The organism is Actinoplanes italicus, from assembly GCF_003001815.1.
In the GTDB taxonomy this organism is placed as follows: domain Bacteria; phylum Actinomycetota; class Actinomycetes; order Mycobacteriales; family Micromonosporaceae; genus Actinoplanes; species Actinoplanes italicus.
Genome location: NZ_PVMZ01000007.1, coordinates 172750 through 230420 on the forward strand (window position 1 = coordinate 172750; position 57671 = coordinate 230420).

Sequence of the window (57671 nt, forward strand, 5' to 3'; positions counted from 1 at the left end):
CCCGGCGCTGCAGAGCTTTCCGTCCGGAACGCGCGTCCGGTCGTCCTTCACGTTGGCGAGCCGCACGTTGTCGTACGCCCCAAGAAAGCCGTCGGTGACCTTGAGCGCGGCCTTGCAGGCCGCGGCGCCACGTTGCGTGCCGTTGCCGCCGCAGGCGGCGCTGCGGCTGATCGGCGTCATCGGCGCTCCGTGCGCCATCGCGGGGGCGGGCAGGGCGGGGACGGCGGCGGCGGCGAGCAGGCCGGCGGCGGCGAGGCGGCGGACGAACATGAGATCTCCCGGGTACGGCAGGGCAAGAGCCACCCGGGGGTACGGAGTTCAGGCACCGCTCGTTCATCGGCCACGGTCCTGTGATTGCATGGCCGAGTCAGTAAGAAACCAGGAGGATTCATGAACAAGCCCGATGTCGGTCCGATTCCTGACGCTCCCGCCAGCGAACTGCTGATCGAGGACATCGTCGAGGGGGAGGGCCAGGAGGCGAAGGCCGGCGACTTCGTGAGCGTCCACTACGTGGGTGTCGCCCAGTCGACGGGCAAGGAGTTCGACGCCTCCTACAACCGGGGCGAGGCGTTCGGCTTCCGGGTGGCCGGCCAGCAGGTCATCGCGGGCTGGGACCAGGGTGTCGCCGGTATGAAGGTGGGCGGCCGCCGCAAGCTGGTCATCCCGCCGCACCTGGGTTACGGCTCACGCGGCGCGGCCGGCGCGATCAAGCCGAACGAGACCCTCGTCTTCGTGGTGGACCTGCTCCAGGTGCACTGACTCCCGCTGCCGGCGGCCGCGTCGCCACGCGAAGAGGGAAACGCGGCCGCCGAGAGCGAAACAAGAGAAGATCGACAACGCCGCACGTCATGATCTTGGACATGCAGCCGCTGGAGAATCCCGGAGTGTCCACGGTACGCATCACACCGACCGCCGATCTGCGCCCCGACGAACGCACCGCCGTCCGAGCTCTGCTCGACCTGGCCTTCGACGGTCACTTCGACGACCACGACTGGGAACACGCACTCGGCGGCCTGCACCTGATCGTCACCCGCGACGGCGCACCGGTCGCTCACGGCGCGGTGGTGCAGCGCCGGTTCCTGCACGACGGCCGGTCCTGGCGGTGCGGCTACGTCGAGGCGGTCGCGGTGCATCCGCGGTGGCGCGGGCAGGGTCTCGCCACGGCGGTGATGACCGAGGCCGAGCGGCTGATCGACGGCGGGTACGACTTCGGTGCCCTCTCCGCCTCCGACGACGGCCGCGGCCTCTATCTCGCCCGCGGCTGGTTGCCCTGGAAGGGCCCGACCGCGGTGCTCGCGCCCGGCGGCGTGACCCGCACCCCGGACGACGACGACAGCACCCTGGTCCGCCCGGCCCCCGGCCTGGTCCTGACGGGCACCCTCACCTGCGACTGGCGCGAGGGCGACGTCTGGTGATCGCCGCAGGACCGCCGTGTCCAGGCCGAACCGCCGTTGCTCCCGCCGGACCGCCGTTGATCACCGCGAGACGGCCCACAGCCGTTCCAGAAGTGTCCGCAGTTCCCCGCCGTCACCGGTGCCCTGCAGCGCACGAGCGTCGGCCACCCCGATGACGGCCGCCGTGGCCGCGGTAAGCAGCTCGATACCCGGCCCCGCGTCGATCAGGCCGATACGAACCCCGTCGGCGACCATGGCGGCGATCCACGGGTCGCCCTGACCGGCATCCGGAGCATCGGCCGCGAGCACGGCTCGATCGTCCGGGTGCTCGCGCAGGTGGCCGAGCAACCGGCGGCTCCCGTCCGCGAGGCGCTCCCACAGCTCGCCGGCGCCGTCGACCGGCTCCCAGGGACCGAGCACGGCCAGCACGCGACCCGCGGTGTCGGCGGCCACCGCCGCGAACAGGTCGTCCTTGCCGTCGAAGTAGTGGTAGGCGCTGGTCTTGGAGATCCCCGCGTCCGCGATGATCCGGTTGAACGAGGCGCCGTCGCGGCCGTCACGGGCGAAATGCGACCGGGCTACGGCGAGGATCGCGGCCCGTGACTCGGGCGACAGCCGGTCGAAGCGGGGCAGCGGCACGGTCCAAACCCTAACCCGGCTGTGCTGTACCGCTGTCTCAGGCCCGCCGAGTCAGCGGTACAGCACAGCCGGGGGGTTGGTTCTGGCGGCCAGAGCACGGTTCAGGCGGGCGGTCAGGAGCCAGTGGGCGGCCCACAGCGGCAGGGCCATCGCTCCCCCGGCCAGCCCGGCGGCGCCGGGGAGCAGGGACACGATCTGGAGGGCGCACCAGCCGTACCCGAGCGAAGCCCAGCGCCGCACCCCGCCGGCGCCGTCGGCGGCCAGCGAGGCGGCGACCGCCCGGACGATGAAGAAGTCCTCGACGAAGTTGTGCGGGATCGCGAACATCCACCACACCGACGCGGGCCGGGCCTGCCGCGCCCCGGGCCGGACCAGGAGCAGGGTCCGGTGCAGGGCACGGCAGTAGAACGCGACCAGCGCGAGGAATCCGGCGACGATCGCGGCGCTAGCCCAGAGGGGCTGCCCCGCAATCTCCCCCAGGATCCCGCTGCCCCACTGCGGGGCCCAGATCGGGTAGGCCAGCAGGATCGTCACGCAGATCGTCCCGAGGACGCGCACCATCACGCTCATGGACGATGAGTGTACCGGCGGTGTGTACTACTGGTACACTATCGTCGAGCGGCTCCCCGATCGGCGTCACGCCTGCCTCCGCAGGTCCGCGCACTCCTTCTCGTCCGGCAGCAGCGGGCGGAACTTGATCTGCCACTTCTTGCCTGCGGACTCCCACGGCGTGCGCTCGTTGGCCTTGCTCGCCAGTGCCAGGACCTCGTCCTTCTCGGTGCCCTCGACGGTCAGGCAGTTGATCCGCAGCTGCTCGTTGAGGAACGCGCCGGGCAGGTCGGCGGCCGGCCACTTGACCGGGGCCCCGCCCATGCCGTCGCCGGTCTCCTGGTACGGCGTGGCGAGCACCGCCAGCCGCTGAGCCTGATAGGGCTTCGCGGGCGGGCTGGCCGCGTCGGCGAACTGGGCGTGCAACGTGCCCAGGAACTCGGTCAGCTTCTTGCGCGCGGCCTGCTGGGCGGCGGTCAGGCTCTGGTCGTCGGGGCTGGCCTCGCTGAGCGCCATCACCTCGACGGACTGCTCACCACCGGCGGTGACGACGCTGATCCTCGTGCTGGGGATGTCGGCGACTCCGGGCGTACCGAAGTCTGCTCCGGATTTGACGCCCGCCGCGAGGGCCGCGTCGGTCAGCTCCGTCAGCTTGGCCGGGCTGATCTTGATTTCCTGCATGTTCGGCAGGGCCGCACCGGGATAGATCAGGGTGACCGGCCCCTCGGTCACCGCGCGCCCGTCGGCGTAGAAGCTGAACAGCGGGATCCGGGACGGGATGGTCTCGGCCGGGACGAAACCACCGCGATACTCCACGCGCAGGGCGATGGCGGCCGGATCGGCGGTGGTGCTCTCGGTGACCGGTGCGGCGGAACCCGGTGAGCCGGCCTCGCCGGCGACGCCGGGCCGCGCGCACGCGCCCAGGAGCATGAGGGGGACGGCGACAGCGGTCATGAGCCCGCGGTTGATGGTCATGACGAGTACGACGAAACGGACCCCGCCGAGGTTCCGGCCTTCGCTAAGAAACCACCCGGGCCCTGCGCCCGAGAACCTCGACGACGTCGCCCGGATGGAGTTGCCGGCCGCGTCGCACGTCGACCTCGCCGTTGACGGTGACGTCCCCGGAGGCGATCAGGATCTTGCCCTCTCCGCCGGTGTCGATGAGATCGGCCAGCTTGAGGAACTGGCCGAGCCGGATCATGTCGCCGTCGATGGGCACGTCACGCATGGGTTCATCATCCGTCACGAGATCTCCTCGAAATCTTCTGGGTCGAGGTTGAACCATCGGGGCCGGTGATCCGAACTACATGTCGTGAGGCATCTGGGGATGGCCCGCCGTGCGGGCGTGATGACCGCTGTGACCGCCGTCGGCGTGCTGTTCGCCGCCGGCCCGGCCGCGGCGGACGTGACGGTGAACCCGGCGAGCGTGCCGCAGGGCAGTGGAGCGAACCTGAGCTTCCATGTGACCAACGAGGGCACCGCGCCGATCACCGAGGTGACGCTGAAGATTCCGGCGGACACTCCGATCGCCGAGGTGTACCCGCTGTCGGTCGACGACTGGGCGCCACGGATCACCTACCGCAAGCTGAGCGTGCCGCTGGACACCATCCACGGCGGCACCCCGGTGACCGAGGCCTCCGACTCGATCGTCTGGCTCGCGGTGAACGGCGCGAAGATCGAACCCGGCAAGTCTGCCGACCTGACTGTCGCGCTCGGGCCGATGCCGGCGCTGAGCTCGGTGCGGTTCATGATGGACACGAAGTACGCCGATGGCACGGCCGGCCCCACCATGCCCGCGACCGTGGCGACGAGCCCGTCGAACGGCGGCCTGCCGGTGTCCCACCACGGCGGCACCGCCGGCAACGAGGGCTCGGCGTCCGAGCAGGCGCTGTTCGACCAGATCGCGGCGCAGGCGCAGCAGGACGACGGACCGTCGCCGCTGTCGATCGGCGGCTGGGTGGTCGCCGCGCTGGCGCTGCTCGCGGTCGGGTTCATGGCGCTGCGTGGACGGCACCGCGCCGAGGAGGAGCCGGGCGAGCCCGAGGAGACCCCGGCCGGCGACGACGTGGCAGTGGACGAGGACGGCGAGAAGGAGCCGGTGGCCGCCGGCGACTCCAAGTGGAGTTACAAGGGCTGAGAGACTCCCATGGCAGGCCGGGCCTGCTGCATTGGGAAATGAGGGTTGTTCGCGACGGCCGAGACGGTTACGGCCCGCTTGCGGATCGCGAAAGTACAGGTAGGTCGCGAACAACCCTCGCCTTCACGCGGGTGGGCGTGGAGGGACGTCGTGGCGAGCGCGTGGGGCGCGAAACCACGACCAGCGGGTGGGGCCCGGGCAAGGCCCGTGATCCGCGTGCCGAACGGACGGGGCTGTACGACAGCCCCGTCCGTTCGGTCAGACCGGGACGACCCGCTCGGTGCGCAGCGCGTCGATGATCTCGCGTTCGACCCGCTCGGACTCGTCGTGCGGGACCTGACAGGTGCCGGCCGCGAGGTGACCGCCTCCCCCGTAGCGCAGCATCACCTCACCCACGTCGACCGGCGAGGTGCGGTCCAGGATCGACTTGCCGCAGGCGAAGACGGTGTTGAGCTTCTGCCGGCCCCAGATGATGTGCACCGACACACGTGACTCGGGGAACAGCGCGTAGACCATGAACCGGTTCCCCGCCTCGATCACCTCCTCGTCACGCAGGTCGACGACGACCACGTCGCCCTCCATGTGGCACACCCGGTGCAGCTGGTCGACGAACCGCTGAGAGCACTCGTGGAACAGCTCGGAGCGTTCCACCACGTCGGGCAGGGCGAGGATCTCGTTCACGTCGTTGTGCTCGATGCACGCGTCGATGAGCTGCATCATCAGCTGATAGTTGGAGATCCGGAAGTTGCGGAAGCGGCCCAGGCCGGTGCGGCTGTCCATCAGGAAGTTGAGCAGTGTCCAGCCGGTCGGGCTGAGGATGTCGGTCAGCGTGTAGTCGGCCGAGTCGGCCTGGTCCACGGCGCGCATCAGGTCGTCGGTGACCTTCGGGAACCGGGCTCTGCCGCCGAAGTGCTCGTAGATCACCCGGGCGGCCGACGGCGCCTCCGCGTCGATGACGTGGTTGCTGAGTTCACCGGTGTTACGCAGGGTCTCCGAGTGGTGGTGGTCGAACACCATGTTGGCGCGCGGGTCGTACGGCACGTTGGTCAGGATGTCGCGGTCGGTCACGTCGACGACGCCGTCCTGGACGTCTTTGGGGTGCACGAAGAGGATGTCGTCGATCATGTCGAGATGGCGCAGTAGTACGGCACACACGAGACCGTCGAAGTCGCTACGGGTCACGAGCCGGTACTTCACGGGGTCCCCCTCGGTTGCCAGACCTTTGAGACCAGTTTGCCACTTTTTTCGCTATCGCCCGACCTGCATCGACGTACGGACGTGTTCACCGCCACGTTGTCCCGCTTTACAGGAAGTGGATGAACCGTCCGAGGGTTACCGGCCGTAAGGTTCAAACGGACGGTTACGACCCGGTCGGAGGACTCGCAGACCATGGACCACGCACCTCAGCTCATCCAGGAGCGCAGCGCCCCGCCAGCCACGCTGGTGATCTTCGGCGCGTCCGGCGACCTGACCCGCCGCAAGCTGCTGCCGGCGGTCGAGAACCTGGCCCGGCACGGGCGGCTCCCCGACCAGTTCGCGCTGGTCGGCGTCGCGCGCACGGCGATGAGCGACGAGCAGTTCGCCGAGAGCGCCCTGGGCGGGCGCAGCCTGTCGGAGAAACGGCAGCTGGCCGGCGGCGTGCGGTACGTGGCCGGCGGCTACGACGACCCGGACACCTACAAGCGCCTGGCCGAGACCCTCGACGAGCTCGACGCGTCCCGCGGCACCTCCGGTAACCGGCTGTTCTACCTGTCCACCCCGGCCGGCGCGTTCGAGCCGGTGATCAACGGGCTGGCCGGCGCCGGCCTCAACCAGGCGGACGAGGGCTCCTTCTCGCGTCTGGTCATCGAGAAGCCGTACGGCCGCGACCTGGCCACCGCGCGTGAGCTCGACGGCATCGTGCACGGCGCGTTCGAGGAGCACCAGGTCTTCCGCATCGACCACTACCTGGGCAAGGACACCGTCCAGAACGTGCTGGCGCTGCGCTTCGCCAACTCGATCTTCCAGCCCATCTGGGACCGCTCCTGGGTCGACCACGTGCAGATCACCGTGGCCGAGACGCTCGGCGTCGGCACCCGCGGCGGCTTCTACGAGGGCGCCGGCGCGATGCGCGACATCGTGCAGAACCACGTGCTCCAGGTCCTCGCCCTGGCACTGATGGAGCCGCCCGCATCGTTCGAGGCCGAGGGCCTGCGCAACGAGAAGGTGAAACTGCTCCAGGCGATCCGGCTCCCCACCGACCGTGACATCGCCGACGCCGCGGTCCGCGGGCAGTACACCCGTGGCGGCACCCGCGAGGAGCTGATGGCCGGCTACCGCGAGGAGGTCGGCGTCGACCCGCTGTCGCGGACGGAGACCTACGCGGCGATGCGGCTCAACGTGGACAACTGGCGCTGGGCCGGGGTGCCCTTCTACGTGCGTACCGGCAAGCGCTTGCCGGCCCGCCTCACCGAGGTCGCGCTGCAGTTCCAGCGTCCGCCGCACCTGCCGATCCCGACCGACCAGCTGACCGGCCTGGACGCCGACGCGCTGATTCTGCGTATCCAGCCCAACGAGGGCATCTCGCTGCGCTTCGGCGCCAAGGTGCCCGGCCACTCCTTCCGGGTGCGGACGGCGAGCATGGAGTTCTCGTACGACCAGACGTTCGTCGAGGAGTCGCCGGAGGCCTACGAGCGGCTCCTGCTGGACGCCCTGATCGGTGACGCGTCGCTGTTCATCCGCAGTGACGAGGTGCAGCACAGCTGGCGGATCGTCGACCCGATCATCGAGCACTGGAACAAGGACACGTCGCCGATACCGACGTACGAGGCCGCGTCCTGGGGCCCGACCGACGCCGACCGGCTGATCGGGCGCAACGGCCGGAAGTGGCGCAACGCCGCCTGAGTGGCGCAACCTGCGCGTAGTGACGGGCTCGCATAGGGTATTCATCGATCCCCGGCGAGCCCGTTCCACGCAAAGGACATCAGAACATGCAGGTCTCGGTCGCGCACCATCCACCGAACACGGCCGTGCTGGTCCTGCGCGGATCACTCGACATCGACACCGCGCCGGCACTCAAGGCGAACCTGAGCCGCCTCGTCGAGCGCCCCGCGCCCCGCGTGGTGGTGGACGTCTCCGGACTCGACTTCTGCGACTCGATGGGTGTGGGCGTGCTGGTCACCGCCCACGGCCGGGCCGCCGAACGAGACGGCTGGGTACGTCTGGCCTCCCCGTCGGGCTTCCTGCGCCGCCTCTTCGACACCCTGGGGCTCAGCGACTATCTGCCGATGTTCCCCGACGTGGCGGCGGCGCTCAAAGAGGACTGACCGATCAGACGGCCACCATGTTGAGCGCCGCCACGGCGGCGCCCCGGGCCCCGGCCATGTCGCGGTCCGGGACGAGGGCGAAGGTCGCGACCGCCTTCTGCTCGTCACGCAGCTCGGTGGCCTCCCGGACGCTGTTGAGGAACCACTGCCGGAAGTGCGGGGCCGCCTCGACCACGCCTCCGCCCAGGAAGTACGCGGACGGGTCGGTGAAGTTCGCGGCGATGGTGAACAGCTTGCCGACCGCCTTGGCCTGCTGACCGAAGACGGCGAGGGCGAGGGCGTCGTCCTTCTCCCCGTAACTGCGCAGGGCCTTGGCGGCCTTCGCGATCGGCTCGTCGTTGAGTGGGTGGTCCGGGAAGCGGGTCAGCCAGTACGGCAGCAGGTTGTTCTTGATGCCGGTCAGCGACGCGATGCTCTCCACGTCGCCGGCGAAGCCGCAGTTGCACTGCGGGACGGGCTGGCCCTCCTCGAGGACTCCGTGCAGCGGGATCTGCACGTGCCCGAGCTCTCCGGCCATGCCTGCGGCGCCGCGCACCACCTGGCCGGCCTCGACCACACCGCCGCCCAGGCCGGTGCCGACGATCGCCGAGACCGACGAGTGCTCCGGCGCGTCGGCGCCGAAGTGCCGGTGGTGGGCGTACAGGGCGGCCGCGTTGCCGTCGTTGTTGTAGATCACCGGCAGGCCGAGGCGGGCCTCGAGGGCGCCGCGGATGTCGAAGCCGTGCCAGGAGACCTGGTTGAAGTTGGTCGCGCCCTTCGACGAGATGACGCCGTGCGCGCTGGCCGGCCCGGGGGTGTCCAGACCCACCGCGCGGACCAGCGACAGCGGCGTGCTGGTCAGCTCGAGGATGCCGGTGAACGCGTCGGCGAGGGCTTCGACGGCCGACTCCGGCCCGTCGAGCACCCGGCTCGGGTTCTCGACGAGGTTGTTGACGAGGAACTGTCCCGTCGCGTCGAGGACGGTGGCGTTGTTGCAGGTGCCGCCGTTGTCGAGTCCGACGACGACCCACGAGGAGGGGGTGCGTACCTTTTCAGCCTGATCCACGGTCTTGAGACTAAGTCAGTACCCGGTTTCCGGTCACGGGTGCGCCTGGATTGCGGGTCCGTTAGTCACGGTTGCAGCCGTGCCCGGAGCCGCCCGGCGGGCCGAACCGTGAGGCATGACCAAGCCGACCCGCCGTACCGTGCTCGCCGGTTCCGTCGCCACCGCTGCCCTCACCGTCACCGGCATCACCACCGGGGCCCCGGCCGCCGCGGCGGCCGGGGGCACCGTCGACCTCGTCAAGACGCTGGGCGCCGACCCGATCGCCCACCTGCTGCGCCGCGCCACCTTCGGCGCCACGCCGGAGTCGCTGGCCGAGGCACGGAAGCTGGGCGCGGCCGGCTGGCTGGACCGGCAGCTCGAGCCGGCGCGGATCGCCGACTCCCGGTGCGAGCAGGTGCTGACGCGGCTGCCGCTGGCCGGCGCCGCCCCGGCCACCGTACGGGCGAAGTCGTCGAAGGACTCCTACGACTCGTTCAAGCAGCTCGGCCGGGCCGCGATCGCGCGGGCCGCGTGGAGCGAACGGCAGCTGTTCGAGCAGGTCGTCGCTTTCTGGTCGAACCACCTGCACATCACGGCGCCGTCCAGCGGCGTCTGGGACACCCGGGCCGACTACGACCGTACGGTCATCCGCAAGCACGCGTTCGGCAAGTTCTCCGACATGCTCAAGGACAGCGCACGGCACCCGGCGATGCTGACCTACCTGGACCAGCGGTCCTCGACCAGGGCGCACCCGAACGAGAACTACGCCCGTGAGCTGATGGAGCTGCACACCGTCGGCGTCGAGCACTACCGCGAGGCCGACGTGCTGGCCGCGGCACGGCTGCTCACCGGCATGACGGTCGGCAAGTCGTCGCGCGCGTACGCGTACGACGCCTCCCTGCACGCCACCGGTGCCGTCGACATCCTCGGCTTCCGGCACGCCAACAAGACCGCCGACGGTGAGGCCGCCGCGCTGGCGTTCCTCGACCACCTGGCCCGGCACGAGCTGACCGCCGAGCGGATCGCCACCAAGCTGTGCGTCCGGTTCGTCGCCGACGAGGCGCCCGCGTCGCTGGTGGCCAAGCTCGCGAAGGTCTACCGGGACAACGACACCGCGATCGCGCCGGTGCTGCGCGCGCTGTTCACCTCTCCCGAGTTCGCGGCATCGGCGGGCCGCAAGACGCGGACGCCGTTCGAGGACACGATCGCCTCGGTCCGCGCGCTCGGTCTCGGACCGGACGCCTCGGGTGTGAAGTCGCTCGACGGGCTCTACAACGCGCTGGTGTCCATGGGCAACGCGCCGTTCCGGTGGAGCGCGCCGAACGGTTACCCGGACGTCGCGGCGGCCTGGGCGTCGCCGTCGGCGTTCCTGCTGCGCTGCAACCTGCACCTGAACCTGGCCGCCGGCTGGTACCCCAAGCAGCTGACCCGGCCCGCGGACCTGTTGAAGTCGCTGGTTCCGGTGCTGCCGGCGACGTACGGCGCACTGGTGGACGCCCTCGCGACCCGTCTCGTCGGCGGGAAGCTGCCTGCCGCGCACACGGCCGCCGTGCTCAGTGTCGCGGGCAAGGTGCCGACCAGTCCTCTGACCGCCAAGGACAAGTCGCTCGCCGGCGCCGCGCCGTACCTGATCGCACTCGTCCTGGACTCGCCGTCCTTCCAGCTGAGGTGACAACCATGACGACACTGCTCTGCTGCGACGAGAACGAGAAGGCTCAGCTCACCCGGCGGGGCCTGCTCGGGCGTGCCGCGGCCGTCGGTGGGGGCACCGCCCTCGCCGGGCTGGCGGGCGAGGCGCTCAGCACCAACCTCGCCTTCGCCGCCGGGACGTACACCGGTGACACCCTGGTCGTGCTGTCGCTGCGCGGCGGATTCGACGGACTCTCGGCGTTCGCGCCCATCGGCGACGCCGGCTACTACCGGGCCCGTCCCGGGATCGCCGTGCCCAAGGCCAAGGTGATCGCCGGTGACGGCATGTTCGGCCTGCACCCCGCGCTGGCCCCGCTACTGCCGCAATGGAAGGCCGGCCGGCTGGCGGCCGTGCACGCGGTCGGCCAGCAGAACCCGACCCGGTCGCACTTCGCCGCCATGGAGGCGATGGAGAACGCCGCACCCGGCTCGTCGGTCCGTACCGGCTGGCTGGACAGGATGCTGGGCCAGACGGGCGCCACCGGGCCGCTCGCCGGGGTGTCGCTCGGCGACTCGATGCCGTCCCGGCTGCTGGCCGGTCCCACGGCCGACCTGTCGATGGCCGCCATCGACGACTTCGAGCTGGCCGCGGACGGCCGCAAGCCGATGGCCGCGGCCCTGCGGGCGATGTACGCCGACGCGCCGCCGCTGCTCGCCGGCCCGGCGCTGGCCGCCGACCGGGCGCTGTCGGCCGCCGGTTCGATCAAGGGTGACTACCGGCCGGCGAACGGGGCCGTCTACCCGGACACCGACCTGGGAGCCGCGCTGCGCGACGTGGCACGGCTGATCAAGGCGAAAGCGGGCCTCGTCACGGCCGCGGTCGACTGCGGCGACTGGGACATGCACGAGGGACTCGGCCCGGCGGTCAAGGGCCAGCGGATGTTCGACAACCTGACCGACCTGGCCACGGCGCTGGCCGCCTTCACCACCGATCTCGGCGAGACCGGGATGAAGAACGTGACGGTGCTGACGATCAGCGAATTCGGCCGCCGGGTCAAGGAGAACGGTTCACGCGGCGTCGACCACGGGCACGGCAACGCGATGATGCTGCTCGGCGGCGGGGTGCGGGGCGGGAAGGTGTACGGGAACTGGCCCGGCCTCGACCCGGCGGCGCTGGTCCAGGGTGACCTTGCGGTGACCACCGACTACCGTTCGGTGATCGGTGAGGTGCTGCAGAAGCGGTGCGATATCGGCGGCTTGGACCGCGTCTTCCCGGGCGTGAAGCCGTCCGCGTTCGGGCTGGTCGCCGCCCGCTGAGGACCAGCCGATCGGCGGGTGCGCCCAATGACTATTCCAGCCGGTCGGCGGGGTCGATGAAATCGAATCCCCAATAGCATGAACCGACGTTTTTCATGCACGGGGAGGAATACCTTGCAGATCCGCAGCACTCCATTCATGCGCACCGCCGCCGCTGGTGCCGCGTCGATGACGCTGGCCGCCGCCGGCCTCACCCTGGTGACGGCGACGCCGGCTCAGGCCGCGCCGCGCTGCAACGGCGCGAAGCCGAGCGCGATCGCCGGCAAGTTCCGCAACGACACCGACCAGACCATCATGGTCAAGGGTGACAAGTACGTCGGCAAGGACGCCAGCGGCAAGGCCAAGTACAAGACCGTCGAGGTCGCGGTGGGTCGCAACGGCGGCACCGCCCTGGGCGCGGGTGTCTGCGACGCGGACTTCATCAAGACCTACTGGGACTGGCTGTACAACGGCGTCGAGCTCGTCGACGGTGACTCGTGGCGCAAGATCCAGGGCTCGTGGTCGTGCCAGAACGCCCCGGGCACCGGCTACCGGATCAAGTGCGGCTGACGCACTTCTCCTATTGAAACAATGGTAGGGCCGGCGCTTCTCCCAGAAGCGCCGGCCCTTTGCCGTCCCGGCCGGAACGGCAGCTTGCGAATTGGAGAAGGCCCGGCGGAAAGCCGGGCCTTTCGTCACTTGGCGCCGGCGGCGCGACGCTTCGAGTAGACGTCGAAGGCGACCGCGGCGAGCAGCACCAGACCCTTGACGAGCATGACCTGCTGCGGCTTGGTGGCACCCATCAGACCCATGCCGTTGTTGATGACGGCCATGATCAGACCACCGGTGATGGCGCCGACCACCCGGCCGACACCACCCTGGACGGCGGCGCCGCCGATGAACGCGGCCGCGATGGCGTCCAGCTCGAAGCTGTTACCGGCGGTCGGACCGGCGAGGTTGAGGCGGCCCGCGAAGATGATGCCGGCCAGCGCCGAGAGCACGCCCATGTTGACGAACAACCAGAACACCACGGACTTGACCTTCACGCCGGACAGCGTGGCGGCCTGCAGGTTGCCGCCGACGGCGTAGATCTGGCGGCCGAACACGGCCCGGTTGGTGACCAGGGTGTAGCCGACCACCAGCACCGCGAGCAGGACGAGCACCCACGGCAGGTTGCGGAACCGGGCGAGCTGCACGACCAGGAAGATCACGATCACGGCCGGGAGGATGACCTTGAGCAGGAACAGCCACGCCGGGTCGACGGCCTGGTTGTAGCGGATCCGGCCGGCGCGGGTCCGGTACTGCACGAACGCCATGGCGACCACCACGACGACACCGGCGATGATGCTGAACAGATCGGCGCCGCCCAGCGTGCCGAGGCCGACGTTACCGAGGAAGCCGGGAAGGAAGCCGTTGGCCAGCGACCGGACGGCCTCCGGGAACGGGCCGATGCCCTGGTTGCCGAGGATGGCGTAGGTGACCGCGCGGAACAGCAGCATGCCGGCCAGCGTCACGATGAACGCCGGAATCCCGAAGTACGCCACCCAGTAGCCCTGCCAGGCGCCGACCACCGCACCGAAGACCAGCGTGATCAGCACGGCGAGCGGCCACGGGATGTTCATGTCGACCATCATCACGGCGGCGAGCGCCCCGGCCGCGGCGACCACCGAGCCGACCGACAGGTCGATGTGCCCGGCGATGATGATCAGCACCATGCCGATCGCGAGGACCAGGATGTAGGACTGCTGCACGATGATGTTGCTGAGGTTCTGCGGGGACAGCAGCACGCCCTCGGTCAGGATCGTGAACACCACGATCGTGATCGCGAACGCGATGAAGATGCCGCTTTCCTTCAGGTCGAAATTGACCTTGCGCGGCGCCTTGTCAGCTGGGGGCGCGGCCGGTCCCTTGCCGGTCTGCACGGGTGCGGCCGTCACGGCGCTACCTCCTGTACTTCCTTCGTCATGAGGGTCATCAGGCTTTCCTGCGTGGCCTCGGCGCGCGGCACCTCGCCGGTGATCCGGCCGGCCGAGAGGGTGTAGATGCGGTCACAGATCCCGAGCAGCTCGGGAAGCTCGGACGAGATGACCAGGATGGCCTTCCCCTCGTCGGCGAGCCGGTTGATGATCGTGTAGATCTCGTACTTCGCGCCGACGTCGATGCCGCGGGTCGGCTCGTCGAGGATCAGCACGTCCGGGTCGGTGAAGATCCACTTGGAGAGTACGACCTTCTGCTGGTTGCCGCCGGACAGCTTCCCGACGACCGACTCGACGCTCGGTGCCTTGATGTTCATGCTGGAACGGAACTCGTCGGCGACCCGGCGCTCCTCGTTGCCGTCCACCCAGCCGCCGCTGGCGAGCTTGGACAGACCGGCGGCCGAGACGTTGCGCTTGATGTCCTCGATCAGGTTCAGGCCGTACCGCTTGCGGTCCTCGGTGGCATAGGCGATGCCGTGGTCGATCGCCTCCCGTACGCTCCGGGCCTTGATCTCCTTGCCGTCCTTGATCAGACGCCCGGAGATGTTGATGCCGTAGGAGCGGCCGAACACGCTCATCGCCAGTTCGGTGCGCCCGGCGCCCATCAGGCCGGCCAGCCCGACGATCTCTCCGCGGCGCAGCGTGAGGTTGACGTTGCGCACCAGCGCCCGGTCGGGCTGGGTGGGGCTGTAGACCGTCCAGTCCTCGATCCGCAGCGCCTCCTCGCCGATCGTCGGCGTGTGCTCGGGGTACCGGTGGTCCATGTCGCGGCCCACCATGCCGGAGATGATCTTCTCCTCGGTGAGGTTCGCGGTCTCCTCGGTCCAGATGGTCTTACCGTCGCGCAGGATGGTGACCCGGTCCGAGATGCCCATCACCTCGTTGAGCTTGTGCGAGATGATCACGCAGGTGATGCCCTCGTCACGCAGGCCGCGCAGCAGGTCGAGCAGGTGCGCCGAGTCCTCGTCGTTGAGCGCCGCGGTGGGCTCGTCGAGGATCAGCAGCTTGACCTCCTTGGAGAGCGCCTTGGCGATCTCCACGAGCTGCTGCTTGCCGACGCCGAGCTCGATGACCGGCGTGACGGACCGCTCGCTCAGGCCGACCCGGCGCAGCAGGGCGTCCGCGGCGGCGTTGGTCTTGTTCCAGTCGATCCAGCCGCGCTTGGCCTGCTCGTTGCCGAGAAAAATGTTCTCGGCGATGGAAAGATTCGACGCGAGCGCGAGCTCCTGGTGGATGATGACGATGCCACGGTGCTCGCTGTCGCGGATGCCGGAGAACCGGCAGATGTCGCCCTCGTATTCGATGTCGCCCTCGTAGGTGCCGTGCGGGTAGACACCCGACAGCACCTTCATCAGGGTCGACTTACCGGCCCCGTTCTCCCCGCAGATGGAGTGGATCTCGCCTCTGCGTACTTCCAGGTTGACGTCCTGCAGCGCCTTCACGCCCGGGAACGTCTTGGTGATTCCCCGCATACGCAGGATCGTGTCGCTCATTCGAGCAGCGCTCCTCTCATGGGCCGGTTGAGGGCCGTGCCCCGCCCGGAGATCCCGGACGGGGCACGGAACCGGGAAACTTACTTCAGCGCGTCGGCCGAGATGTAGCCGCTGTCGATGAGTTCCTTCTGGTAGTTGCTCTTGTCGACGATGATCGACTCGAGCAACTGCGACGGGACGACCTTCACACCGTTGTCGTAGTCGGTGGTGTTGTTCGTCTTCGGCGCCTGGCCCTTGAGCACGGCGTCGGCCATCTCGCCGGTCGCCTTGGCGAGCTGGCGGGTGTCCTTGTAGATGGTGGAGTACTGCTCACCCGCGATGATCGACTTGACCGAGGTGACCTCGGCGTCCTGGCCGCTGACGATCGGGTAGGCCTGCGAGCCGGTGCCGTAACCGGCCGACTTCAGGGCCGAGAGGATACCGATCGAGATGCCGTCGTAGGGCGAGAGAACGCCGTCGACCTTGGAGCCGTCCTTGTAGGTCGAGGTGAGGATGTTCTCCATGCGCTTCTGCGCGGTCTCCGGGTCCCAGCGCAGCGTGGAGACGGTCTGGAAGTCCATCTGCTTGCTCTTGACGTTCAGAACACCCTTGTCGATGTACGGCTTGAGGATGCTCATGGCGCCGTTGAAGAAGAACGTCGCGTTGTTGTCGTCCGGCGAACCGGCGAACAGCTCGATGTTCAGCGGGCCCTTGGCGCCGAGGTCCTTGCCGGTCGCGTCGACGACCTTGAGGCCGGTCAGCAGCGAGGTGGCCTGCTGCACGCCGACCTTGAAGTTGTCGAAGGTGGCGTAGTAGTCCACGTTCGGGCTCTTACGGATGAGCCGGTCGTACGCGATGACCTTGATGCCGGCCTTGGCGGCGTTGTCCAGCTGGCTGGTGATCGCCTCGCCGTCGATCGACGCGATGATCAGGAGCTTGGCGCCCTTGGTGATCTGGCTGTCCAGCTGCTGGGTCTGGGTCGGGATGTCGTTCTCCGCGTACTGGAGGTCGACCTTGTAGCCCAGGTCCTCGAGCTGCTTCTTCAGGTTGTCACCGTCGTGGATCCAGCGTTCCGAGGTACGCGTGGGCATGGTGATGCCGACCAGGGCGCCCTTGTTGTCGCCGCTGGTGGCCTCCTTGTCGACGGTCTTCTCGGCGTCACCGCAGGCGGCCAGGGTGGCGACCATGGTGGCAGCGGTCAGGATGGCCGCGAGCCGGGGATATTTCACGTGGATCTCCTCTTCGAGAGCGGGTGTTACAGGGGGCGGGCCAGGCGGTGGTACGCCTGGTTCCAGCGCACCCGGTCGGAGAAATCGGCCGTGGTGGTGCGCTCGTCGATCATCAGAAGTTCGGTCTGCGCCATATCGGCGAAGTCACGCAGTGTCTCCGCGCCGACCGCCTGGGTGAGCACCGTGTGGTGCGGGCCGCCGGCGGTGATCCAGCACTCCGCGGAGGTGGAGAGCGACGGGAGGGGCTTCCACACCGCGCGGGCCACGGGCAGGTTCGGCAGCGGCTCGTCCGGCGGGATCACCTCGATCTCATTGGCGACCAGGCGGAACCGGTCGCCCATGTCGGCCATGCCCATGACGACCGCCGGGCCATCGGCGGCGTCGAAGACAAGGCGCACGGGGTCCTCCCGGCCGCCGATTCCCAAGGGGTGGATCTCGGCGCGCGGCTTGGCCGACGCGATGGACGGGCAGACCTCGAGCATGTGTGCGCCGAGGATCTTAGGCTCGCCGGGGCCGAAGTGGTAGGTGTAATCCTCCATGAATGAGGTGCCACGTCCCGTTCCGGCACCCATCGCCTTGACCGTGGCGACAAGTACCGATGTCTTCCAGTCGCCCTCGCCGCCGAAGCCGTAACCGTCGGCCATCAGACGCTGCACGGCGAGTCCCGGAAGCTGGCGCAGGCCGCCCAGGTCCTCGAAGTTGGTGGTGAACGCGCCGAAGCCGCCGTCGGTGAGGAACTGCCGCAGGCCGGCCTCGATCCGGGCGGCGTAGCGCAGCGACTCGTGCCGTTCGCCGAGCAGGGACGCGTCGACCTCGTACAGGTCGCGGTACTCGGCGACGAGCTTGTCGATCTCCGCGTCCGGGATGTCGTCCACGACCTTGACCAGGTCATTGACCCCATACGTATTGACCGAGACGCCGAACCGCAGCTCAGCCTCGACCTTGTCACCCTCGGTGACCGCGACGTCGCGCATGTTGTCGCCGAAGCGTGCCAGCCGGAGGCCGCGCAGGTGCTGCAGGCCGGTCGCGGCGCGCGCCCATCCGCCGATCCGCCGGACCACCGACGGATCGGACACGTGCCCGGCGACCACCTTGCGCGGCACACCGAGCCGGGCCTGGATGAACCCGAACTCCCGGTCGCCGTGAGCGGCCTGGTTGAGGTTCATGAAGTCCATGTCGATGGTCGACCACGGCAGGGACGCGTTGTGCTGGGTGTGCAGGTGCAGCAGCGGCTTTCGCAGCGCGTCCAGCCCGCCGATCCACATCTTGGCCGGCGAGAAGGTGTGCATCCAGGCGATCACGCCGATGCAGTCGTCGTCGGCGTTGGCCTCGAGCATGACCTGCTTGATGGCACGCGCGTCGGTGAGCACCGGCTTGCCGACGATCTCGGCGCTGAGCCCACCGGCAGCCAGGGTCCGCTGGATCTCGGCGGACTGGTCGGCGACCTGTGTGAGCGTCTCCGGGCCGTAGAGATGCTGGCTTCCGGTCAGGAACCAGATCTGCGGATTCATCGGTTGGTCCTTCGGTCGAAGAAGTTCAGGCGCACACTGCAGAAGTGGCCCTTGTCGCCGGGCGCCGGCGATTCTTCATCGGGTCGCCGCGGCGCGAACGCCCCGGCCGCCCCTGTGATCTTACGTCCGCCGTGGTACATGTCCGGTCAGATTCGCACACCGGCACACACGGTCGGACATGGGCCCACCTCTTCTGCGGAGCCGGTGGAGTGGCCGCGACCACACCCCGGCGGGAGAACCCCAGTGTTATCGCTAACAAAGTGGGGTGTCAACGGTCCTCGGCAACAACGAGGTAACGACCCATTAACGCGGGTGCGTTAATTTGGTCAGACGCGGCGGGGTGCGCTTTCCCGGACGATCAGCTGCGGCGGTACGACGATCTGGTTCGCGGTGCCGTTCTCGTCCCGCATCTGGCCGAGGAGCAGGCTCAACGCGGCGCGGGCGACATCACCGAAGGCCTGCCGGACGGTGGTCAGCGGCGGGATGAAATAGGCAGCCTCGGGCACGTCGTCGAAGCCGACCACGCTCACGTCGTGCGGCACCCGGCGGCCCCGCTCGTGCAGGGCGCGCAGGATGCCCAGCGCCAGGTGATCGTTCGCCGTGAAGATGGCCGTGACCTCGGGCATCCGGGCCAGCATCTGTCCGGTGCGGTACCCCTCGGCCGCCGACCAGTCCGCCGACAGCAGCGGCGGCACCTCGGCGCCCGCCTCCTCCAGCGTCTGCCGCCAGCCCTGGATGCGCCCGGCCGAGTCGAACCAGTCGGTCGGACCGGAGACGTGCCAGACCGTCTCGTGCCCGGCGTCCAGCAGATGCCGCGTCGCCGCCCGGGCGCCGGCCACCTGATCCACCGTCACGAGCGGCCGGCCGCTGTCCGGGTCGCCGTCGATGAAGACCACCGGCAGGTCACCGGGGATCTCGGCGAGCGCCTCGGTCGCCGACGCGGTGTTCGCGATCACCACGAGGCCGGCGACCCGCTGGTCCAGGTGCCGGTCGACGACCGCGGAGATCGAGGAGCGGTCCAGCTCGTGCACGCTGCCCACGCTGACCGCGAAACCGGCGTCCGCGGCGGCCTGCTCGAACTCGCTCAGCATGGTGGCCGGGCCGAACAGCGTGCTGTTGCGGGCGACCACGCCGATCAGCTGGGAACGGCCGGTGACCAGGGCACGGGCGGCGCGGTTGGGCCGGTAGCCGAGCTCGGCGATCGCGGCGCGAACCCGGATACGGGTCTGCTCCTTGACGTTGGGATGATCGTTGAGGACGCGCGAGACGGTCTGGTGGGAGACTCCCGCCAAACGGGCCACATCCGTCATCGCCGGGCTACGGGATCCCTTGTCCACTTGCGCACCTCGTCCGATCCAGTTCTGATGGAGCGTAGCGGGAGCCGCACACAGGCCCGCTCAAGCTTCCCAATTCAGAAATGTTATCGATAACATCCGCTTTTCACGAGCCCCGCGCGGACGATCTTCCGTGGCACGTACCCTCGGCAACGATGGAACCGTCTTCAAGGAACGACGGCCCGGGCGTGCTCGGCAGCCTAGCGGACGAGGGATTCACCTCGTTACGCCGGGCCGCCGCTCCCCGCGCCGAGCGCTACGGCATCGGCCGCTCGCTACGTGAGCGGTCACCCCGGTCCGACGTGGCCCACTGGCGGGCACCCGACCGCCGCCCCGACCCGGTCCGGCTCGTCGCCGCCTCGCACGAGGGCCGGGTCGAACGGCTCGTCCCCGTGCGCGTCGGCCGGATGATCGCCTCGCCGTACACGTTCCTCCGCGGCACCGCCGGTCTGATGGCCGACGACTTCGCCGGCCTGCCCAGCACCGGCATCACCCCCGTCATCTGCGGCGACGCCCATCTCGGCAACTTCGGCTTCTACGCCTCCCCCGAGCGCGAACTGGTCTTCGACCTCAACGACTTCGACGAGGCGCACCCCGGGCCCTGGGAGTGGGATCTGCGCCGCCTCACGGTCAGCGTGCACGTCGCCGGCCGGGTCAGCGGTTTCCGGGAGAACTCCTGCTCCGACGCCGTGCGGCACTGCGTGGAGGCGTACCGCGAACACATCGCCCACCTGGCCGAAGAGCCACTGCTGGCCCGGTCCTTCGACCGGATGGACGTCAACGGGATGCGCTCGGTCGCCAGCAAGGCGAGCTTCCGCGACGAGATCGAACGCGCCGCCCGCCGGGCCCGGCGGCGCACCAGCGACCGCGCGCTGCCCCGCTTCACCGAACGCAACGACGGCGCCCTGCGGCTCGTCGAGGAGCCGCCGCTGATCACCCGCCTGCCCGACGACGAGCGCGAACAGCTGGCCGAGGCCCTCGACGGCTACCTGAGCACGCTGCGGCCGCACTGGGCACGAATCCTCGGCGGCTACCGGATCGTCGACATCGCGCACAAGGTCGTCGGTGTGGGCTCGGTCGGACTGCGCGCCTACGTCGCCCTGTGCGAGGGCAGCGACCCCGACGACGTGCTCTTCCTGCAGCTCAAACAGGCTCGCCGCTCGGTCGTCGCCCGGCATCAGCACGGCGCCCTCGCCTGGCACCGGCACCAGGGCCAGCGCGTCGTGGAGTACCAGCAGGTGCTCCAGACCGTCAGCGACCCTCTGCTCGGCTGGACCACGGTCGGCCGGCACCAGTACTACGTGCGCCAGTTCCGCGACATGAAGGGCGCCATCGTCGTCGAGGACGTCAACGCCGAATCGCTCGCCGACTACGCCCGCATCTGCGGATACCTGCTGGCCAAGTCACACGCCCGCACCAGCGGCGCCTCCATGATCTCCGGCTACGTCGGCAGCGGCGACAAACTCGACGAGTCCCTGGCCCGGTTCGCCCGGGCCTACGCCGACCAGGTCGAGAGTGACCATGCGGCACTGGTCGCGGCGGTCCGCCGCGGCGAACTCCCGGCCGAACCGGCCCACTGAAAGGTTGCGAGACTTGAGCGGCACCATCCCCATCGACTCCCCCGCACTGGCCGAGTTCTGGACCGAACGCCACCTGTGCACGCTCACCACGCTGCGCGCCGACGGATCACCGCACGTCGTCGCGGTCGGCGCCACCCTCGACCCGGTCGCCGGTGTGGCCCGGGTGATCACCTCCAACGCGTCCACCAAGGTCCGCAACGTGCTGCGCGGCCGCCGGCGGGTCGCCATCTGCCAGGTCGACGGGCCCCGATGGAGCACGATCGAGGGCCTCGCCGTCATCCGCGACGACCCGTCGTCGGTCGCCGACGCCGAGCAGCGGTACGCCGCCCGCTACCGCCAGCCCCGCCCCAACCCGGCACGAGTCGTCATCGAGGTCGAGATCACCCGCATCCTGGGGTCGGCGACGCTACTACGCTCAGCGGAATGAGGACCGCCGACAGCGTGCTGCTCCCCGGCCACGACGTTCCCCTCGGCCGGTACACCACGGTCCGCCGGCTCCTGCCGCACCGCGAGCGGCGGATGATCGGCGCCTGGTGCTTCGTCGACCACTTCGGACCCGACGACGTCAGCGGCCGCCCCGGCATGCAGGTGCCGCCGCATCCGCACACCGGACTGCAGACCGTGACATGGCTGGTGGACGGCCTGATCGAGCACCGCGACAGTCTCGGCAGCCACCAGTTCATCGCGCCCGGCCAGCTCAACCTGATGACCTCCGGGCACGGCATCGCCCACTCCGAGTACACGCCGCCGGAGCACCCCGACGGCATGCACGGCCTCCAGCTGTGGATAGCCCTGCCCGACGACGCCCGCAACGGCCCGGCCCGCTTCGAGCACCACGCGGGCCTGCCGTCCCGCTCCGACGGCCCGCTCACGGTCACCGTGATCATCGGACGGCTCGGCGAACTCCACTCCCCCGCCCTCGTGCACTCGCCACTGGTCGGCGCGGAACTGCTGTACGCCGGTGCGGCCCGGCACACGCTCGACCTGGCTCCGGCCTTCGAGCACGGCGTCCTGGTCATGTCCGGCACGGCCACCGTCGACGGCACCCGGCTGGATCCCGGCTCACTGTTCTACGCCGGTGGCGGGCGCGGCGCACTGGACATCGAGGTCACCGGGCCGGCCAGGTTGTTCCTCGTCGGCGGGGCGCCGTTCGACGAGCCTCTCGTGATGTGGTGGAACTTCGTGGGGCGTACCCATGAGGAGATCGTCGAGGCCCGGACCCGGTGGATGTCCGGTTCCGATCGCTTCGGCGTCGTCGATGGTTGCGAGGCCGATCCCCTTCCGGCTCCAGACCTTCCTTCGGTACGCCTGAAGGCGCGCGACCGGCACGGCAACACCTTCTGACCGTGGGCGTGGCTCTCTGACCGCGGCCGTTGCCTTCTCCGCCGTCGTCGTCTTCTCCGGGCCGCGGCCCCTTTCCGGCCGTGCCTTCTCGCGGCCGTGGCTTTACGGATCGGGGTGACGATCGTCATGATCATCCGATGACGCCCGCCCGCCTGCTGACGGCTCTCGCCAGCGTCCACGGCCTGCATCCACGCGCCGAACAGCGGATTCCACCCGTCATCACCTGGGACGACGACCCGTGCGGCGGCACCGCGGCGGCCACGCTGAACGCCGGTGGCATCCGGGTAACCGAACCGTTCGGGGCCGGCGGCCTGGCCGACGTGCAGGACATCGAACCGTGCGTCTTCCAGCGGGTCCTACGCCCGGAGGCCGCCGCCCTGCTCTGGCTGCACAGCACCGAACCGGACACATCAGACGGCGACGAGGTTCTTGCGCAGCGCGTCTTCGCCACGGATCTGCCCGCCGAGGGGTATCTCCCCGGTTCGCCGGAGGACGAGCTCACCATCCACATGCTGGTCGGCGAACTCACCGCCGGCGCCGAGTGCGACTTCGGCGGCGACATGTTGTTCGCACAGATGAGGGCAGTGGTCAGAAGTACGTTCGGAGAGCGGGCCGGACTCGTCGAGATCACCCGCCGAGCCGTCATCTGATCACCGCGCACCTGCCCCTCATCGATCACGTGCAAGGAGGGCGATGACCGGAAACGAACAGTCCCCGCCTACCGGCGCGGCCGAGGACGGCGGCGGGACGGGCACGAGCGGCGACCATCACGGCGGCAGGCCGGACGCGCACTGCGATCACCACGGCGGCGCGGCGGAAACCTACAGCGATCACCACGGCGGCAGGCCGGACACGCACAGCGATCGCCACGACGGCGGGACCGCGCGGCTTCCGCGTTCGCACGCGGTGTACATCCGGGCGGTCGCTGAGGCACTCGAGGCCGCGGGTGTTCCGGTGGCCGACTGGAGGGCCGACGACGGCCCGGTCCCGGAAGGCTGGATTCCCTTCGATCTGGCCCGGCAGGTGCGCCTCCACGGATGGCCGGTGTGGGATCACGACGAGGCCGGGGCGGGCTGGGCCGAGAATCGGGGGTGGTACCTGCTGACCGTCGACGATCCGGGTGGGCGGAACGTCAGGTCTGTTCACGTCCTTCCAGTCGCCACGAGGGCAGCGCCGGATTCGGTGACGCGGGCGGTCGTGGCCCACGCCGGGTTGTCGCCGCGGCCTTCGGACTGACGATCCGCAGCCTCGCCCGCCGGAAAGAACGTTCGGTCTCTTCGGGAGGTGACTGCTCGCGCGTCGCACAAAGTGCGTTGACGGGTGGCTGGGTGGGGCGGAAGGTCGAGGGTGGACCGACCGAAACACCCGGCGGAGGAAATCCGTGACCCTCCTCGATGCCAGCCGACTCGTTCTCGTCTTCGTCGCTCCGGGCTTGGTGATCGCCGCTGTCCGGTATGTACCGCGGTGGTGTGCCGCCGTGGCTGAGCACCGCCGGCGGCGATCACCGGAGGCTGTGCCGTACGGGCCGCCGATCGAGCGGCTCGCCGCCGACCTCCGGCGGCTGTTACGGCTGCACGGGGAGCTCGCCGCCTCCGCGCATTCGGCCTACTGCGCTCATCGGCTGTGGGCGGTCGAGGCCGCCATCAGCACGCGAGCCATCGAGGCCGCCACGGCGCTGGAGGTACCGCATCCCCACCCGGACCGGGCGGCCACGCTTACCCGGACCGAGATCTCCGCGCTGCTCGCCGCTCTGGCCGCCGCGGGCCTGGTGCTTCCGGCCCGCATCGACGGCTTCACCACCGACGGCCGGATCTGAGCCACCGACGAAGCCACCCGCGAAGCTCTTCGCCACCGACGAAGCCACCCGCGAAGGCACTGAACTACCGCCGAAGCCACCCGCGAAAGCTGTGGGCCACCGGCGACAGGCTTGCGGAATCAGGGTCAGGCCTCCCATACAGATCACGCCGAAAGGGCGACCGCGAGCCGTATCTGACCCATATTCAAGTGCCCGGTTCGCAGTGCCTCACGCATCCTTCCCAGCCGGGGAAGCAGCCATAGGGCACAGCCCGCCTCCAAAAAAGCGGCCAAGATGATCATCCAGCGCAGCGATGTTGTGGTTGACGAGACCCTGATCCATCGATCTGCGGGGCCAGAGCCACCCGGTCCTCGTATCCGAGAACTCGATGGCAATGGCCGAGAGGCGACGGCCAACCGGTCGCGTCGGGATCAGCCACTGCTCGCGCAGCCCTGATTCAGAAAGGCGTCCGACGGCGCACTTCGAGTCGCCCGGCAGCAGAACTCGAGCCACCGGCACGGAGTTCGCGGCGCCTGCATGGGGCAGGCCTGCAAGGGCAAGGCCACAACAGGCGCAGGCCACAAGGGGCGCAGGCAGAAGAGGCGAGGCTACGAAGGGCGCAGGCCCGAAGGGGAAGGCTGCAGGGAGAGGACAGCGGCGGGAGATGGGCTCCCGCCGCTGCCTCCCGTCCCGGCCGCACGCCAAGAATCGCCAGCCGCGAGAGGACGAGGGGGCGTCGCCTCAGCGGAGAATCTCGGGCGCGGTCCGGCCGCCGAATTAACTGGGGGGCTCGGCGGCCGTGGGCCGGGAAGTCGGGGTGGTTCGTGGTACTCGCAGGGGCTCGTGGATCCGGCCCCGCAGGGCCGCACATCCACCGTGACAGATCACCCTCCCATGATCCGCGATAACGCAGCGTGTCCTTCGCCACCCGCCGGACACTCTCCGGTAATCCACCGTCCACATGGGAACCGTGTGCCGATCACGCAGACAGCATGCTGCGGGCTTCACACAGCGTAGGCGACCGTTAGCGCAGTGGCTACCCGGCGCACGCGTGGCCGTACCGGAGAAAGGTCTGGATGAAAGGGCCGGGTGCGCATCACCTGTTCAGGGTCGCCCGCCAGTCCGTGGTTGTTCTGAAGAGAAGCTTAAAAGGTTCTTAAGTCGATACCGTGGCCGTCACCCGCGGACAGCGATCAGCGTTGATCGGAGCAGCTCCGGCGGCTGTCTCCGAAAGCGCTCCGGAACGCCGTCATAGTCACTGCTCAACCCGTTGAACCGGGGCCGCCCGCAGGACGTATACCCCCGTGATCGCGCATCATCGGCGGGCTGCGGCGCCGATGCGATCGACGCTCGCGGGCCGTCCGCGAGGCCGGTGACGGGGATCCGCAGAGCGGTGGCGCGGTGCGCAAATCCGTGGTTAACCTTCCACATCCACCACGTGGCAGGGGTTGATCTCGGGGCGCAAGGGGCGCGCATCGGGGTGCGGAGGTGGTACACGGTGAGGACGGTGGCGCGGATGCGGCTACGGGGCGTTGGGTCCTTCCCCAGCCGATTCGGGGCCTCGTCATGAGCTTCGAAGACGACGAGTACTGGGCGGACGAGTACGACGAGTACTCCTTCATGCCCAGCTCTGCCGTCAAACAGGAGAAGCACTACACCAAACGTACGGCGCCGGACCCGGTCATTCCGACGCGCCGCCGCAGCGGCGCGGGCCCGGACGACCCCCGCCGCCCGAAGAAGGCCACCTTCGACGCGGAACGCCCCAGCTGGCTGAACGACCCCGACTTCGAGCCGATCGACACCTCCGTCGACAACCTGGTCGGCGACGACTTCGACGACGTCGACTTCAACCGCCCCGAACTCGGCGTCGACTTCGACAAACCCGACTTTCCGATCGTCGACCCCGCGGCGCGTCCGGAGCTGCGGCGCGGTGCCGCGAGCCAGCGTCGCGGTGGCGAAAACCGCTATGAGCGTACGCCCGGCGCGCGCCGGGCCGACGACCGCGAATCGCCCCGCAGCGACCGTGGTCACACATCCTCGCGCTACCGGGACGACGGCCCGGAACGCTGGGAGGACGCCCCCGACCGCCGGGACCGCCGCCGCGACGAGCCCGCCTCGAGCCGGGACCGCCGCCGCGACGATGTCCCGCCCCGTCCCGACCCTCGGTGGGACGACCGTGACGCCCGGTGGGACGACCGCGACCGCCGGCCCGGCTCCCGTGACCCCCGCGATTCCCGCACGCCGTGGGACGCCCGGGAGCCCGACCTTCGCGACCCGCGCGCCTACCGGGACGACCGTGACCCGCGCGACCTCCGTGGCCCGTCCGGGGACCGTGACCTCCGCCCGGCCGACCGCGACCCCCGCACGGGCGACCGTGATCTCCGTGCGCCGCGGGACGATCGTGACCCGCGCGGCCTCCGCTCCGCACCCGGTGACCGGGACGCACGTCCCTCGCGGGACGATCGTGACCCTCGTACTGTGCGGGACGACCGGGACGGGCGCGGGTCGCTCGAGTCCCGCGGCTCCCGGGACCTGCGGGACCCGCGCGACGAGCGGCGCGACCCCGCCCGGGACGACCGCGCCGGCCGCGGGCGCCGCAGTGCCGAGATCCGCCCCGACGAGCTCTGGGACGACGAGGGCCGGGCCGGCCGTGGCCGTGCCGACGAGCGCTGGGAGACCGTCGAGCCGCCGCGTGACGACGACCGTCCGGGCATCGGCCGGACCATCGAGCTGGGCGCCGACGAGTACTGGGAGGGCCAGCCGGGCCGCCAGGCACGCCCGGGCGGTGACCGGGCCCGTGCCACCGCGGCGTGGGAGGACGACGACTTCGGCCCGATCCGTCCGGCCGGTGGACGCCGGGCGCGGCGCGACGAGGCGGACGCGCGGCGGGCCGGTCCGGCGCGCAACGACGATCTCGCGGTCACCGGGCGCGCGCAGGTCCCGGCGCCGGGTTCCGAACGTGGCGACGGTCTCGAGCCGGGCTTCGGGAGCGACGAGTCCTACGACCGGTACCGCCAGGATCGCGAGCCGCGGCGGGACGCCGGGCAGCCGGTCGGCGGGCAGCCGGTCGGCGGGCAGCCGGTCGGTGCGCAGCCGGTCGGTGCCGACGCTCGTGCCGGCTTCGATTCGGCGGGCCGTGAGCAGGGCGAACGCCCGCCTGCGGCGGCCGGGGCCGACCTCACCGTGGGGCGCGACGCCCTCAGCGGCGACGTCCCGGCGCGTGGCGTGGCGTCCGATGGCACGCCGCGTACCGAGCGCGACGATCCGGCCGTCCTTGCCGACGCCGCCGCGCGAGCCGACGCCGCCGCGCGAGCCGACGCGGAGCGGGCGAACACGGAACGGGCCGCGTCCGAGCGAGAGGATCCCGATCGTGGCCTGGACGGGCGTGCCGTTCAGGACGGCGGGGCCGGGTCGCGTGTGGACGGCGACGGTTACGCCGGGCTACAGGGCGCAGCTGTCCCAGGTGCGTCCGCGGCCGGAGCTGACGGCTCCGCCGGTGACGGTACGGGCCGGCGTACGGGTCCCGATCCGCAGAGCGAGCGTGGCGGTGCGCCGAATGCCGCCGGTGGCTCCGGTTCCCCGGCAGTGGACGCCGGTGGTGCGGCCGGCAACGGTGTACCGCAGTACGGCACGGCCGGAGCGGCGAACCCGCAACAGGACGCTCGCTGGGGCGTGACCCAGCCTGGTGCCGGTCAGGTGGCCGGTGGCGCCGCCGACGGTGGCTACGGGGTCGCCGGGACCGATCAGCGGGGCGGAAACGGCGAACCGGGGGCCGCTGGGGCCCGTGCCGATCACAGCGGCCCAGGCCAGGACGAGCCGGGCAAGGGTGAGCGGAAAGGGCGCGGGGGCTGGCGGTCCGCGGTGGCACGTCTCGTACCGGGACAGCGCGGGTCCACGCCGGTGGAGCCTACGGTTGATCTCAGCCATCGGGACGGGCCGCACGGGAACCCTGGTCAGGCTCCGAACAGCGACGCGGGTCAGACGCCGCCTCCGGGGCCGGGTGAGCCCGCGCCGGGTGCGGTCGGCTCCGGGCCTCGTGTGGTGCGGCGCGCTGAACCGCCCGTACCGCCGAAGGTTGTCACCAAAGCCACGCCGCCTCCCGCGCCTCGCGTCGTCAAGGCCGACCCGCCGGTCGCGCCGCGGGTTCTCGCCGCGCCCGCGCCGGTTCCGCCTGCCCGGGTGATCGGGCCGAACGGCGTTCAGGTGCCTGCCATGCCGGGGGCCTCGGACACGGGCACGGTCCCGGACGCTGGCGAACGGTCCGGGACGACCGCCGGGGCCGCTGGCGGAAGTGCGGGCATCGAACGCGTCATGGGACCCGGCGCCGGTCCCGCCGCCGGGGTGCCGGAGCGGACCACCACGACGGGGTACGGCAGTGCGGGCTCCGGGGACGCCCGGCGACCCGGTGGGCCCGAAGCGGCTGCCGGGCGGCCGGGACAGGCCGGCGCCGAGCAGCTCAGCCCCTACAGCACCGGAGAGATCCGGCTCGGCCCGGACGAGGCCGGGTGGGCCGACGTCCCGCAGCAGCGCGGCCGCCGGTCGCCCCGGGCCGCTCACGTCTTCCTGTCCGAAGGGGACGGGCCCTGGGCCATCGTCCCGGACGACGCACAGCCTGCTCCCGGGGCTCCGCCGGTGTCCCCGGCACGGCCGGCGGCTCCTGGCCAGTGGGGGCCTGCTGCCGGGACCGGCACGCCGGGCGGTCAGCCGTCGCCCGCGACGGCGTGGCCGCCCGCGGCTCGGCCGCCGGTTGTGGGCGGGGCTCCCGATCAGAGCGTGACGAGCGGCGGATTTCCTGGTCAGGGCACCGCGCCGTACCAACCCGAGGTGCCGGGTCAGCCCGCTGGCCCGTCCCAGCCGGTCGGTCCGGCTCAACCGGGTGGCTCGTCCCGGCTCGGCATTCCGGGTCAGCCTGGTGGTCCGGGTCAGCCGGGTCAACCGGGTGTCGAGCAGCCCACCGCGGCGACGGCCTGGCCGCCGGCCCCGCGGGCCGGGGATGTTCCCGGCCAGACGGCTGCAGCTGCCAACGCGTGGCCGCCGGTGGTGCATCCGGACTCCGCGACGCCGTCGCAGGGGCCGGGTTCGGAGCGACCGGGGGATCCGCGATCGGGATACGGCACGTCGCCGGCAGCCGGTCGGCTGGACGGACCCGGGGCGGGAGCCTGGAACGGACCGACGGGAACGCCGTCCGCACCGCGCTCGGCACCGCCGATGGGAACGCCGGCTACGCAGTCGGCACCGCCGGTGGGAACGCAGCCGGCACAGCCGGCACAGCCGGCACCGCCGGTGGCACAGCCGGCACCGCAGACGGGCATGCCGTCGGCGCCTCGCTCGGCTCCGCCCGCTCAGCCTCAGGCCGCCGGAAACGGCTGGAACGGTACGGGACAGCACGCAACGGGCGGGTCACACCGAGCGGACAACACTTGGAAGGGTGGCGTTCCGGGGCAGAACCCGGCCGGTACCGCGCCCCGCTCGGCGCCGCCGGCTCCGCCCTCGGGTGGTCCGCACGCGTCGTGGAACGGGTTCGGACCTCAGTCTCCGGCCGGGCCAGCGGCAGTTCCGCAGAGCACTGCCACGCCGGGACAGGCTCCCGCCGCCGGCGTGCCGCGACCGGTGCCGCCCGCGATGACGTCCGGTGGCCCGCAGGCCGCCGGAGATGACGGCACCCGTCCGGCACCACCCGCCGGCGCCGGGTGGAACGGCGCGACACCCCAGTCGGGCACCGGCTGGAACAGCGCCACGCCCGAGGCCGGAACCGGACCGAACCGCCCGACGGCCCCGACGAGCACGGGCTGGAACAGCGCGACACCCGAGGCCGGAACCGGACCGAACAGCCCGGCCCCCCAGACGGCCGCCGGCTGGAACAGCGCCACACCGCGATCGGCGCCGACCGTCCCACCGGCCGGTGGGCGCGACGCGCCGTCGCGGCCCACCGTGGCCATGCCCGAACCGGCTTCCGCCGGGGACGGCGGGGCCCGGCGGGAGAAGCTCGGGTTCCCGCTGGTACGGCCCGACCAGGACGAGTCCGACCGGCCGTACATGGACCCGGACGGGACGCTGCACAACCTGAAGCCGATCGCGCGGCTGGAGACGTCGGGGCCGGACACCGAGCCGCGGCGGTACTCGGACACCGCGCTCGGCAGCGGCTGGTTCGTCAGCAAGGCGGCGGCGAAAGACGAGGAAGACGCCGTATCGGACGGGACCGGCACGGCGGCGACGGCCGGCCCGGAATCGTCGGACGGAACTCCCGCGGACGGGGCGAACGGCACAGCGGGCCAGGGCGGCGACCCGGCCGCGGGCGGCGCAAAGCCCGAGGGAGAGAGAGCGGGCGACGACGGCCAGGACGGGAAGGCGGGCGACGGCGCATCGCCGTGGGACGGCAAGGCCGCGCAGCAGGGGCCGGAACTGGCGCCCCATCTGCCGCTGACGGCCGCCGACCTGTCCGCGATCCGGTGGCGGCTGGACGGCGCGACCCTGCGCGAGGTGGTCGACAACCGGGACGCCCTGCGGGAGCTCGGCGAACGCCTCGACGGGCCGCTCGCCGACGAGGCCGACAACATCGTCAAGGCAGGGCTTCTGAGCGTACGTGCGGAGGTGTACCGCCTGCTCGGTGAGCTCGGCATGGCCGCCGCGGCGAGCCGGTTGGCGCTGGCGCACGCCGAGTCGGCGCACGATCTGCAGTCGATGGTGATCGCGCAGGCCGAGCTGGCGCACGTGCTGCGGCTGCGGGGTGACTACATGGAGGCGGACCGGCTGTTCCAGAAGGCGATCGAGGCCGACGTATCGCCGGCGGTGCGCAGCGTGGTGCACGAGAACGCCGGGCGCAGCTGCTTCGATCAGGGCCGGCACATGGAGGCACTGGACCACTTCGCGCGGGCGGTCCGGCTGGGCGCGGCGGAGGACACCGATCTGGTGGAGCGGATCGGGGTGTGCCTCGAGGCGGTGTACATCCACGTGTTGCGGGACGGCTGGGGCCCGTACCCCAGAAGGTCTCCGGAGATCTTGACTCCCTTGACCGGGCGCCCGGCCGCGGCCGGTGAGGCGGGAGTGACCGCGGCGCAGCCGTGAGGGGTCGTCAGCCCGCGCGGCTGACGACCGGCAGGTGGGCCATCATGCTGCGGCCCCGGCCGCCCTCCTTGGCCCGGTAGAGCGCCGCGTCGGCGGCCTTCTGCAGGTCGTCGGTGGCCTGGGCGTGGTCGGGCGCGACCGCGATGCCGATGCTGAGGCTGGGTGGCCCGCAGGGCAGGCCGGTGGTGTCCCGGACGCGGGTCCGGACGTGTTCGACGTAGCGGACGGCCGCGTAGGGCGCGGCGCGGAGCAGGACCGCGAACTCGTCGCCGCCGAGGCGGGCGACCATGTTTTCGCGGTCCTCGGCGGCGCCGCGGAGGGCGTCGGCGACGGTACGCAAGGCGAGGTCCCCGACGGCGTGTCCCCACGTGTCGTTGATCGTCTTGAAGTGGTCGACGTCGATCATGATGAGGGCCAGCGGGTGGTCGGGTCCGACGTCGCCGGCCATCCGGTCGAGTTCGGCGTCGAAGGCCCGCCTGTTGGCCACGCCGGTCAGCGAGTCGGAGGTGGCCTGGGCCTCGAGGACGGCGCGCAGCCGGTCGTTGCGTTCGCGCAGGCCGGCGACGACGACGCCGGTCATCGCCATGGCCACGGTGATCGCGATCCAGTCGAGCAGCGCCTGGCCGCCCTCCTGGTACTGGAAGGCGGTGATCGCGTGCCCGGCGGAGATCTGGGCGACGGTGCCGGCGATGAACCTGCGGTTGAGGAACATCGCGGCGTAGAGCAGTGGCCACAGGTAGAAGAGTTGCGGCCCCATCGTCGCGTCCCGGGTCGCCACGTTGAGCGCGGTGATCACACCAGCGCCCGCGAACGGGACGATCAGCCAGAACAGCCGGGGCATCGCTGCCGGGCGGCGCAGGCAGGCCAGGCCGACGACGAACAGGACCACCGAGGTGACGCCGAGGGCGATGAGCTCGGGCAGCGGGTCGCCGAACTTCATCAGAACACCGGTGACGAAGTTGTACGGCGCGGCGGCCAGCATCAGGTAGGCGACGGCACGGGCGGCGCCGTGCAAATCGCGCAACTGATGCGCCAAGGTATTCTCCTCCGGGTCCGGTCCGAAACCTTCATTCGGTTCGGCTGGCCTTCTCCTGAGGTCTTACCCCGTGCACGGTGGGTCTCACTCCGGGTGCTATTCGGTACGCAACGCGACCACCGGGTCGAGGCGGCCGGCCCGCTGGGCGGGGACCACGCCGAACACGATCCCGACGGCCGCGGACACGCCGAAGGCGAGCGTCATCGACCACCAGGTGAGGGCGGCCGGCACCGGGCTGAGCCCGTCGACGAGCAGCGCGGTGCCAGCGCCGAGAGCCATGCCGAGGATCCCGCCGGTGGTGGTCAGCAGGACCGCCTCGAGCAGGAACTGGACGCCGATGTCGCGGGGCCGGGCACCGACGGCCTTGCGCAGACCGATCTCCTTCGTCCGCTCACGGACCGAGACGAGCATGATGTTGGAGACGCCGACGCCACCGACGAGCAGACTGATACCGGCGATGGCCGCGAGCACGCCGGTGAGCACGCCGAGGATGTCGCCGAGCACGCCGAGGATCTGCTCCTGGGTGACGGCCGAGAAGTCGGTGTCCGGGTGGCGTTCGGCGAGGGTCGCGACGACGGCGTCGGAGAGTTCGCCGATGCGTTCCCGGTCGGGGGCGCGGATCGCGATGCCGTCGATGCGTTCGGTGCCGAGCAGGCGCTGCGCGGCGGTGACCGGTACGTGCACCTCGCCGTCCCGATCGACGCCGAGGCTCTGGCCGAGCGGCTCGAAAACGCCGATCACCCGGAACCGGACACCGCCGATGGTGATCTGCCGGCCGATCGGGTCCCGGTCGCCGAACAGGTCACGGGCCGTCCCGGCGCCGAGCACCGCGACCCGGCGGCCGGTGCTGACGTCGGTCCTGGTCAGGTAGGTGCCCCGGTCGAGGTTGCGGACGAAGACGGTCGGCGTGGTCTCGAGGACGCCCTGCATGCTGGCGAAGCGGGTGCGTGAGCCGGCGCGTACCGTCTCGCCCGACGCGATGGTGACCGCGACCCGCGTCCGGTCGCCGACCACCCGGTTGATCGCGTCGATGTCGTCGAGGGTGAGCGGTGACGAGGTGGGCGCCGACCCGGCCTCGATCCGGCCCGGCACGACAAGCAGCAGGTTCGAGCCGAGTCCCTCGACCTGATTCTCGATCTGCTGCTTGGTGCCGGTGCCGATGGCGACCAGGGCCACCACCGCGGCCACCCCGATGATCACGCCGAGCATGGTGAGCATGCTGCGCAGCCGGTTGGCGCGCAGCGCTTCGAGGGCGACCCGCCAGGCCTCAGCCAGCCGCACTGATCAGCCCGTCCTTCATCACGATCTGCCGGTGGGCACGGGCCGCCACGTCCCGGTCGTGGGTGACGAGCACGACGGCGACCCCGTCGGCGTTGAGCGATTCGAGCAGGGCCAGGACGGACTGGCCGGTGGCCGAGTCGAGGTTGCCGGTCGGTTCGTCGGCGAGCAGCACGGACGGGCCGGTGACCAGGGCGCGGGCGATGGCGACGCGCTGTTGTTCGCCACCGGACATCTGGTTGGGGCGGTGGGTGACGCGGTGCGCGAGGCCGACGCGTCCGAGCATGGCGGCGGCGCGTTCCCGGCGTTCGCGGCGGCCGATCCCGCGGTAGACCAGCGGCAGGCCGACGTTGTCCTGCGCGGTGGTGCGGGCCAGCAGGTGGAAGCTCTGGAAGACGAACCCGATGGTGGTGTTGCGCAGTTCGGCCATCTCGTCGGGGGTGAGCTTGCTGACGTCGCGGCCGCCGATCAGCAGGGTCCCGCCGGTCGGCCGGTCGAGCCCGCCGAGCAGGTGCATCAGCGTCGACTTGCCGGAGCCGGAGGTGCCGACGATGGCCACGTAGTCACCGGCTTCGACGGTCAGGGACACGCCGCGCAGCGCGGGCACCGAGACGCCGTCGAGCTCGTAGGTGCGGCTGACGTCGTCGGCGACGATCGCGGCGGTCACGGGGCCTCGTCGCCGGCCGCGACCTGGTCGGCGCCGGCGACCACGACCCTCTCCCCCGCGCCGACGCCGGAGACGATCTGCACGGTGTCCTCGCCCTGCACGCCGAGGCGTACGGGCACCGCGGTGTAGCGGCCGTCCCGGACCGCCCAGACCGTGTCGCGGCCGTCGGTGCTGACCACGGCCGACGCCGGGACGGTCACGGCACTGGTCGCCTGCCGCACCTTCAGCCGGATGACCGCGCTCATGCCGGGCCGTGGGTTGGGCGCGGCCTCGCCGCTGTCCGGGTACGAGCCCTCGCCGAGTTCGAGGCGGACCTTGTACGAGACGCCGCCGCGGGCCGAGGTGGTGGGGAGCAGGTCGACGGCCTTGACGGTGGCCGGGTAGAGGGCGCCGGGTGCGGCGTCGAGTTCGATGTCGGCGGCGACGCCCGCCTCGACGAGCAGCACGTCCGTCTCGTCGACCTCGGCGGAGAGCCCGAGCCGCGCGGTGTCGACGACGGTCACCACCGGGGTACCGGCCGCCACGTAGCCGCCCTCGGGGACGGCGGCGTCGACGCCGGGCGCGGCACCGCCGGAGCCGGTCGGGACCTGCCCACCCTCGAGGAGCCCGGCCAGGGAGCTGCCGCCGCTCTGCGCCGGGCCGCCGAGCTGCACCACCCCGGCGACGGGCGCCTTGAGGGTCAGCGCCTCCACGGCCGCGTCGGCGAGTTCGTACGCCTGCTCGGCCTGAAGTCTCTGGGCCGCGGAGAGGGTGCCCATGGCCCGCGACAGCGAGTTGACGCCCCGCTGCACCGACCGCAGCGCCGCCGCGGAGGCGTCCGAGGCGGTCTCGTAGTTGCGTTCGGCCGCGTCGACCTGGTCGGTGAGTGCCTTGCGGACCTGCGGGTCGGCGATCTTCTTCGCCGCGGCGCGGGCCTGCTCGAACGCGTCGGCGGCCTGCTTGTCGGTGCGATGGCGGACGGCGGTGAACTCGGCCGTCCCGCCGACGCTCACCCCGGAGCCGGACGGCGCCTTCTCGACGGCGTCGCGGGCGGCGTCGCGGCGCCGGGTCAGCTCGGGCGAGTCGATGACGGCGAGGACGTCACCCTTGCGGACCTGCTGCCCGGGTTCGGCATACAGCTCGCGGAGGGTGCCGGCGGCGGGCGCGGTCAGGGTCGCGGCGGTGCGGGCGGTCACCGCGCCGGGCGCCTCGACGATCTCGTCGACCGTGCCGACCTCGGCGTTGCCGAGCCGGACCGGGTTCTCCTGGTCGTCGCAGGAGGCCGCGGTCAGTGGCAGGAGCACCAGGACACCGGCGGCGATGATCACTGCACGTGAGCGGGCGCGATACACAGCCGCCACTCTAGCCCGATCTACCATCCAGCCTCGCCGATGGCGGCGCAACGGAGCGGGCCGCCCCTCGGTGAGGGACGGCCCGCTCGCTGGTGAAGCTGTTCGGATCAGGTGCCGGGACGACGCCCGATGACCTTCACCGTCATGCCGATCTTGCCGATGCTCCAGTACTTCTTGGCGTCGGACTCGAGCAGGTTCACGCAGCCGTGCGACCCGCGCCACTTGTCGTGGATGTAGGTCGTGGTCTGGTGGAAGCCGCGCCCGCCGATGAAGCGCTGCCAGTACGGCAGCCACACCTCGTACGGGTCGGACCATTCCTTCTTCGTCCGCTTATTGATCTTGAAGGTGCCCGCCGGGGTCCGGTAACCCTTGTACCCGGTACGGGTGATCGTCGGGGTGACGAACACCTTGCCGTTCTTCATGACCCACGTCGTCTGGTTGGTCAGATCGACGCAGAAGGTGATGCCGGTCTTCTTGGCCTTGCAGGCCGCCGTCTTCGTCGCCGCCAGTCGCTTGGCCACGTCGAAGGTCGTCGGTCCCGCCAGGCCCTTGGCCGGCTGGATGCCGAAACGCTTCTGGAACTTCACGATCGCGGCACAGTCGGCGGGCGACTGCTTGCCGTCGACCGTCACGGTGCCGTAGCCACCCAGCTTCTTCAGGTAGCCCTCGACCTGCTTCTGGTACTTGCCGGTCGCACACGACGCGGCGGCCGCCTTGGTGACCACCGTGGTGCTCACTGCCGCGGCCGCCGGCGCGGACGCACCGGCGCTCGCCGGCGTCAGCGCGATAGCGCCGAGACCGCCACCCACCAGCGCCGCCATCGTGGCGCCGGCGAGGCGAGCGGAAACCCGTCCCCTTGCCAAAGTGATCCTCCCCAGGACTGATTGGTCCGCACATCGAAGCACAGCCGTCTCACCTGTGGAGGCCCGGAGGGACCGGTGACACGAAACCGGTATGCCATCGGCATCCGGGTGCACCGGCTTGAGGGGATCTCAGCTACGGGGCGTGGCGAAATCCTGCACCCAGTAGGGCGTCTTGTCCGAGGCCAGGGCCAGCCCGACGCCCATCTGGTCGAGCTGGCAGTCCAGGATGTTCTCCCGGTGGCCCGGGCTGTTCATCCAGTCGTTCATCACCTCGTACGGGCTGTCCTGGCCCTTGGCGATGTTCTCGCCGTAGCGGCGCCAGACGTAGCCCGCGTCGGTCACCCGCTCGCCGGCCCGGTCGCCGCGCGGTGACTCGTGGTCGAAGTAGTCGCGCCGGGCCATGTCGGCGGCGTGCCGGTTCGCCGCCTCGATCAACCGCCGGTCCAGCGTGATCGGATCGCAGCCGGCCGTCCGGCGGTTGCGGTTGACCAGGGCGAGAACCTGCTGCTGCACCGGCGCCTGCAGGCCGGGCGAGACCGAGGAGGCGGTGATGGCGGTACGCGACGCGACGATCGGATCACCGTCGGGTGCCGCGTCGGCGGCACGGGGTGCGGGCTGCACCGCCCGCGAAGGCTCGGCCGGCGGCGAAGTGGTGCGGACGGCCGCCGGGGTCGCGGGCGGGCGCGGCGCGCCACCCCACCCCGTCTGCGGGTCGTCCTGATGACTCAGCAGCGCCGGGTCCCCGTACAACCGCCGGAGGTCCGCCTTTGCCGTTGCCGTGGTGTCCGGTGTGTCCGGTGGCTCGTGTGCCAGCGCGCGAGCGGCGCAGCCACTCGAGACCAGCGTCACGGCAGCCAGGCCGAGCACTACCAGAGGTTTCCGCATGTCCCCGTCGATCCCCTTGTTCCACCGCGCCCCGGCCGCTCCGGGGCGCTCACCGGTAGACCAACGGGGCGGCCAGCGGAAACGCAACGGAGACCGGATCACGGGTGTCGCACAAGCGCACAGGATTCCGGCGTTCTTCCACCTATCGGGGTAATCCACACAGGCGCATTCCGCCGTCCGGCCGGTGGTCCCGGCCTCGGGCGGGCCGTCGCTACGGTTTCGCGGTGCGTAATCGATACCTGGACACGCTTCGTGCCGCCGCGATCGTCCGGGTCGTCGTGTACCACCATTTCGGCTGGGCCTGGCTGTCCGTGGTGTTCCCGGCGATGGGCGTGATGTTCGCGGTCGCCGGGTCGCTGACGGCGGCCTCGCTGGACCGGCGCGCGGCCCGTCCGGTCGTCGTCTCCCGCCTGCGCAGGCTGCTCCCTCCGGTCTGGCTGCTCGGCCTGATGGCGGTGCCGGCGATGCTCGGGGCCGGGTGGGCCGCCGAGACCGACGGGCAGCACCCGTTCCGGCCGGCCGAACTCGGGTTCTGGCTGCTGCCGCTGGGCGACCCACCGGGCAGCGACGCGGCCGCCTTCGTCTGGGACGCGCTCTGGTACGTCCGCACCTACCTGTGGCTCGTCCTGCTGTCGCCGCTGCTGTATCCGCTGTTCAAGAAGATCGGGTGGCCGCTGCTGGCGGTCCCGCTGCTCGGCATGGCGATGCTGGAGCACGGCGACTTCGGCATGCCCGCCCCGGTCGAGTCGGCGCTCTGGGACCTGACCACGTACGGGGCGTGCTGGCTGGCCGGGTTCGCGCACCGCGACGGCCGGTTGCGCCGGCTGCACCCCGCCCTGACCGTCCTGGCCGCGTGCGCGCTCGGCGGCCTGGGGTTGTACTGGCTGGTCCAGGGACACGCCGAGGTCGGCTGGGATCTCAACGAGGCGTCCGAGGCGCAGGCCGTCTACTCGCTCGCGGCGGTGCTGCTCCTGCTGCGCTGGGAGCCCGCCTCCGATCCCCTGGCCCGGCTGCGGCCGGTGGCGAACCTGGTGTCCGGGCTCAACTCCCGCGCCGTGACGATCTACCTGTGGCACGGGGTGGCGATCGCCGCGGTCTGGCCCGTGCTCGAACGTACCGGCCTGGATGATCTCGGCCGTTTCGAGGACTTCGCGACCCTGGCGGTGACCGCCGCGCTGACAGCGGTGCTGGTGGCGATGTTCGGCTGGGCCGAGGACCTGGCCGCGGGCCGGCGACCACGGTTGTGGCCCGCGACGCCCGCGGCTCCGCCGTCGGCTCCGGCTCCGGCTTCGCCTTCGGCTCCGCCTTCGGCTTCGGCTTCGAGTTCGGCTTCGCCGAGGCACGCGGCTCCCCCGGCGCCTGCGCCACGTAGGGCGGAGCGGCTCCCGGCGGGCTGGCCGGAGACGCCGCGCGAGGCGCTGTCCGACCGGGAGGTCGCCACCCAGCGGATCACGCCGCACCGGCTCGCCCGGGACATGCCGGTGGCGGGAAGGCCCCCGGCGGCGGCCGGTGGCGGTGCGCCGCACACCGGGCCGCAGGGCGCTCCGTGGGCCGGATACGCCCCGCCCACCCAGCCCGGCGGGCATCCGCTGCCGCTGCGCTTCACCGGCCACGACGACGCCACCTGAGCAGGCCGGTCCGGCGCGCGGAGGGCGGCCGCGCGCCGGGCCGGCCGACCGGCGTACACCGGAATGCCGTGAATGCCAGATAGCGAGCGAAGCTCACAAAACGGTGGTTAGCCTGAGGCAGTGGGGGGGCGGCCTGGCGGTGTTCTGGCTCCGGCGCTGGACGCCGGAGTCGTCGCGTTGGTGTTCCGCGCCGGTCCGTTCTACTGCGCTCTCCCTCTCGGCGAGGTCATCGAGACCATGCGCCCGCTGGAGACGCGGGCACTGGCCGGCACACCACCGTACGTCCGCGGCCTGACCATCCTGCGCGGCGCCCCGGCCCCCGTGATCGACATGCCGCGCCTGCTGACCGGCGTCGAGACGACCGTGGACCGGTACGTCGCGGTCCGTGCCGGACGCGGGCCGATCGTCTGCGCCACCGGCGAGGTCCTCGGCGTGCGGGAGGTCCACGTGGAACCGCCCGAGGGCCCGGCCGCCGTGCTGGCCGGGGTGTCGCGGACGCTGATCGCCGCCGTCGGCACGCTCGGCACCGAGCCGCTGCTGCTCCTGCACAGCATCGCCGCCGTGCCGGACGAGGTGTGGGAGGCAGCCGGTCAGACGCCACCGGAGAACCCGTCATGATCGGCGCGGCGTCCCTGACCCGCTTCCGGGAGCTGCTGCAGAGACGGCTCGGCTGGACGTTCGCCGACCACGACCTCGGGCAGACCGCCGAGGTGCTGACCGCCCGGGCCAGGGCGCACGGGCTGAACGAGCGGGAGTATCTCGACCGGCTCGCCGGCCGCCGGTGGACCACCGAGACCGCCGAGCTGGCACAGGCGCTGAGCATCACCGAGACGTACTTCTTCCGGCACTCCGAACAGTTCCGGGTGCTGAACGAACGGGCGCTGCCCGAACTCCTGGAAGCGCGGGCCGGGCAGCGGGTGCTGCGGTTGCTCTCTGTCGGCTGCTCGTCCGGCGAGGAGGCGTACTCGCTGGCGATCGCGGCGGTCCGGGCCCGCCCCGGCCCGGACTGGATCGTGACGGTCACCGGCGTCGACGCCAACCGTGAGATGCTGCGCCGGGCCCGGACCGCGGCCTACTCGCCGTGGTCGCTGCGGGACACGCCGGAGGACGTACGCCGTCGCTGGTTCCGCCGGACCGCCGACGGCTTCCGGGTGGCCGACGAGATCGTGTCGGCGGTCCGGTTCGTCGAGCACAACGTCGCCACCGACGACCCGCAACTGTGGCATCCGGCCGGTTACGACGTCATCTTCTGCCGCAACCTGCTGATGTACCTGACCGAGGAGGTGCGAGCCGACCTGATCCGGCGGATGACCCGGGCGCTCGCCGACGGCGGATTCCTGTTCCTGGGACACACAGACTCGCTGGGCAGCCGGCCGGAAGGGCTCGAGCTGTGCCACTCCGACGGGACCGTCTACTACCGCCGGCAGGCTCCCGCCCGGACACCCGAACCCTCTCCGGCACCACGGCTGACCGTCGCGGCACCGGCCGCCGCCCCGAGGCGGCCGGCCGGAGCGGACCCGCTGCAGCGGGCGCTCGCCCTGATGCGCGAGGACCGCTTCGCCGACGCCCTGGACGCGATCGGCACCCGTGACGTGCTGCCGCGCGGGGTGCTGCTGGCCCAGGTCGGCCGGATCGACGAGGCGCGCGACACCGCGCACCGGCTGCTGCACACCGGCGGGCCGCAGGCCGACGCGCACCACCTGCTCGGCGTCTGCCACGAGCTGGACTGCGCGGAGAAGGCGGTCGGGCAGTACCGGCTGGCCGCCTATCTGGATCCGCGGTTCGCGATGCCGCGGCTGCGGATGGGGCTGCTGGCCCGGCGGCGCGGCGACGATCGCGGCGCGGCCGAGCATCTGGAGGCCGCGACGGAACTGCTGACCACCGAGGACGAGGACCGGATCGTGCTGTTCGGCGGCGGTTTCGGGCGGCTCGCGCTGACCATGCTGTGCCGCACCGAACTGGACTCCTGCGGGGTACGGCGATGAGCAGGGTCAGCGTGGCCGACCGGGTGGCCCGGCTGCGCGACGACTTCGACCGGTCGTTCGCCGACCCCGCCCGGGTCCTGGACGGCGAGATGGTGGAGCTGCTCGCGGTACGGGCCGGTGGCCGGCCGTACGCGATCCGCCTGGACCAGTGCTCCGGCCTGCACCCCGACCGGCCGGTGACCGCGCTGCCCACCACGGTCCGGGCGCTGATCGGCGTGGCCGGGTTCGCCGGCACCGTGGTCCCGGTGTACGACCTCGCCGGCCTGCTGGCCCACCCGGTGCCGCAGCGACCCCGCTGGCTGCTGCTCACCACCGGCGAACCGCCGCTGGCGCTCGCCTTCCACGAGCTGGACCGCCACCTGCGGGTGCCGGTCACCGACGTGATCGGCGGCTCGGCCGACGGCGACCGGAAGGGCTGTCTGCGCGGGATGGTCCGGCTGCCGGACGGCGACCGGCCGATCGTGGACGTCACGGCCGCCCGTGCACTCGTACACCAGTTGGCCGGACACCGGCCCGTCCCCGAGGAGACCCGATGATGGCCGGACGCACGTACGGCGGGAAACTGGCGGTCGGTGTCGCCATCACCGTCCTGCTCACCCTGCTGACCATCGCGATCTCGGTGGCCGGTCTGGCCGTCGTGGTCTCCGCCAAGGACTCGGCCATCACGTCGGCGACCGAGGACCTGGCCGGCGCCGAGGAGCTGAGCCGGCTCATGGAGATGCGGATCGCCGATTACCGCAACTATCTGCTCGACGGCAGGCCGGAGAACTCCCGGCTGACCGAGGAACACCACCAGGACTTCCGGCGCAAGCTCGATGAGCTGCAGCGCGGCATCTCCGACACCGCCTCCCAGGAGATGCTCACCAAGATCCGCGGCCTGAACGAACGGCATGCCGCCGCGAGCGCCGAGATGATGACCGAGCGAGCGGTCAACAACGACATCGTCGCGATCACCCGGATCAACGACACCAAGGTCGTCCCTGTCCGCACGCAGCTGCAGCAGGCCCTGGCCGAACTCATCGTGCGGGTCCGCAACGACGTCGACCGTGACCGGCAGGAGTCCTCGACCCGGGCCAATCAGGCCATCGGGCTGGTCATCGGGCTGGGGGTGCTGACCGCGATCAGCGCCGTCCTGGTCGCCCTGCGGCTGAGCCGGGACCTCAAGCGCGAGGTGGGCGCCGCGGTCGGTCACATCCAGAGTTCGTCGGCGCAGCTGGAGGCGGCCGCCGCGCAGCAGGTCAACGGCGGCCGCGACCAGGCCAGCGCGATGAGCGAGATCACCACCACGATCAGCGAGCTGCTGATCACGTCCCGGCAGATCGCCGAGAGCGCCCAGCGGGTGTCGAAGATCGCCGAGGAGACCGAGGCCGCGGCGCGGGCCGGGGACGCCACCATCGACCAGACCCGCAGCTCGATCGGCACGATCCGCTCCCAGGTCGACCAGATCGTCCAGCACATGCTCGCGCTCGGCGAGAAGTCGCAGCAGATCGGCCAGGTCGTGGACCTGGTGTCGGAGCTGGCCGAGCAGACCAACATCCTGGCCATCAACGCCACCATCGAGGCCAGCGGTGCCGGCGAGTGGGGCCGGCGGTTCGCGGTGGTGGCCGAGGAGATCCGGAAACTCGCCGACCGTACGGCCGCCTCGGCCAAGGAGATCCGCACACTGATCGAGGACGTCCGGGGCGCCGTCAACACCACCGTGATGGCCACCGAGATCGGGGCGAAGGCGGTCGACGCCGGCGCGCGTAAGTTCGACGACGCCACCAACTCGTTCCGGGAGATCGCCCAGCTGGTCTCCACCACCAACGACGCCACCCGGGAGATCGAGCTGTCCACCAAGCAGCAGACCACGGCGGTCGAGCAGGTCAACGTGGCCGCCTCGGACACGGCACGGGTGTCGCGGGAGACCGAGGCCAGCGCGGTGCAGACCAGGCAGACAGCCGCTCACCTCTCGACGCTCTCCAGTGACCTGCTGGAGATGGTCGGCACCGGGCGTCACTGATGGCCGAAGGGGGCCGGGATCCGCTGCGCTATTTCCGGATCGAGGCGCGTGAGCTGATCGACCAGATCTCGGCCGGGGTGCTCGACCTGGACCAGCGGGCCGGACCGGAGCCGGTGGCCCGGCTGCTGCGGTTCGCGCACACGCTCAAGGGCGCGGCCCGGGTGGTGCGGCAGAAGGACATCGCCGACCGGGCGCACGCGTTCGAGGAGGTCCTGGTCCCGCACCGCACCGACGAGGGGTCGCTGGCCGCCGAGGAGATGCGCGAGCTGCTGCGCCTCAACGACGAGATCGCGTCGTACGTCTCCGCGCTGGAGAAGCCCGCCGAGCCGGAGAAGGCGGCGGCGCCACCCGACGTTCCGGCGCCCGAGAGCGATCCGGAACCGGCCGAGGCCGCCACCCACCGGGCCTCCACCCGGGACCTGGACGAGCTGCTGGACGCGATCGGCGAGACCAACGCCCGGATGGCGCCGCTGCGCACCGGGTGCTCCACCGTCGAACGTCTGCACCGGTCGGCGGTGAACCTCGCCGACCAGCTGCGTCTGGACCGGGCCGGCACCACGACGGCGGCGCGGGCCGCGGCCGAACGGCTCGCCGGGGAACTGGGCTCGGCCGGGCGCCGGTTCACCGACGCGGTCGACCAGATCGAACGGGAACTCGACGACGTCCGGGCCAAGGCCGAAGGGCTGCGGCTGGTGCCGGTCGGTTCGGTGTTCACCACGCTGCGCCGGGCGGTCCGGGACGCCGCCGACAGCGAGGGCAGAAGGGTCCGGTTCGTCTCCCGCGGTGCCGGGATCCGGATGGGCGCGCACCTGCTCGGGCCGGTCAGCGGCGCTTTCCTGCACGTGGTGCGCAACGCGGTGGTGCACGGGATCGAGCCGGAGGACGTCCGGCTGGCCGCCGGTAAACCGGCCGAGGGGACGATCACCCTGGAGGTGGAACGGCGGGGACGGCATGCGGTGTTCCGCTGCGTCGACGACGGCCGCGGCTTCGATCTGGAGGCGCTGCGCAGCACCGCGCTGGCGCGGGGCCTGCTTCCGTCCGGTGGACGGCCGCCGGACACCGACGAGTTGCTGCGGCTCGTGCTCCAGGGCGGGATCAGCACGTCGCCGTCGGTCACCGAGGTCTCCGGGCGGGGCATCGGCATGGACGCGGTCCGCGAGGTCGCCGTCCAGCTGCAGGGTGAGGTCGCGGTCCGCAGCGAGCCCGGCCGGGGCGCCACGGTCGAGCTGGTCATCCCGCTGGCGCTACTGGCGATGACCGGGCTGATCGTCGAGGCCGGCGGCACCGTGGCGACCCTGCCGCTGGACGCGGTCCGCGCCTGTGTCCGGCTGAGTCCCGAGGAGGTCACGGCCGCCGCCGCCAGCGGCCGGCTGGTCCACGAGGACAGTGCCGCGCCCTTTCTGCCGCTGGCCGAGGCGCTCTACACGGGGTCGACCGTGCCGGACTCCCCCGGCATCGGCGCCGCGGTGGTGATCAACGGCGACAACGGGGTGTTCGCGATCGGTGTGGACCGGCTGGCCGGCACGTCGGCGCTGGTCGCCCGGCCGCTGCCGGACCTGGCCCCGGCAGCGCCGGTGATCGGCAGCGTCGCGGTCGACGCGGACGGCAACCCTCGGCTGGTGCTGGACCCGCTGGGGCTGGCCGACGAGGTGCTGCGCAACCTGCGCGGCGGTGACCGGACGGCGGCCCCGGCGGTGGCCGAGCCGCTGCCCATCCTCGTCGTCGACGACTCGCTGACCACCCGGATGCTGGAACGCAGCATCCTCGAGTCGGCCGGTTACGAGGTGGACCTGGCCGCCTCCGGCGAGGAGGGGCTGGAGAGGGCGGCGGCCCGCTCGTACGGCCTGTTCCTCACCGACATCGACATGCCCGGCATCGACGGCTTCACCTTCGTCGAACGGACCCGCGCCGACCCGAAGCTGGCGACTGTCCCGGCGATCCTGGTCAGCTCCCGGGCCAGCGCCGCCGACCGGGACCGCGGCCGGGCGGCCGGGGCCAGCGCCTACGTCGTCAAAGGCGAGTTCGACCAGGAGCAACTCCTCGAGCACATCAGGCGGCTGGTGGTTCGGACATGACCGACTGCACCGAGCGGCAGCCACCGCAACACGCCGCAGGCGAGGGCCGGCAGGGCACGGCCCAGGGGGCGCAGACATGACAAGGGTCTTGATCGTCGAGGACTCCGCGACCATGCGCCATCACCTCCGGGAGGCGCTCACCGCGGATCCCCAGCTCCAGATCGTCGGCGAGGCGGCCGACGGGGAACGGGCCGTGCAGCTGGCCGGACGGCTGCGCCCCGACGTGATCACGATGGACATGATGCTGCCCGGCATCAGCGGACTCGCCGCGACCGAACAGATCATGGCCGAGCACCCGACGCCGATCCTCGTGGTGTCGTCGGCCGACCGGGAGGAGCTGTTCAGCACGTACAACGCGCTGGCCGCGGGCGCGGTCGACGTGATGGAGAAGCCGCGCGGCGACGACTCGGACGCCGACTGGGCGGTGCGGCTGCGTACCTCGGTGCGCATGGTGGCCCGGATCCGGGTGATCACGCACCCGCGGGCCCGGCTGGACCGCCGGGTCACCGCTTCCCCGCCGCCGCCGGCGCCGCCTGTCCCGGTGCCGCTGCCCGCCACCGGCCGCCTGAACGTGGTCACGGTCGGCGCCTCCACCGGCGGACCGGCCGCGCTCACCGAGTTCCTTCGCGGCCTGCCGCCGAGTTTCCCGACCCCGGTGCTGGCGGTGCAGCACATCGCGGCCAGCGAACAGTTCGCGGTCGCCTTCTCCGACTGGCTGGGTGGGCAGACCGGCCGGGACGTGCGGTACGCCGTCGACGGCTCCCCGGTCGCGCGGGGCGCCGGGCGGATCCTGCTGGCGCCGCCGGACCGGCACCTGTTCGTCCGCGACGGGCTGCTCCGCCTCAGCGCCGGCCCGCCCCGCCACTCCTGCCGGCCGTCGGTGGACGTGCTGTTCGAGTCGGTGGCCGAGGAGTTCGGCCCGGCCGCCGCCGGCTGCCTGCTCACCGGGATGGGCCGTGACGGCGCGGCCGGGCTGCTGCAGATGCGCGACCGTGGTGCGGTCACGTTCGCCCAGGACGAGGGGAGCTGCACCGTCTACGGGATGCCGCGGGAGGCGGCCCTGCTCGGGGCCGCCGTGCACGTGCTGCCGCCCGGCCGGATGGCCGCCCGGGTCGCCGAGCTGCACACCGCGGCGGTGCGCCGATGACACCGACCGTGCTGATCGTCGATGACAGCCTGACCGTGCGGATGGACCTGCACGAGGCGTTCTCCGATGACGGGTTCGCCACCATCCTGTGCGCCAACGGGGCGGAGGCCCGGACCGCGTTCAGCGACGCCCGCTTCGACGCGGCGGTGCTGGACGTGCTGCTGCCCGACGCCGACGGCCTGGAACTGCTCACCGAGCTGCGGCGCGATCCCGGCCGCAGCGGGGTGGTGACGATGCTGCTGTCCAGCGAGAGCGAGGTCACCGACCGGCTGGCCGGGCTGCGTACCGGCGCCGACGAGTACGTGGGGAAGCCCTACGACGCGGGGTACGTGGTGGCGCGTACCCGCCAGCTGCTCGGTGAGACCCCGGACCGGGCCGCCGACCGCACCACCGTCCTGGTCATCGACGACAGCATGACGTTCCGGGAGAAGCTGCGTGAGCTGCTGGAACCGGAGGGGTACGCGGTGCTGACCGCCCCCGGCGGCGAGGAGGGCCTGCGGATGGCCGCCGACCGGCGGCCGCACGCGGTGATCGTCGACGGGGTGATGCCGGGCATCGACGGCGCCACCGTGATCCGCCGGATCCGTCTCGACCCGGCGCTGCGCGACACGCCGTGCCTGCTGATGACGGCGGCCGACGACTACGCCACCGAGATGCAGATGCTCGACGCCGGCGCCGACGCGTTCGTCCGCAAGCAGCAGGATCTCGCGGTGGTGCTGGCGAAACTGGCCGCGGTGCTGCGGCAGAGCGCCGAGCAACTGCCGATCGAGGCGCTCGGTGTGCCGCACGGGCCGGGCAAGGTGCTGATGGTCGGCTCCGCGCGCAACCACCTCGACCACTGGGCCGACGCGCTGCGCGCCGACGGTTACGACATCGTGCAGGCCTCCGGCATCGACGACACCCTCGACCTGCTCGCCGCGCAGCCGGTCGACTGCATCGTGATCAGCATCGGCGACGACATCGACCGGGCCCGGGAGGACTGCCGCCGGCTGCGGGAGGTGCCGCTGGTCGGTGACCTGCCGGTGGTGATGACCGGCGCCGAGGAACGGATGCTGGACTGCCTGGCGGCCGGCGCCGACGACTACGTACGCGACACCGACGTGCCCGAGGGGCTGCGGGTGCACGTACGCGCCCAGATCCGCCGCAAGCAGTCGCACGACGACGCGCGCCGGATCCGCGAGGAGCTGATGCGCCGGGAGCTGGACGCGGCCGAGGAACGGGCGGCCCGGCAGCTGGCCGAGACGCGGGCGGCGCTGGTCGAGGAGCTGGAGTGGCGCAACCGGGAGCTGGAGGCGTTCTCCGGGTCGGTGTCCCACGACCTGCGCGGCCCGCTCCAGGTGATCAGCAGTTTCGCCGAGCACATGCTGGAGGAGGACGAGGAGCCGCTCGGCGAGAAGACCCGCTATCGCCTCACCCGGGTGCACGCGGCGGCGATGCGGATGGCCGAGCTGGTCGAGTCGCTGCTGATCCTGGCCCGCGCCAGCCGCGGCGAGCTGCGCCGGGCGAGGTTCGACATGACGGCGACGGCCCGCCAGGTGATCAGTGACGTCGCGGCCCGCGATCCGGAGCGGCAGGTCACCTTCACGGTACGGGAGTCGATGACCGCCGACGGCGACGAGGGCCTGGTCCGGGTCATCCTGGAGAACCTGATCAACAACGCGGTGAAGTTCACCCGCAAGGTGGCCGACCCGGTCGTCGAGGTGGGCGCCGAGGACGACCGCTTCTACGTGCGCGACAACGGCGCCGGATTCCCCGCCGAGCAGGCCGACCAGCTGTTCCGGCCGTTCGCCCGGCTGCACGACGCGCGTGACTTCCCGGGCACCGGGATCGGGCTGACCACCGTGCACCGGGCGGTGGAACGGCACGGCGGCGAGATCCGGGCGGAGGGCGGGGAGGGCCGGGGCGCGACGTTCTGGTTCACGCTGCCGCCGTCCGCTGACGTCACCGGTCCGGACCGGCGGGCGAACCCGCGCCGGTCCGGGTGAGAACTCAGCGGATGTAGGCGAGCCCGTCGGAGACCACGGTCGGGCGGCCGGAGGTGCCGGCCACCACGATCACGACGGTGTGCTTCTTGACCGACGTCGACGACACCCACAGCGCCTGGCGGTACCTGGTGGCTCCGGAGCGGGTGTCGATGGTGGCGACCTTCCGGCCGTCCAGGTAGACGTACGCCTTGCCGGTCTTGGTCCCCCGTGAGAAGAGCAGCGCCGCCGACCGGCCGGTGAACGTGTAGGTCAGCTTCGCGTTCTTCTTGGCCGAGGTCAGGGCCTTGCCGCCGAGGTACGACTTGCTCTGCCGCGAGCTCCAGGTGCCGGTCTTCTTGGCGGAGGTCTCGGCGGACAGCACCACGGTCCGCGACATGGACGCGGCCCGGGTGTTGCCGGCCGTGTCCTTGGCCGTGACGGTCCAGGTGGCGGCGCCGGGGCGGACCGTGGTGGTCCAGCTGCCGACCGGGCCGAGGTTCGCGGCGCGGGGGCGGCTCACCGTGTATCCGGCGAGTTTGACGTTGTCGGTGCCGGTGAGGCCGAGCCGGACCGGCACCGAGGTGGTGCTGTAGGTGCCGCTGACCAGGTCGAGCGGCAGCACGGCCCGATAGGTGGGTGCCGTGGTGTCGCCGTGGATGGTGACGCCGACCCGCGCCGTGGTGCCGGAGGTGTGCACGGCCAGCACGGTGACGGTGTGCGCGCCGGCGGGGATGTCCACCTTCGCGCCGGTCGCGGTGCCGGGCTGGGTGCCGACCACCTTGCCGTCGAGGTAGACGTCGAACCGGGCGATGTCGGTGGCGGTGTTGGCGACCGCCCAGGTGAGCCAGGCGGCGGTCTTCACGTAGTAGGCGCCGCCGGAGTAGCCGCCGCCGGCGACCTTGGTGAGCGTCATCCCGGTGACCATCTGCTGTGACCTGGCGCGGATGTCGGGCAGGCGGGCGTCGAGGCTGGCGCCGGGGCAAAGGGTCGCGTCGGCCTCACGGTGCCCGGCCAGCCGCGGGATCGTGATCTTCTCGTCCTTGGCCAGCTTGCCGTTGGCCACGCCGGCCGCGAAGGTGGCCCGGCTGGTCGGGTTGAGGCCGTATTTACCGAGGCGGGCGGCACCGACCTGGGCGAGGATCGTCTCGATCGCCGCGTTGGAGGCCGCGGTCTCGAAGTTGCCGATCACCGCGATCGCGGCGTAACCGGTGTTGAATCCGACCGTGGCGGCGGGGGCGATGGCGTTCTCCACGCCGCCCCGGCGGCCCTCGAAGAGCCGCCCGCACTTGTCGACCATGTAGTTGTAGCCGAGGTCGGACAGGCCCTTGACCTTGACGTCGTTGCTCTGGATGCTGCGCACGATCGCCGCCGACTCGGAGCAGTCGTAGTCGTTGCTGGTGCCGGTGTGGTGCACCCAGACCGCGTTGACCACCTTGGCGTCGGTGACGCTGCCGACGATCGTCTCGTCGGCGCTCCACGCCTTGCGCGTGAAGTAGCTCGGGAACTGCGCCTTCACCGGCACGGTCGACGTCGGCTCCGGGACCGGTCCGGTGGACGCGGCCTGGGCGGGCGCCACCTGCTGAATCACCGAGTCGGCGCCGGCCGCGGGGTCCTCCGCGACCGGGACCGGGGTCTCCTCGACGACCGCCGGCTCGGCGACGGGCTCTTCGGTGACGTCCTCGACCGGGCCGTCGCCCTCGATCGGCTCCTCGTCGCCGGGGGCCGGGACGGCCGGCTCGGGAGAGACGGAGGCCGACGGGTCCGCCGAGGCGCTGGGCGAGGGCTCGCCGGCGCCGCGGCCGCCGGTCTTCTCGGTGCCCGGGTCGATCAGGTCGAGCCGCAGCCCGGCCGGGAGGCCGTTCTGCTTCCCGGCGATCCGGACGGCCACGCCGTCGGACGGGCCCGCCCAGAGGGGCTCGGTGGCACCCCGGCGGCCGGAGGCGGACGCCTCGGCGCCGTCCGGGCCGGTGTCCGACTTCTCGAGCTCCTGCCAGCCGGTCCACCTGCCGGAGGCGACGCCGCGGGTGCGCACCTCGATGGTCCCGTCCGGCTCGGCGGCCGGGTCCGACCAGCTGATGCCGAGCAGGCTGAACCGTTTCGTGTCCCGCTGGGCGATCTCGGCCCGGCCACCGCTGGGCTTCAGGTCGAGGCTGTTCAGCTCGGTGCGGATCCGCGGGGGTGCGGGGCTGGGGTCCGGCGGCAGCTCGGCCGGTGCGATGACGGGCGCGGCCCCCGCCGGTGTGCCCGCCGACGGCCAGGTCAGGACGGCGACGCCGCCCCCGGCCGCGAGCACGGCGACCGCCGTGCCGATACCCATCGCCAGCTTGCGCTGCATCCCCGTGTCCCCCGCGGTGATCGACAGTCCTGGGGGCGTGACCCTACCGGACGATCGCCGCGAGGTGCTGTCCGGCTGTGCCGCACCGCTGTCTCAACGCGGCTGAGACAGCGGTGTGGCACAGCCGGGGGCTTACTCGGTGCCGAGGGCGGTCACCGGGCTCACGCGGGCGGCCTTGCGGGCCGGCATCACGCCGGCCAGCGCGGTCAGGAGCACGAGGACCACGAAGACCGCGACGAGCTGCCACACCGGCAGGGTGAGCGGCGCGTCCAGGCCGATGGCGGAGACGGCGAGCCAGGCGTACGGAACACCCAGCACCACCCCGAGCACGGCGCCGATCAGGCCGTACAGGGCCGATTCGGTGGTGAGCATCCCGCGCAGCCCGCCGCGCGACATGCCGACCGCGCGCAGCAGCCCCGACTCGCGGGCCCGCTCGACGACCGACAGCGCCGTCGTCGCGCCGACACCGACGACCGCGATCAGCACGGTCAGGCTGATCAGGGCCAGCGCGATCAGCATCAGCACGCCGAGCTGCTGGTCGACCGCGTCACGCTGGTCGGCGAGCACCTCGACCCGGGCCTCCGAGCCGGCGCCGATCGTGCCCTGCAGCGCCCGCAGTGCCGTGGTGCGGCCGTCCTCACCGGCCGTGGCGGCGTCGGCGAGCAGGCCGGTCGGCGCGGCGGGCGCGCCCAGGGCGGTCAGGTCGGCCCGGTCGAGCAGGACCTCGGTCCGCAGCGGGGTGGGACCGCCGAGGACGGCGGCGACCGTCACGCGTACCTGCTTGCCCTTGGCCGAGACGGTGACCTGGTCACCGGTCTGCAGTCCCACGTATCCGGCGACGACCGCCCGGCCGGGCGCGAGATCCGCCACCGACCCGGACTTGACGTCCAGCTCGGACAGGCTCGGCAGCGCGGTGGTCGACAGGTCGGTCGCGTTGCCGCCCTCCAGGTCGCCGACCTTGACGTCGACCACCCGGCGGTACGGGGTGACGCGGGTCAGCTCGGTGAGGCCGGCGGCCTTCTCGGCGAGCCCGGCCGGCAGGGTGCCGTCCGGTGCGCCTTCCAGCTGGAAGTCGGCCGGTGCCGCGGCGACCGCCTCCCGGTTGGCGAGCACCCGGATCGAGTCACCGCCGACCAGCACCCCGGTGACCAGGGTGACGCCGAGCGCGACCACGACCGACACCGCCGCCGCGCGGCGGGCGCTGCCGCCGACGCCGCCGACCGCGAGCCGCCCGACCGGGCCGAGCAGCCGCAGCGGCCGGCCGGCGACCGCGAGGACCGGCCGGACCAGCAGCGGACCGAGCGCGATCAGGGCGATGAAGGCGAGCGCGCCCGAGCCGACGACGCTGAGCAGCATCTGCTCGGCGGGGTAGTTCTGCTCCTGCGGGCCCGGCAGGCTCGTCCACACCAGAGCGGCGAGGCCGCCGGCGGCCAGGGCGAAAAGCAGCCCGGTGATCATCCGCAGCAGTCCGATGCCCTGCTTGGCACCACTGGTCGCGGCTGACCGCAGCGCCTCCAGCGGCGCGACCCGGGAGGCGGAGAACGCCGGTGCCAGGACGGCCACGACGGTGATCAGGACGGCCAGCAGCACGGTGCCGGCGGCCTGCGCCAGCGGCAGGCCGGGGCTGGAGATCTCCACGCCGAACGCCGACAGCACGACCGGGATCAGATGGCCGAGGGCCAGCGCGCCGAGCACACCGGTGACCCCGGCGAGCAGGCCGGTTAGTGCACCCTCGAGGGCCAGTGCCCGGGCCAGGGCGCCCCGGCCGGCGCCGACCGCGCGGAGCAGGGCGAGCTGCCGCATCCGCTGCGCGAAGACGATCCGGAAGGTGGAGGCGGCGATCAGCCCGGCCGCCGCCACGGCGACCGCCACGAAGACGCGCACCACGATGAAGAGCTGCTCGACCTGGGAGGCGGCGTCGATGGCCTCCTGTTCCCGGACCTCCGGCCCGGCGACGATCAGGGGCGCGCCCTCGCCCGCGACCAGGGGCTCGATGCGCTCCCGCACGGACTGCGGGTCGGCTCCGGCGTCGAGGCGGATCTCGAGCCGGTCGATGTACTCGGTGCCGGTCGCCGCCGTCACCGTGTCGAGCGACCCGTACGACAGGAAGCCGACGTCGTCGCGGGTCTCGGCCACGCCGACGACGGTGAGCGTGATCGGCTTGCCACCCTCGGGCTGGACCGGGATCTTCGAGCCGATCGGCAGGCCCATCCGTTCCACGGTCCGGGGCGTGACCGCGATCTCGCCGGTCGCGGCCGGGAAGCGGCCCTCGGTGACCTTGACGGTGCTCAGCGGCCCGCTGCCCGGATCGGTGCTGACGACGAGGTATCCCGGGCCGAGCTGGAAGCCGTTCTCGGCACGGGCCACCACCTCGGCGACCCCCGGCAGGCCCTCGACCGCGGTGATGTCCTTCCTGGCGATCTCACCGCTCATCACCACCAGGTCGGTGGCCTCCGGCGTGCCGCTGAGGCCGTTGAGCACGCTGCGCTCGGTGATCTGCTGGGCCAGCACGGTCGCGTAGACGACGAACGACGCGACCAGCACCGCGAGCCCGGTGAGCAGCATCCGGGCCGGCCGGCGGCTGACACCGGCGAGCTGAGTGCGCAGAACGGTGTTCATCGACCGGCCGCCAGATTCTGCAGGGCATCGGTGACCGAGGCGATGTCCGGGTTCTGGATCTCTCCGGCCAGCCGGCCGTCGGCGAGCATGACGACCCGGTCGGCGTACGCGGCGGCGCCCGGATCGTGGGTGACCATGACGATGGTCTGTCCCAGGTCGCGGGCCGAGTTCTGGAGCAGGGCCAGGACCTCGGCGCCGGACCGGGAGTCGAGGTTGCCGGTCGGCTCGTCGGCGAAGACCACCTCGGGCCGCGAGACCAGGGCCCGGGCCAGCGCGACCCGCTGCTGCTGGCCGCCGGAGAGCTCGGCGGGCAGGTGGTTGAGCCGTCCGGAAAGGCCGAGCGTGGTGATCAGCCGGTCCTGGAACTCACGATCCGGCTTGCGGCCGGCCAGGTCGAGCGGCAGCGTGATGTTGGCGGCCGCGGTGAGCTGCGGCAGCAGGTTGAACGACTGGAACACGAACCCGATCCGCTCCCGGCGGGCCTTGGTGAGCACCTTGTCCGGCTGGGTGGTCAGGTCGGTGCCGCCGAGCAGCACCTGCCCGGAGGTGGCGGTGTCGAGACCGGCGAGGCAGTGCATGAGCGTGGACTTGCCGGAACCGGACGGGCCCATGATGGCGGTGAACCGGCCGCGTTCGAAGCCCACGGTGACGCCGTCGAGCGCCCGGACCGCGGTGTCGCCGGCGCCGTACACCTTCACCAGATCGACGGCCGCGACGGCCGCCAGGCTCTCGTGCCCGGCGACGTTCCCGCGCCCGGAGACGGGTGAGGACTGCCTCTGCATGAATGCTCCAAGCTAGCTGTGAATCGGACCTGACGGATATTGGTCGATCGATGCAACCTCGCGCATCCGCCCGCTGTCGGGGATGCGGGTCTAACTTTCGGCCGATGGAGACCGGCCCCGGTCCGCCTACGCTGGGTGACGATGATGAACCTCGCCCTGCTCCGGCTGGGTCAGCTCGCGGCCTTCCTCGCGCTGGCCTTCCTCGGCATTCTCGACGTACAGGGCGGCCTGGCCTCGGACTCGGTGGAGATGGCGCTGTGGCGGGTGGCCGCCGCGGTGGCCGCGGCGGCGGTCTGGTTACCGGCGCATCGGCAGGACTCGGTGTTCCTGCCCCGGGCCGGGATCGTCCTCGGCCTGCACTCGCTGTTCCTGACCGCGGTCGTGTTCCTGACCGCGCCGGAGCAGTCGCTGTGGGGGCTGGCCGAGTCGGCGGCGCTGCTCGGGGTGCTGATGGTGGTGGCGCGCCGGGGCCGGGCGGTGTGGGCCGTCCCGGCGGTGGCGCTGCTGCTGGCGGCGGTGGCCGGGGTCCCGCTGCGGACCGGTCTGGGGGACGCCCAGGGGGTGGTGTTCGGGCTGGTCCAGGCGCTGGCCGGGGCGGCCGCGATCGGGGTCGGTGTCTATCTGCGGACGCTGGAGGGCAACCGGCAGCGGGCGGTCGACGCGGTCCGCGCCGAGCAGCGCGCCGAGTTCGCCCGCGACCTGCACGACTTCATCGCCCACCACGTGACCGGGATCGTGGTGCAGGCGCAGGGTGCCCGGTTCGTGGCCGAGCAGGACCCGAAGCGGGTGCTGCTGGCCCTGGAGCAGATCGAGCAGGCGGGCGCCGAGACGATGGCGTCGATGCGGCGGATGGTCGGTGTGCTGCGTGACCCGCAGTCGCGGCCGGACGCGCCGCTCGCCCCGGTGGCCGGGGTGTCCGACCTGGAGACGCTGGTCGGGCAGTTCACGGCGGCCGGCGGGCCGCCGGCGGGGCTGCACGTGGAAGGCGACATGGCGGGACTTCCGGTGGAGGTCTCGACGTCGGCCTACCGGGTGGTGATGGAGGCTCTCACGAATATCCGCCAGCACGCTCCGGAGGCGTCGGTGGTGGGTGTCTGGCTCGCCCGTACACCCGCGCAGTTGATGGTCAGGGTGACCAACGACGGACCCGCCGCCCGGACACCCGCCGTCCCGCACCGCCCGGGGTACGGTCTCGTCGGCCTCGCCGAACGGGTCCGCACCGTGGGCGGGTGGATCACGGCGGGGCCGGGCGTCGCCGGCGGATGGGTCGTCGACGCCGTGTTGCCGCTGGAGTGGAGCGAGTCTTGATAAAGGTTCTCATCGCCGACGACCAGGCCATGGTCCGCACCGGGTTTGGCATGATCATCGGGGCGCAGCCGGACATGGAGGTGGTCGGCGAGGCGGCCGACGGGGTGGAGGCGGTCGCCGAGGCGCGGCGGCTCAAGCCCGACGTGGCGCTGATGGACATCCGGATGCCGCGGATGGACGGGCTGCAGGCGCTGCGGCTGCTGGCCGGACCGGAGGTGCCCGACCCGGTGAAGGTGGTCGTGGTGACCACGTTCGACCTGGACGAGTACGTGCACGAGGCGCTGCTCGGCGGCGCGGCCGGGTTCCTGCTCAAGGACTCCGGCCCGGCGCTGCTGGTGGAGGCGGTCCGCGCGGCCGCCTCCGGAGACGCGCTGATCAGCCCGTCGATCACGGTCCGGCTGCTGCAGCACCTGTCGAAGCCGGCGCCCGCGAGCGGCGACGGCGGACTGTCCCCCCGTGAGCTGGAGGTGGTCCGCCTGACCGCCCGCGGTCAGACCAACGCGGAGATCGCCCGTGAGCTGTTCATCTCGGTCGGGACCGTGAAGACGCATCTCGGCAGCATCCACGCCAAGCTCGGCACCCGGAACCGGGTGGAGATCGCGGCGTGGGCCTGGGAACGACGGCTGATCAGCTGATCACCCGGCTGCGCAGCTGCCCTTTGGTCAGCAGCGCGGCCACCGGCGGCTCGGCCGGCTCGGCGGGCCGGAACAGGTTGCGGGCCGCCTGCTTGGCCGGGCCGAGCCGGTGCCGGGCGATCAGCCGGGCGTCCGAGCGCATCCGGGTGCTGCGCGGCACCGGGACCGACGGCTGGTAGCCGAACTTGGCGAGCCGGTCGCCGAACGTGTCCTCGCAGCGGCGCAGCTCCTCCTCGGTGAGCCGGGTACGCCAGCTCTGGATCCGCTCGGTGGTGGGCGCCTTGTGGGTGAGGGTGTGCCACGTCTTGTACTCCGGCACGGCCACCGACGCGAGCTTGTTCGGCGTGCTCATGGCCGGGTCGTAGTCCTCCTCCAGGAACTCGCACATCCTCCGCAGGTGCGGTTCCGGGTCGGCGACCAGGTCCTCGTAGCGCACCTGGAAGTAGACGTCCTTCGGGTACCGGCGTGCGGCCAGCAGCGAGGCGTCGGCCGACTTGGTCCAGTAGTCGATCAGCGTGTCGAATTCGGACGGCTTCCACGGCGTCTCCTTGAGCGACGCCACGCAGTCCCGTCCGTCCCGCATGATGTTGATGATCTGCGCGTCCGGGAAGAGCCTCAGAATGGTCGTCAGGTGCCGCAGGTAGAGGGGCCGTTTGTCGCCCCAGCGGGCTTTGCCGAACCGTTGCGAATACATCCGGAAGACGATCCCGAAGGCGGAGCCGATCGTCGGCGGACCGGCCACGATGGCCTCCACCGTCTCGTCGGTGTCCAGGCCCAGGTCCTCGAACTGGAGACTCTCCACGATGAACCGGGCGAGCTCGTGGCGCCGGGCCGGGTCGGTGAGGTCACCGAACTCGGCGCGCTTGGAGTAGGCCGCCAGGAGGAAGCGGGTCTCCGGCGGTAGCGCGATCCGGGGGTGCGCGTGCAGCATGAGCTGGAGCATCGTCGTGCCGGACCGGGGACAGCCGACGACGAAGATCGGGCGGTCAGAGGACATGCCGACCACCGTAGAAGCACCCCGTGGGGTTTGTCGTCCCCAGCGCTGTCATGTCGCTCCTTTCCCAGGTCTTCCCTACGATCTTGAAGACTTGGCAAAGATTTCGCAAAAACCCTGTGCTTCCAAGTGGTGTCGGCTGTTCGCTGGCTGTGAGTTGACTGGCAGTTTGCCAACTGCGCAACAAAGGTTATCCGACCGATACACAAAGGCCCTGGTCAGAGCCGATCAAACCGGGAGGCCGGTCCGGCTTGCGGACCGACCTCCTCGTTTACATTTCACTCACCGTGAGGGCTCCAACACCTTCTCTTCGGTACGTTCCACGACCGGCCGTGTGGCGAACCAGCAACCGGCCACCACCAGTGCGAAACCTCCCAGCGTCCCCGGCCCGATCGGCTCGTTCAGCAGCACCACACCGAGCAGCACGGCGACGACCGGGTTGACATAGGTGATCAGTCCGGCCCGGTTCGACCCGGCCAGCGCGATCAGCTTGTAGAAGGCGAGCAGCGCGATCGCCGTGCAGAACACCCCGAGCACCGCGAGCGCACTGAGAGAGTTCACGCCCACCGGCTCGACGGGCAGGTTGAACAGCGCGACCGGCAGCAGCACGAGCGTGGTGATGACCGTGGTGCCGACGGTCAGCGACTCCGGCGGGATGTCGGCGGCGTGCCGCTGCACCAGCATCGTCGCGACCGCGTAACTGATCGCGGCCAGCAGCACCATGGCGGCGCCGACCAGCCCCCACCGGTCACCGGACAGGTCCACCCCGACCAGGACCACCACCCCGGCGAAACCGATGACCAGGCCGAGGACCCGTGTCGGGGTGAGCGGCTCGGTACGCGACAGCAGCAGCGCGAT

General features: G+C 71.5%; 47 protein-coding genes and 1 pseudogene (2 of these 48 only partly in view). 25 read left to right on the forward strand and 23 right to left on the reverse strand.

Features of this window, described 5'->3' with window-relative positions:
* Positions 1-270 carry the start of a lytic polysaccharide monooxygenase gene (locus CLV67_RS18890; protein WP_106320103.1) on the reverse strand. It extends 615 nt beyond the left edge of the window, so 270 of the gene's 885 nt are visible here — the first part of the coding sequence; the start codon lies at positions 268-270; its stop codon lies beyond the left edge, outside the window.
* Between the two features lie 120 nt (positions 271-390).
* Between CLV67_RS18890 and CLV67_RS18895 the strand changes: the two genes are divergently transcribed.
* Positions 391-759 carry an FKBP-type peptidyl-prolyl cis-trans isomerase gene (locus CLV67_RS18895; protein ID WP_106320105.1) on the forward strand — a complete coding sequence of 123 codons (369 nt, stop codon included), beginning with the start codon at positions 391-393 and terminating at the stop codon, positions 757-759.
* Between the two features lie 101 nt (positions 760-860).
* Positions 861-1415 carry a GNAT family N-acetyltransferase gene (locus CLV67_RS18900; RefSeq protein WP_203737174.1) on the forward strand — a complete coding sequence of 185 codons (555 nt, stop codon included), beginning with the start codon at positions 861-863 and terminating at the stop codon, positions 1413-1415.
* 60 nt (positions 1416-1475) lie between these two features.
* On the opposite strand, the gene CLV67_RS18905 is transcribed toward CLV67_RS18900, so the two are convergent.
* The 4 genes from CLV67_RS18905 to CLV67_RS18920 all read right to left on the reverse strand — a co-directional run bounded on the left by CLV67_RS18905 (position 1476) and on the right by CLV67_RS18920 (position 3810).
* Positions 1476-2033 carry a TetR/AcrR family transcriptional regulator gene (locus CLV67_RS18905; protein WP_106320109.1) on the reverse strand — a complete coding sequence of 186 codons (558 nt, stop codon included), beginning with the start codon at positions 2031-2033 and terminating at the stop codon, positions 1476-1478.
* 51 nt (positions 2034-2084) lie between these two features.
* Positions 2085-2603 (reverse strand): hypothetical protein, encoded by a 519-nt coding sequence (locus CLV67_RS18910; protein WP_106320110.1) that lies wholly within the window; start codon positions 2601-2603, stop codon positions 2085-2087.
* 66 nt (positions 2604-2669) lie between these two features.
* A complete protein-coding gene (locus CLV67_RS18915; protein ID WP_106320112.1) occupies positions 2670-3557 on the reverse strand; it encodes a hypothetical protein in 888 nt (295 codons plus the stop codon).
* Between the two features lie 43 nt (positions 3558-3600).
* A complete protein-coding gene (locus tag CLV67_RS18920; RefSeq protein ID WP_093611701.1) occupies positions 3601-3810 on the reverse strand; it encodes an RNA-binding S4 domain-containing protein in 210 nt (69 codons plus the stop codon).
* Between the two features lie 99 nt (positions 3811-3909).
* Here CLV67_RS18920 and CLV67_RS18925 point away from each other — a divergent pair, with 99 nt between their 5' ends.
* Positions 3910-4719, forward strand: coding sequence for a DUF1775 domain-containing protein (locus CLV67_RS18925; protein ID WP_106320114.1), 810 nt, complete (start codon positions 3910-3912; stop codon positions 4717-4719).
* Between the two features lie 258 nt (positions 4720-4977).
* Here the strand turns inward: CLV67_RS18925 and CLV67_RS18930 are convergent, their stop codons facing one another.
* A complete protein-coding gene (locus CLV67_RS18930; protein ID WP_106320116.1) occupies positions 4978-5916 on the reverse strand; it encodes a DHH family phosphoesterase in 939 nt (312 codons plus the stop codon).
* 192 nt (positions 5917-6108) lie between these two features.
* Between CLV67_RS18930 and zwf the strand changes: the two genes are divergently transcribed.
* Together zwf and CLV67_RS18940 are read left to right on the forward strand one after the other, a co-directional pair.
* Positions 6109-7602 (forward strand): glucose-6-phosphate dehydrogenase, encoded by a 1494-nt coding sequence (zwf, locus tag CLV67_RS18935; RefSeq protein WP_106320118.1) that lies wholly within the window; start codon positions 6109-6111, stop codon positions 7600-7602.
* A gap of 86 nt (positions 7603-7688) precedes the next feature.
* On the forward strand, positions 7689-8024 hold the full coding sequence (locus CLV67_RS18940) for an STAS domain-containing protein (protein WP_106320120.1): 336 nt from the start codon (positions 7689-7691) through the stop codon (positions 8022-8024).
* Between the two features lie 4 nt (positions 8025-8028).
* Here the strand turns inward: CLV67_RS18940 and CLV67_RS18945 are convergent, their stop codons facing one another.
* On the reverse strand, positions 8029-9069 hold the full coding sequence (locus CLV67_RS18945; RefSeq protein ID WP_106320122.1) for an ROK family protein: 1041 nt from the start codon (positions 9067-9069) through the stop codon (positions 8029-8031).
* Positions 9070-9184: 115 nt separating this feature from the next.
* Here CLV67_RS18945 and CLV67_RS18950 point away from each other — a divergent pair, with 115 nt between their 5' ends.
* From CLV67_RS18950 to CLV67_RS18960, 3 genes are all read left to right on the forward strand, one after another.
* Positions 9185-10720: a DUF1800 domain-containing protein gene (locus CLV67_RS18950; protein WP_106320124.1), complete on the forward strand. Its 1536-nt coding sequence runs from the start codon at positions 9185-9187 to the stop codon at positions 10718-10720.
* 5 nt (positions 10721-10725) lie between these two features.
* Positions 10726-11994 (forward strand): DUF1501 domain-containing protein, encoded by a 1269-nt coding sequence (locus CLV67_RS18955; RefSeq protein WP_106320126.1) that lies wholly within the window; start codon positions 10726-10728, stop codon positions 11992-11994.
* A 138-nt stretch (positions 11995-12132) separates the two neighbouring features.
* On the forward strand, positions 12133-12543 hold the full coding sequence (locus CLV67_RS18960; RefSeq protein WP_106320128.1) for a hypothetical protein: 411 nt from the start codon (positions 12133-12135) through the stop codon (positions 12541-12543).
* A 125-nt stretch (positions 12544-12668) separates the two neighbouring features.
* Here CLV67_RS18960 and mmsB read toward each other — a convergent pair whose 3' ends face one another.
* The 5 genes from mmsB to CLV67_RS18985 form a co-directional block, all read right to left on the reverse strand.
* Positions 12669-13910 (reverse strand): multiple monosaccharide ABC transporter permease, encoded by a 1242-nt coding sequence (gene mmsB, locus CLV67_RS18965; RefSeq protein WP_106320130.1) that lies wholly within the window; start codon positions 13908-13910, stop codon positions 12669-12671.
* A complete protein-coding gene (gene mmsA, locus CLV67_RS18970; protein ID WP_106320132.1) occupies positions 13907-15442 on the reverse strand; it encodes a multiple monosaccharide ABC transporter ATP-binding protein in 1536 nt (511 codons plus the stop codon). Before mmsA ends, mmsB begins: the two co-directional genes overlap by 4 nt.
* Positions 15443-15522: 80 nt before the next feature.
* The gene (gene chvE / locus CLV67_RS18975; RefSeq protein ID WP_106320134.1) at positions 15523-16650 is read right to left on the reverse strand and encodes a multiple monosaccharide ABC transporter substrate-binding protein; all 1128 of its coding nucleotides are present in this window, start codon (positions 16648-16650) and stop codon (positions 15523-15525) included.
* A gap of 26 nt (positions 16651-16676) precedes the next feature.
* Positions 16677-18161: an L-arabinose isomerase gene (araA, locus tag CLV67_RS18980; protein WP_106320136.1), complete on the reverse strand. Its 1485-nt coding sequence runs from the start codon at positions 18159-18161 to the stop codon at positions 16677-16679.
* A 326-nt stretch (positions 18162-18487) separates the two neighbouring features.
* Entirely contained in the window at positions 18488-19471 is a 984-nt protein-coding gene (locus CLV67_RS18985) for a LacI family DNA-binding transcriptional regulator (RefSeq protein ID WP_106320138.1), read from the reverse strand.
* Between the two features lie 179 nt (positions 19472-19650).
* On the opposite strand from CLV67_RS18985, the gene CLV67_RS18990 reads away from it, so the two are divergent.
* The 7 genes from CLV67_RS18990 (at position 19651) to CLV67_RS19020 (ending at position 31279) form a co-directional block, all read left to right on the forward strand.
* Positions 19651-21075 carry a DUF2252 domain-containing protein gene (locus CLV67_RS18990; protein WP_106320140.1) on the forward strand — a complete coding sequence of 475 codons (1425 nt, stop codon included), beginning with the start codon at positions 19651-19653 and terminating at the stop codon, positions 21073-21075.
* 13 nt (positions 21076-21088) lie between these two features.
* Complete coding sequence (locus CLV67_RS18995; RefSeq protein WP_239166402.1) at positions 21089-21502, forward strand: PPOX class F420-dependent oxidoreductase; 414 nt, start codon at positions 21089-21091, stop codon at positions 21500-21502.
* Positions 21499-22419 (forward strand): pirin family protein, encoded by a 921-nt coding sequence (locus CLV67_RS19000; RefSeq protein WP_106320144.1) that lies wholly within the window; start codon positions 21499-21501, stop codon positions 22417-22419. Before CLV67_RS18995 ends, CLV67_RS19000 begins: the two co-directional genes overlap by 4 nt.
* Before the next feature lie 137 nt (positions 22420-22556).
* The gene (locus CLV67_RS19005; protein WP_106320146.1) at positions 22557-23069 is read left to right on the forward strand and encodes a hypothetical protein; all 513 of its coding nucleotides are present in this window, start codon (positions 22557-22559) and stop codon (positions 23067-23069) included.
* A 43-nt stretch (positions 23070-23112) separates the two neighbouring features.
* Positions 23113-23655 carry a DUF6292 family protein gene (locus CLV67_RS19010; RefSeq protein WP_106320148.1) on the forward strand — a complete coding sequence of 181 codons (543 nt, stop codon included), beginning with the start codon at positions 23113-23115 and terminating at the stop codon, positions 23653-23655.
* A 241-nt stretch (positions 23656-23896) separates the two neighbouring features.
* Complete coding sequence (locus CLV67_RS19015; protein WP_239166403.1) at positions 23897-24235, forward strand: hypothetical protein; 339 nt, start codon at positions 23897-23899, stop codon at positions 24233-24235.
* A 1545-nt stretch (positions 24236-25780) separates the two neighbouring features.
* Positions 25781-31279 carry a hypothetical protein gene (locus tag CLV67_RS19020; RefSeq protein WP_106320150.1) on the forward strand — a complete coding sequence of 1833 codons (5499 nt, stop codon included), beginning with the start codon at positions 25781-25783 and terminating at the stop codon, positions 31277-31279.
* 7 nt (positions 31280-31286) lie between these two features.
* On the opposite strand, the gene CLV67_RS19025 is transcribed toward CLV67_RS19020, so the two are convergent.
* The 6 genes and pseudogenes from CLV67_RS19025 to CLV67_RS19050 all read right to left on the reverse strand — a co-directional run bounded on the left by CLV67_RS19025 (position 31287) and on the right by CLV67_RS19050 (position 37339).
* The gene (locus tag CLV67_RS19025) at positions 31287-32315 is read right to left on the reverse strand and encodes a GGDEF domain-containing protein (protein ID WP_106320152.1); all 1029 of its coding nucleotides are present in this window, start codon (positions 32313-32315) and stop codon (positions 31287-31289) included.
* A 96-nt stretch (positions 32316-32411) separates the two neighbouring features.
* Entirely contained in the window at positions 32412-33596 is a 1185-nt protein-coding gene (locus CLV67_RS19030) for an ABC transporter permease (RefSeq protein WP_106320154.1), read from the reverse strand.
* Positions 33592-34260 (reverse strand): annotated as a pseudogene (locus tag CLV67_RS19035) (ABC transporter ATP-binding protein); the annotation flags it as partial. The pseudogene CLV67_RS19035 and the gene CLV67_RS19030, both read right to left, overlap by 5 nt.
* On the reverse strand, positions 34257-35591 hold the full coding sequence (locus CLV67_RS19040; protein WP_239166404.1) for an efflux RND transporter periplasmic adaptor subunit: 1335 nt from the start codon (positions 35589-35591) through the stop codon (positions 34257-34259). The pseudogene CLV67_RS19035 and the gene CLV67_RS19040, both read right to left, overlap by 4 nt.
* Positions 35592-35698: 107 nt before the next feature.
* Positions 35699-36412 (reverse strand): L,D-transpeptidase family protein, encoded by a 714-nt coding sequence (locus tag CLV67_RS19045; protein ID WP_106320160.1) that lies wholly within the window; start codon positions 36410-36412, stop codon positions 35699-35701.
* 171 nt (positions 36413-36583) lie between these two features.
* Positions 36584-37339 carry a CAP domain-containing protein gene (locus CLV67_RS19050; protein ID WP_106320162.1) on the reverse strand — a complete coding sequence of 252 codons (756 nt, stop codon included), beginning with the start codon at positions 37337-37339 and terminating at the stop codon, positions 36584-36586.
* Between the two features lie 224 nt (positions 37340-37563).
* Between CLV67_RS19050 and CLV67_RS19055 the strand changes: the two genes are divergently transcribed.
* The 8 genes from CLV67_RS19055 to CLV67_RS19090 all read left to right on the forward strand — a co-directional run bounded on the left by CLV67_RS19055 (position 37564) and on the right by CLV67_RS19090 (position 48161).
* Entirely contained in the window at positions 37564-38967 is a 1404-nt protein-coding gene (locus CLV67_RS19055) for an acyltransferase family protein (protein ID WP_106320164.1), read from the forward strand.
* Between the two features lie 120 nt (positions 38968-39087).
* Positions 39088-39585: a chemotaxis protein CheW gene (locus CLV67_RS19060; protein WP_239166405.1), complete on the forward strand. Its 498-nt coding sequence runs from the start codon at positions 39088-39090 to the stop codon at positions 39583-39585.
* A complete protein-coding gene (locus CLV67_RS19065) occupies positions 39582-40952 on the forward strand; it encodes a CheR family methyltransferase (RefSeq protein ID WP_106320166.1) in 1371 nt (456 codons plus the stop codon). The genes CLV67_RS19060 and CLV67_RS19065 overlap by 4 nt, the downstream gene beginning before the upstream one ends.
* Positions 40949-41488: a chemotaxis protein CheW gene (locus CLV67_RS19070; RefSeq protein ID WP_106320168.1), complete on the forward strand. Its 540-nt coding sequence runs from the start codon at positions 40949-40951 to the stop codon at positions 41486-41488. The genes CLV67_RS19065 and CLV67_RS19070 overlap by 4 nt, the downstream gene beginning before the upstream one ends.
* On the forward strand, positions 41485-42954 hold the full coding sequence (locus CLV67_RS19075; protein ID WP_106320170.1) for a methyl-accepting chemotaxis protein: 1470 nt from the start codon (positions 41485-41487) through the stop codon (positions 42952-42954). The genes CLV67_RS19070 and CLV67_RS19075 overlap by 4 nt, the downstream gene beginning before the upstream one ends.
* Positions 42954-45029 carry a hybrid sensor histidine kinase/response regulator gene (locus tag CLV67_RS19080; protein ID WP_106320172.1) on the forward strand — a complete coding sequence of 692 codons (2076 nt, stop codon included), beginning with the start codon at positions 42954-42956 and terminating at the stop codon, positions 45027-45029. Before CLV67_RS19075 ends, CLV67_RS19080 begins: the two co-directional genes overlap by 1 nt.
* A gap of 76 nt (positions 45030-45105) precedes the next feature.
* Positions 45106-46176, forward strand: a complete 1071-nt coding sequence (cheB, locus tag CLV67_RS19085; RefSeq protein WP_106320174.1) for a chemotaxis-specific protein-glutamate methyltransferase CheB — start codon at positions 45106-45108, stop codon at positions 46174-46176.
* Positions 46173-48161 (forward strand): response regulator, encoded by a 1989-nt coding sequence (locus CLV67_RS19090; protein WP_106320176.1) that lies wholly within the window; start codon positions 46173-46175, stop codon positions 48159-48161. Before cheB ends, CLV67_RS19090 begins: the two co-directional genes overlap by 4 nt.
* 4 nt (positions 48162-48165) lie before the next feature.
* Here the strand turns inward: CLV67_RS19090 and CLV67_RS19095 are convergent, their stop codons facing one another.
* From CLV67_RS19095 to CLV67_RS19105, 3 genes are all read right to left on the reverse strand, one after another.
* The gene (locus CLV67_RS19095) at positions 48166-50475 is read right to left on the reverse strand and encodes an N-acetylmuramoyl-L-alanine amidase (protein WP_106320178.1); all 2310 of its coding nucleotides are present in this window, start codon (positions 50473-50475) and stop codon (positions 48166-48168) included.
* Positions 50476-50607: 132 nt separating this feature from the next.
* Entirely contained in the window at positions 50608-53094 is a 2487-nt protein-coding gene (locus tag CLV67_RS19100) for an FtsX-like permease family protein (RefSeq protein ID WP_106320180.1), read from the reverse strand.
* The gene (locus CLV67_RS19105; RefSeq protein ID WP_106320182.1) at positions 53091-53876 is read right to left on the reverse strand and encodes an ABC transporter ATP-binding protein; all 786 of its coding nucleotides are present in this window, start codon (positions 53874-53876) and stop codon (positions 53091-53093) included. The genes CLV67_RS19100 and CLV67_RS19105 overlap by 4 nt, the downstream gene beginning before the upstream one ends.
* Before the next feature lie 141 nt (positions 53877-54017).
* Between CLV67_RS19105 and CLV67_RS19110 the strand changes: the two genes are divergently transcribed.
* The gene (locus tag CLV67_RS19110; RefSeq protein WP_239166406.1) at positions 54018-55184 is read left to right on the forward strand and encodes a sensor histidine kinase; all 1167 of its coding nucleotides are present in this window, start codon (positions 54018-54020) and stop codon (positions 55182-55184) included.
* The gene (locus CLV67_RS19115; protein WP_106320184.1) at positions 55181-55819 is read left to right on the forward strand and encodes a response regulator; all 639 of its coding nucleotides are present in this window, start codon (positions 55181-55183) and stop codon (positions 55817-55819) included. Before CLV67_RS19110 ends, CLV67_RS19115 begins: the two co-directional genes overlap by 4 nt.
* On the opposite strand, the gene CLV67_RS19120 is transcribed toward CLV67_RS19115, so the two are convergent.
* Both CLV67_RS19120 and CLV67_RS19125 read right to left on the reverse strand, forming a co-directional pair.
* Positions 55812-56816, reverse strand: a complete 1005-nt coding sequence (locus tag CLV67_RS19120; protein ID WP_106320186.1) for a sulfotransferase family protein — start codon at positions 56814-56816, stop codon at positions 55812-55814. The genes CLV67_RS19115 and CLV67_RS19120 overlap by 8 nt on opposite strands.
* A gap of 279 nt (positions 56817-57095) precedes the next feature.
* Positions 57096-57671: the 3' portion of a DMT family transporter gene (locus CLV67_RS19125; RefSeq protein WP_106320188.1), read on the reverse strand. Its footprint extends 312 nt past the window's final position; 576 of the gene's 888 nt are visible here — the last part of the coding sequence; its start codon lies off the right edge, out of view; it ends in the stop codon at positions 57096-57098.

Coding starts and splice junctions, on each gene's coding strand:
- CLV67_RS18895 (WP_106320105.1), top strand. CDS start 391: ATGAACAAGCCCGATGTCGGTCCGATTCCTGACGCTCCCGCCAGCGAA.
- CLV67_RS18900 (WP_203737174.1), top strand. CDS start 861: ATGCAGCCGCTGGAGAATCCCGGAGTGTCCACGGTACGCATCACACCG.
- CLV67_RS18910 (WP_106320110.1), bottom strand. CDS start 2,603: ATGAGCGTGATGGTGCGCGTCCTCGGGACGATCTGCGTGACGATCCTG.
- CLV67_RS18915 (WP_106320112.1), bottom strand. CDS start 3,557: ATGACCATCAACCGCGGGCTCATGACCGCTGTCGCCGTCCCCCTCATG.
- CLV67_RS18920 (WP_093611701.1), bottom strand. CDS start 3,810: ATGCGTGACGTGCCCATCGACGGCGACATGATCCGGCTCGGCCAGTTC.
- CLV67_RS18925 (WP_106320114.1), top strand. CDS start 3,910: ATGGCCCGCCGTGCGGGCGTGATGACCGCTGTGACCGCCGTCGGCGTG.
- zwf (WP_106320118.1), top strand. CDS start 6,109: ATGGACCACGCACCTCAGCTCATCCAGGAGCGCAGCGCCCCGCCAGCC.
- CLV67_RS18940 (WP_106320120.1), top strand. CDS start 7,689: ATGCAGGTCTCGGTCGCGCACCATCCACCGAACACGGCCGTGCTGGTC.
- CLV67_RS18950 (WP_106320124.1), top strand. CDS start 9,185: ATGACCAAGCCGACCCGCCGTACCGTGCTCGCCGGTTCCGTCGCCACC.
- CLV67_RS18955 (WP_106320126.1), top strand. CDS start 10,726: ATGACGACACTGCTCTGCTGCGACGAGAACGAGAAGGCTCAGCTCACC.
- CLV67_RS18960 (WP_106320128.1), top strand. CDS start 12,133: ATGCGCACCGCCGCCGCTGGTGCCGCGTCGATGACGCTGGCCGCCGCC.
- mmsA (WP_106320132.1), bottom strand. CDS start 15,442: ATGAGCGACACGATCCTGCGTATGCGGGGAATCACCAAGACGTTCCCG.
- araA (WP_106320136.1), bottom strand. CDS start 18,161: ATGAATCCGCAGATCTGGTTCCTGACCGGAAGCCAGCATCTCTACGGC.
- CLV67_RS18985 (WP_106320138.1), bottom strand. CDS start 19,471: ATGACGGATGTGGCCCGTTTGGCGGGAGTCTCCCACCAGACCGTCTCG.
- CLV67_RS18990 (WP_106320140.1), top strand. CDS start 19,651: ATGGAACCGTCTTCAAGGAACGACGGCCCGGGCGTGCTCGGCAGCCTA.
- CLV67_RS19000 (WP_106320144.1), top strand. CDS start 21,499: ATGAGGACCGCCGACAGCGTGCTGCTCCCCGGCCACGACGTTCCCCTC.
- CLV67_RS19005 (WP_106320146.1), top strand. CDS start 22,557: ATGACGCCCGCCCGCCTGCTGACGGCTCTCGCCAGCGTCCACGGCCTG.
- CLV67_RS19010 (WP_106320148.1), top strand. CDS start 23,113: ATGACCGGAAACGAACAGTCCCCGCCTACCGGCGCGGCCGAGGACGGC.
- CLV67_RS19020 (WP_106320150.1), top strand. CDS start 25,781: ATGAGCTTCGAAGACGACGAGTACTGGGCGGACGAGTACGACGAGTAC.
- CLV67_RS19045 (WP_106320160.1), bottom strand. CDS start 36,412: ATGGCGGCGCTGGTGGGTGGCGGTCTCGGCGCTATCGCGCTGACGCCG.
- CLV67_RS19050 (WP_106320162.1), bottom strand. CDS start 37,339: ATGCGGAAACCTCTGGTAGTGCTCGGCCTGGCTGCCGTGACGCTGGTC.
- CLV67_RS19065 (WP_106320166.1), top strand. CDS start 39,582: ATGATCGGCGCGGCGTCCCTGACCCGCTTCCGGGAGCTGCTGCAGAGA.
- CLV67_RS19070 (WP_106320168.1), top strand. CDS start 40,949: ATGAGCAGGGTCAGCGTGGCCGACCGGGTGGCCCGGCTGCGCGACGAC.
- CLV67_RS19075 (WP_106320170.1), top strand. CDS start 41,485: ATGATGGCCGGACGCACGTACGGCGGGAAACTGGCGGTCGGTGTCGCC.
- CLV67_RS19080 (WP_106320172.1), top strand. CDS start 42,954: ATGGCCGAAGGGGGCCGGGATCCGCTGCGCTATTTCCGGATCGAGGCG.
- cheB (WP_106320174.1), top strand. CDS start 45,106: ATGACAAGGGTCTTGATCGTCGAGGACTCCGCGACCATGCGCCATCAC.
- CLV67_RS19090 (WP_106320176.1), top strand. CDS start 46,173: ATGACACCGACCGTGCTGATCGTCGATGACAGCCTGACCGTGCGGATG.
- CLV67_RS19095 (WP_106320178.1), bottom strand. CDS start 50,475: ATGCAGCGCAAGCTGGCGATGGGTATCGGCACGGCGGTCGCCGTGCTC.
- CLV67_RS19100 (WP_106320180.1), bottom strand. CDS start 53,094: ATGAACACCGTTCTGCGCACTCAGCTCGCCGGTGTCAGCCGCCGGCCG.
- CLV67_RS19105 (WP_106320182.1), bottom strand. CDS start 53,876: ATGCAGAGGCAGTCCTCACCCGTCTCCGGGCGCGGGAACGTCGCCGGG.
- CLV67_RS19110 (WP_239166406.1), top strand. CDS start 54,018: ATGATGAACCTCGCCCTGCTCCGGCTGGGTCAGCTCGCGGCCTTCCTC.
- CLV67_RS19120 (WP_106320186.1), bottom strand. CDS start 56,816: ATGTCCTCTGACCGCCCGATCTTCGTCGTCGGCTGTCCCCGGTCCGGC.